Source organism: Agrobacterium larrymoorei (assembly GCF_013322225.1).
GTDB lineage: Bacteria > Pseudomonadota > Alphaproteobacteria > Rhizobiales > Rhizobiaceae > Agrobacterium > Agrobacterium larrymoorei_A.
Window position 1 is genome coordinate 1 of sequence record NZ_JAAMFB010000012.1, and the last position, 56,663, is coordinate 56,663.

Here is a 56,663-nt window from a genome sequence, read left to right on the forward strand (position 1 = left end):
CGGCACACGTGGACGCTTCTACAATGTCGTTGACCTGGTTAACCGGCTGGAAACAGAGACACGCAACGGCAAGCAAGGTCGGATGGCCGATTACCTTACGCGCCTCGACTTCATCATCCTCGATGAACTCGGCTATCTGCCGTTCGCGCAGGCCGGAGGTCAGCTCCTGTTCCACCTGATCAGCAGGCTCTACGAGCGTACCTCTATCATCGTCACGACAAACCTTGCTTTCGGTGAATGGCCGTCGGTGTTTGGCGATGCGAAGATGACAACCGCACTCCTCGACCGTCTCACCCATCACTGCGAAATCGTGGAAACCGGAAACGAATCTTGGCGCTTCAAAAACCGCTCTCAAAGCTAAAGCCGAAGATACCCATCACCCACACCTGGCCTACCCTCTGCAACCCCGGCCAGCGCCGGGCAGGCCAAGCGCTGATCGCATACAGGGGGTCAAAATTGGATAAGTAAAAGGGGTGAATGTTCGGTGCTGATTGACACTGAAGTATTGGAAGGTTGAGGAACACGAACCGGTTAACCCGCATCTGAGGGCTGAAATGTCGCCTTCGCCTACACGGCTTAACAGGCGGAATGCTGATGAAGCTGCCGGACACGTAAGTCGGCGGCATCCGAATACGGGCGTATATGTAGGTCGCCCGCATGGGGTCATGGGGAGAATGCAGCCAGACCATGGCATCGGCATCGACTTGCGGAACGCAAGGGAAAAGACTGCGACCGGCAACCTCACCAATACGCTGACGTCCAGCATATGAACGAGGGAAGGCATGATGGAATGATAACGAAGTCTTGCGTCGCAAGCGAGTTGACCCTGATGTCCATCATGTTGGCGGAGTTCCCGTAGTAGTTCGGGATGGGGAAAGCCCATCACATGGCGAAGGGGAACAGTTCAAACTGCTTGAAGTGCAAACTATCTGACCAAGCGAGGTGAAGACCTTTGATAATCAGTGAAATGCAGCACAAGCTCGCAACATGGGCCGAGAGCGATCCAAACCGACGGTTTGATCGGCTTCTTCGGCTGATTGCCAATAGGGAATGGCTTGCCGAGGCTGCTCGGATGGTTCTGGCGTCAAGCGGCGCACGAACGCCGGGCATCGACGGAATGGATAAGCAAAGGCTTCAGGTCAAACTGGATCAGCATCTGGACGACCTGCGGACAAGCCTGCTGGAGGAGACCTATCGCCCCCAGCCGGTCAAGCGCATCTATATCCCGAAATCAAACGGCAAGCTACGACCACTGGGTATTCCGACCCTGACGGATCGCATTGTCCAACGCGCCATGCTGATGGCCATGGAGCCAATCTGGGAGAGCGATTTCCATCGTTTATCCTATGGCTTCCGGCCGGAACGGAGCGTGCATCATGCCGTCCGCACCGTGAGGATACAGCTTCAGGATGGTGCCGACACGACGAGGGGCCGCTGGATCATCGAAGGTGATTTGGCCAGCTACTTCGACACGGTCCATCACCGGCTGCTTCTGAAATGCGTGCGGCGACGTGTGCAGGACGGACGGTTCGTCGATCTACTCTATCGGTTCTTGAAAGCAGGCCACATCGACTGTGGCCTGTTTACGGCCTCAAGCGAGGGTGTCCCGCAAGGTGGCGTTCTGTCACCGCTACTGTCCAACATCATGCTCCACGAGTTTGATATGTGGCTGGAGGCGAAATACCTGAACAAGAAGGCCCGCAAGGATCGCTGGGCATGGAACTTCGGCATCCAGCAGGGCCGCCCCATCACGGTTCGCGAGAACCGGCAATGGAAACCGGCTGTTGCCTATTGCCGATACGCTGACGACTTTGTCGTGATCGTAAAAGGAATCAGAGCTCAGGCAGAGGAAATCCGCGAAGAATGCCGGGCGTTTCTGGAAGGTGAGTTGAAGTTGACGCTGAACATGGAAAAGACCCATGTCACACACGTCAATGACGGCTTCGTCTTTCTGGGGCACCGGATCATCCGCAAGCGTGGGGCGCATGGACGGATGTCCATCGTCACGACGATACCCAAGGAAAAGGCCAAGGGGTTTGTCCGCAAGCTCACCGAAACCCTTTCCGGTAATCATAGTGTCAGCACGGTCGACATGATCGCCGACCTGAACCGCCAATTGGCGGGATGGGCGGCGTTCTACAAGTTCACCGACTTCACGGCGTACGTCTTCCGGCGCATCGACCATGTCGTGTTTTGGAAACTGGCGCATTGGCTGGGACACAAGTACCGATCTCGCATCAAACCCTTGATGCGGAAATGGTTCAGGGTCCCGGAACTGGGCAAGGCCAAAACCTGGCTCGTGTTTGGTCGCAATGAACGCGGCGACCCTGTCGGGAAAGCGCTGCAACGGCTTGTCTCAAGCCCCAAAGCGCAATTCCGGTGGCGCAATCCGGAGAGAAACCCATACATCTTCCGGCTTGAAGACCGCAGTACCGTTACGTCGCACTACCATGACGTTGCTATGGCCATGGGCCAAGCTTGAATAGAGAGCCGTATGCGCTGAAAGGTGCACGTACGGTTCGGGGAGGAGAAGCGCATCCGCGCTTCTTACTCCACTCGCGACCTGGCAAGGTTTCGTCTACGTGGCCTTTGTCATCGACGTTTTTGCCCGGCGCATCGTTGGCTGGCGGGCGAGCCGGACGGCACATGCGAGCTTCGTCCTCGATGCCCTTGAACAGGCACTTCATGATCGGCGTCCCGCTCATGGAGGTGGCCTCGTGCATCACTCGGATCGCGGCGTCCAATACGTGTCCATTCGGTACTCCGAGCGGTTGGCAGAAGCTGGCATTGAGCCTTCTGTCGGAAGTGTCGGCGACAGTTACGACAACGCCCTCGCCGAAACGATCAACGGTCTCTACAAGGCCGAGGTCATCCATCGGCGCGGGCCATGGAGGAACTTCGAAGCGGTCGAATTCGCCACTTTGGAATGGGTCGACTGGTTCAACCACCGGCGCCTCCTGGAACCCATCGGAAACATAACGCCAGCCGAAGCTGAAGAGCGGTATTACGCCATGCTGGACGAGGCAGCAATGGCCGCATAACTTATACGAAATGGCCTCCGGCAAACCCGGTGCGGTTCATAGCGCCTACAATGACCATTGCCAAAATACATGCGGCGTGTGTCGAGCGATTTGGCGATAAAGCGCCGTCCGCCTCATCCATTTTCCGATTTATCGACAAAATGCGCGGCGGAGCGAGACCATAAAGCGTTCACTGGACGTTGTTCGATCTTGCTGAAATGAACCGCATAATGATGAATGTTGTCGGAAATTGTCGGATAAATTCCGGCCTAAAGCCCTGTATTCCAGCTTATCTATAACAAGTACAGTCGTCGTATTTTTTGCCCCGATGCCTAAGTTATGCAGGCCGGTGACACCGGCACCCTTTGCTGCTAAGGCGTGAGCCAGTTTTTAGTGATACCAATACGCCGGTGTTATGCGGATCGGTTATTCTGGCATTTGAGGAAAATGAAATGGGTATGAAGAACAATCTGAAGGTCGTTGCGGGTGAGGGTGCTGGCGTTGTCTCCTTCTCCAATTCCGAGCGTTTTTCGCTGATTGCCGGTCCCTGCCAGATGGAGAGCCGCGATCATGCCTTCATGATCGCCGGGACGCTGAAAGAGCTTTGCGAGAAGCTTGGCGTCGGGCTGGTCTACAAGTCTTCTTTCGATAAGGCCAACCGCACGTCGCTTTCCGGCCAGCGCGGCATCGGGCTTGAGAAGGCCATGGAAATCTTTGCCGATCTCAAGAAAGAGTTCGGTTTTCCGGTTTTGACAGACATCCACACGGAAGAGCAGTGCGCAATCGTCGCCGAGACCGTCGATATTCTGCAAATTCCGGCCTTCCTCAGCCGCCAGACGGATCTTCTCGTTGCAGCGGCAAAGACCGGTCGCGTGATCAACGTCAAGAAGGGGCAATTCCTCGCCCCCTGGGACATGAAAAACGTGCTTGTGAAGCTTAATGAGAGCGGTAATCCCAACGTGCTTCTGTGCGAACGAGGCGCGTCCTTCGGTTACAACACGCTTGTTTCGGACATGCGTTCGCTGCCGATCATGGCTTCGCTCGGCGCACCGGTCGTTTTCGATGCCACGCATTCCGTCCAGCAGCCGGGCGGGCAGGGTGGTTCTTCGGGCGGCCAGCGCGAGTTCGTGGAGACGCTGGCTCGTGCCGCAGTGGCGGTTGGGGTGGGTGGCCTCTTTATCGAGACCCATGAAGATCCTGACAACGCGCCGTCTGACGGTCCAAACATGGTGCATTTGAAGGACATGCCAAGGCTTCTGGAAAAACTGCTGGCCTTCGATGCAATTACCAAAGCGGCCTGATTTGGTCCCAATCGATTTTTATGCTTCAGGCGACGCTTCGAACGGAGCGTCGTCATTGTAATTTCTTGCGCTTCGTCTACAGCGAAACGGCAAGTTCATCCGAGTCGTCTTTGTGTAATCGTTTTATGCCGCATAAGCCTTGAAAACCGGCTTCACAGTTTTCTTGATGCGCTCTAAGACAGGCGACTGAAAATACTGTTCCAGTCCCAAGGGAGAGACCATGACAGCCATTACCGACATCATCGCACGCGAAATCCTCGACAGCCGCGGCAACCCCACCGTTGAGGTCGATGTGTACCTCGAAGACGGTTCCTTCGGCCGTGCCGCCGTCCCATCGGGCGCTTCCACCGGTGCCCACGAGGCAGTCGAACTGCGCGATGGCGGCAAGCGTTACCTCGGTAAGGGCGTTGAAAAGGCCGTCGAAGCCGTGAACACGGAAATCTTCGACGAGCTGAACGGTTACGACGCTGAAAGCCAAATCCATATCGACCAGACGCTTCTTGCGCTGGATGGTACGCCGAACAAGTCGCGCCTCGGTGCAAACGCCATCCTCGGTGTTTCGCTTGCCGTTGCCAAGGCTGCCGCCGAAACCACTGGCCTGCCGCTCTACCGTTACGTTGGTGGCCCGAACGCCCATCTGCTGCCAGTGCCGATGATGAACATCATCAACGGCGGCGCACATGCCGACAATCCGATCGATTTCCAGGAATTCATGATCATGCCGGTCGGCGCGGAGAGCATCCGTGACGCGGTGCGTATCGGCGCGGAAATCTTCCATGTTCTGAAAAAGGAACTGGCAGCGCAGGGCCACAACACCAATGTCGGCGACGAAGGCGGTTTCGCACCGGGCCTGAAGAGCGCGCCGGACGCACTTGATTTCGTCATGAGGTCAATCGAAAAGGCTGGCTACAAGCCGGGCGACGACGTTGCGCTTGCTCTCGACTGCGCATCCACCGAGTTCTTCAAGAACGGCAAGTACGAGATGGAAGGCGAAGGCCGCACGCTGGAACCGGAAGCAATGGCCGACTATCTTGCTGAACTCGCGGGCAAGTATCCGATCATCTCCATCGAAGACGGTATGGCCGAGGACGATTGGGAAGGCTGGAAGTACCTGACCGACAAGATCGGTTCCAAGGTTCAGCTCGTCGGCGACGATCTTTTCGTGACCAACTCCGCGCGCCTGCGTGACGGCATCAAGATGGGCGTTGCAAACTCCATCCTCGTCAAGGTCAACCAGATCGGCACGCTGACTGAAACGCTTGACGCTGTCGAAACCGCTCACAAGGCACGTTACACGGCGGTCATGTCTCACCGTTCTGGTGAAACGGAAGACTCGACGATTGCGGATCTTGCGGTTGCCACGAACTGCGGACAGATCAAGACCGGTTCGCTTTCCCGTTCCGACCGTTTGGCCAAGTACAACCAGCTCATCCGTATCGAAGAAATGCTCGGCCCCCAGGCCGCTTACGCAGGTCGCTCGATCCTTCGCGGCTGATAAAGCTGGACGATTGATAAAAGTAAGGCCCGCTTTTGCGGGCCTTATGCATTTTGGAATAGAATTATACGCCGATGCGGACGGTATAGACCCGCTATTACGGAGTAGTCGGGGCCTGTGCCGGTGCGTTAGGTGCAGGCGTTGCCGGAGCCGGAGCTGGCGTTGACGGCGCAGGTGTCGCTGGCGCTGGTGTGGCGGGCTCGGTCGTCGTGGCAGGCGGCGTTGTCGACGTGCTCGTTGTTCTCGAGCCGGTCATAAAGTAGGCGATCGCCAGAATGACGACGATGGCTGCGATGACGATAGTCACGGTACGATTATTCATGAGTGCTTCCTCCCAAATCACCCCTTGCCGAAAACCGGCAAATGGGATGACCACATAAGAATGTGGTATCAGCGTGATTGGTTTCAACCGGGAAGATTATTAGCGCTTGGGAATACTGTTTTCGCTCAACTTCAGGCGGGAAAAATGGATGTGAAATGATCACGCAATGAGCGAATTGATAGCGTCTTTCTTTGCCAGAACGTCACGCGAATGTTCGGCGCGACAAGAAAACCAACACGACTGACATGCTGGTTTAGGAAAATCTTATAATCTATTGAAATCTTACCGATAAGTGGTGAGAGCGCAGGGATTCGAACCCTGGACCTACTGATTAAAAGTCAGTTGCTCTACCGGCTGAGCTACGCTCTCCCGTTCGTCGGGCGAAGCGCCCTGCGGAAGTGGGCGGAACATATTTAGAGGGGCGTCTGCGGTCAACCCATAAAAACAGGAATATTTCATCTTCCCGCGTTTTTTTGTCGCGACCGCAAAAAGGTGATTGGTCGTAAGGGGTTGGTGGCGGTACAAGGCGGCGTAAACCTTGCGGAGTGCCTCCTTGTCCATCGCAGATATCTCTCTTCTCACAGCGCTGTTTGCCGGAGCTCTCTCGTTCCTTTCGCCCTGCGTGCTGCCGCTGGTGCCGCCCTATCTCTGCTATATGGCAGGGATTTCGGTGGAGCAGTTCAAGGACGAGCGTTTCGAGGCGAAACCGCAGGTCCGCAAAGCCGTGATGCTTGCCGCACTGTTTTTCACGCTCGGTTTCGCAACGGTATTCGTGGCGCTGGGTGCTGGTGCTTCGACGATCGGCATGGTGCTTCGACAGAACCTCGATATTCTTGCGAAGATCGGCGGCCTGATCATCATCCTGATGGGGTTGAACTTCCTCGGCGTTTTTCGGGTGGGGCTGTTTTCGCGCGAGGCGCGGTTTCAGGGCGGTGGAAAGCCAGCGACGCTTTCCGGTGCCTATATCATGGGGTTGGCCTTTGCATTTGGCTGGACGCCTTGCATCGGGCCGGTGCTGGGGGCCATTCTCGGCGTTGCGGCTTCAAGAGAGACGGTTGGGGATGGTGCGATGCTGCTTGCGGTCTATTCCGCGGGACTTGCCATACCGTTCTGGATTGCTGCGGCGTTTTCCGGCAGCTTCATGCGCTTTCTTGCCCGCTTCCGCCGTCATCTCGGCGTTGTGGAAAAGGTAATGGGCGTTTTGCTGGTTCTGACCGGCATCGCCTTCATGACCGGCTTTATTACCAATGTCGCAATCTGGTTTCAGGAGAGCTTTCCAATCCTGATGCAAATCGGCTAAGCGGTTAAGCATCTGATCAGGGCGAGGGGAAGCCATGGCCGAAATCGCCGGATTGCTGTTTCCGTTTTTCGGGCTGATTTTCATCGGCTATCTGGCCGCGCGTATCACCAAACAACCCGCGGAGGCGCTGGGTTGGCTCAACACTTTCATCATCTATGCGGCGCTGCCCGCTCTGTTCTTCAAGCTGGTGGCAAAGACACCGGTCGATCAATTGGCGCGAATGGATTTCGTGGCCTTAAGCCTCGTCGCGACCTATACGATTTTTACGCTGCTGTTTCTCATCGGCTATTTCGTTCGCCGTAACAGTCTGGCTGATTCGACGATCCAGAGCTTCGCGGGAAGCTACGGCAACATCGGCTATATGGGGCCGGGGCTGGCGCTTTTGGCTTTTGGTGAAAAAGCTGCCGTTCCGGTGGCGCTGATCGTTTGTCTGGAAAACGCCACGCACTTCATCACCGCGCCAGCGCTCATGGCGATTGCTGGCGGCTACAAGCGGTCCCCCGTGAAGCTTGCGGGTGATGTTGCGCGAAAGGTTTTGACGCACCCGTTCATACTCTCTGTAATTATCGGGTTTATAGCGGCCGTCGTCAGCTGGCAGCCGCCGCAGCCTGTGCAGCAACTGGTGGATTATCTGGCGCAGTCTGCAGCGCCATGTGCCCTGTTTGCCATGGGCGTGACGCTGGCTTTAAGGCCGCTAAAGCGCGTGCCGGTAGAAATCAGCTATATCGTTCCGGCGAAGCTGATTTTGCATCCGCTTCTGGCCTATTTCATCTTGTCGTCATTCGGGTCGTTCGATCCCCTATGGGTATCGAGCGCCGTGCTTCTGGCTGCACTTCCAACAGCGACGAATGTTTTCGTGATAGGCCAGCAATATCAGGTCTGGCAGGAGAGGGCGTCGGCGACGATCCTCATCTGCACCGTGCTGTCCGTTTTTACCGTGTCCGTGGTGCTTTATTTCATTCGCGCAATGAGCGTCTGAGGCTACCGGCCAGAAGCGAGGGCAGGGCCTTGATGCCGCGACCGGGCTCGATGCCTTCACGCATGACGAGGCCGCGCAACGGACCGACGCCGCCCAGAACATGAAGGCCAGCGGCGCGCACCATCTGCATGGGCAGGAGGCTGGACAGCAGCGAACGGTTGAGAAGATCGACGCTGATTGAGCGGCTGACGACATCGGCGCGGCGGCGGCGGTCGAATTTAGAGCCTGCGTCTGAAGGTATCGCCCCGCCCGTCAGTGTTCCGAGAAGCTCTGTCAGCACGATGATATCGCGCAGACTAAGGTTCAACCCCTGTGCGCCGATAGGCGGAAAGCCGTGGCCTGCTTCGCCGACCAGCGCCACGCGGCCAGCGCCGAAACGGTGCGCCGTCATGCTCGAAAGCGGCCATGTCTGTACGTTTTCCTCCACCGTCACGGTGCCAAGCATTGATTGCATGCGGTCTTCTACGCGGCGGCTCAACTCTTCAAGCGGAAGAGTTGCAAGCTCTGCGGCCTGCTCGGGCTTCACTACCCAGACAAGGCTGGAGCGGTTGCCCGGAAGCGGAACCTGCGTAAACGGACCGGTCGGTGTGTGAAATTCGGTAGAGACATTGCCGTGAGGGCGCGTGTGGGTGAAGTTCAAAACCAGTGCGGTTTGCGGGTATGACCAGTTCTTTACGCCGATTGCTGCCGCCTCGCGCACCCTGGATCTTCTGCCATCGGCACCAATCAGGAAGCTCGCGGAAATATGCTCGCCATCCGCAAGTGTCAGCGACACGTCGTGCTTGCCGATCTCGATATTCTCGGCAACGCCATTGATTACCGTTATGTTGTTTTCGTGAGAAACGGCATCAGAAAGTGCGTTCAGCAATGCGGTGTTCGGCATGTTCCAGCCAAAGGCGTAAAGGCCGATTTCGGACGAACGAAAGGCAACGGTTGGCGCGCGTAGCAGCCGGTCGGTACCGTCGATGATCTGCATGGTAGAGAGGCGCGCGGCGGATGGTTCGATTTTGGACCAGAGTCCGAGCCGATCCATGAAGCGGATCGACTGGTCCATCAAAGCCGTGGTGCGATGGTCGACCTTATCCGCCTTCGGTGCGATGAGTGCAACATTGCGGCCGGAACGCGCCAAGGCGATGGCGGCGATTTGCCCCGCAAGGCCAGCGCCGACGATGGCGATCTCGAAGTTTCTCATCGTTCTGATCCATTCATGCTTTTCTTTCCCGAAAATATAAGGACTTTAGCCAGGGAAATCCAGCAGCCATCTGTGTCGCCAAGGCCATGATGTTGATGCAAAATCCTTATTGTCGCGGGATAAGCCGCTGGGCGCGGTTGCAAAGAGCGCTGAATGGCCGCATACCGGAAAGGACCGAACGGATGACAAACGGGGCGCGTGCGCTGATCATGAAGATATTCAATTACAAGCGCGTGCCCTATGCCGAAATCCGTGCATTCTCCGTACACATCCTGACGGCATCCGGCTCTTTTCTCGCATTTCTGGGGGTCGTTGCTGCTGCGGAACACCGCTTCGTTGACATGTTCTGGTGGCTGGGGCTCGCGCTTCTGGTGGATGGCATCGATGGGCCGATCGCCCGGAAGGTTCGCGTCAAGGAAGTATTGCCCAACTGGTCCGGTGATACGCTGGACAACATCATCGACTACGTAACCTATGTTCTGTTGCCCGCATTCGCGCTTTACCAGAGCGGCATGATCGGAGAGCCGTGGTCGTTCGTCGCCGCAGGAATGATCGTGGTGTCGAGCGCCATCTATTACGCAGACATGGGCATGAAAACGGACGAATATTTCTTCTCCGGCTTCCCCGTGGTGTGGAATATGGTGGTGTTCACCCTCTTCGTCATCGATGCGAGTGCGACCGCTGCGATGATCGTGGTGACGATTTCGGTCATTTTGACCTTCCTGCCGATAAACTTCCTGCACCCGGTGCGCGTGAAACGGCTGAGATGGCTGAACATGACCATCTTCCTCATCTGGTGCGCGCTGGGCGGCTATTCGCTGCTGCTGCACTTCGATTCGCCCGAGTGGGTGGTCGCTGGTGTCGTGATCACCGGCATCTATCTTTATTGCATCGGCGGGGTCATGCAGTTTCTCCCTGCTCTGGGTGGCAGAGCGCGGTAACTAAAAGTCGTTTAAAACCTCTGTTTCAAAGATGTTTTTCAGTTGTGCGCGGCGATAAAACCGGTATTTAGTATCGATAAAGGGCACTGCTCAAATTTAGTGCATAACTGTCGATCCGGCTGTTAACGCTTCGAAGAAAGCGCGGTGGCTGGTGAAAAGGGGAACAGGTGACGGGATCGGTGACGTCCGAGGCATTGCCTCTCTTGTCCGTTCGCCAGCTGACCAAGCTGTTTGGAACATTTGCAGCCTGCAACGCGATAGACCTGGATATCGCGCCGGGTGAAATTCACGCTCTCCTCGGTGAAAACGGCGCGGGAAAGTCCACGCTGGTCAAAATGCTGTTCGGCGTATTGGAGCCTTCCAGCGGTGATATCCTCTGGAATGGCAAGCCTCTGCGCATAACGTCCCCGGGCGAAGCGCGAAGGCTCGGCATCGGAATGGTGTTCCAGCATTTCTCGCTTTTCGAGGCGCTTACGGTCGCGGAAAACATTGCGCTCTCCCTCGATCCGAAAATTTCCCTGAAGGAAATCGCGCGCGAGGCGGAAGCACTTTCGAAAGCCTACGGATTGCCGCTCGATCCTTACGCCCATGTCGCCGACCTTTCGGTGGGCGAGCGTCAGCGCATCGAAATCGTGCGCGCTTTGCTGCAAAATCCGCAGCTCATCATTCTCGATGAGCCAACCTCGGTTTTGACCCCGCAGGAGGCTGATCGCCTGTTTGAGACGTTGGCGAAGCTGAAGGCGGAAGGTCGATCGGTGCTCTACATCAGCCACCGTCTTGAGGAGGTGCAGCGCATCTGCGACCGCGCAACAGTGTTGCGTCATGGCAAGGTAACGGGTGCCTGCGATCCACGCCAAGAGACGCCGGCATCTCTGGCGCGAATGATGGTGGGTTCGGATGTCGCCGGTATTCAGCGGGATGATGAGTGCACGATTGGCGATGTCAGCGTTGAGGTCATCGGGCTTTCCGTGCCTGCTCGCACGCCGTTTGCCGTTGCATTGAAGAATGTTTCGATGAAGGTGCGCGCAGGTGAAGTCCTGGCCATTGCCGGTGTCGCCGGAAACGGTCAGGGTGAATTGTTCGATGCGCTTTCGGGTGAATATCCGGTGGCGAAGGACGATGCGATTTTCCTGCGCGGCAAACCGGTCGGCACCCTGGGGATCAATGGCCGCCGCCTGCTGGGTGCCGGGTTTGTGCCGGAAGAGCGCCATGGCCATGCTGCCGTGACAAATATGAGCCTTTCGGACAATCTGCTGCTTGCACGCTATCGCTCTGACCGGAAAGCTTTTCTCGGAGGCGGGGCGCTGCGGGTCATCCGCAATTCGGTCATCAAGGCTGCAACGAAGCGTATTTCCGAAGCCATGGACGTGCGCAAAAGCGGAGACGATCCGTTGGCGGGTTCGCTGTCCGGCGGGAATCTGCAGAAATTCATCGTGGGGCGCGAGCTCGATCGTCAACCATCCGTGCTGGTCGTGAACCAACCCACGTGGGGCGTGGATGCCGGTGCGGCAAGTCGCATCCGTCAGGCCCTTGTGGATCTCGCCAAGGCCGGATCGGCGGTTATCGTCATCAGCCAGGATCTGGATGAGATTTTTGAGGTTGCCTCCAGCATTGCCGTGATTTCGGATGGACAATTGTCCGATGCGCATCCCGCCAGAGAGATGACGCGCGAGAAGATCGGTCTGCTGATGGGCGGCATTCACACTGGAAACACCGTAGGGAATACGGAGCAGGTCGCTCATGCGCATTGAACTTGAAAAACGCGCAGGCGTCTCGAAATTTTTTGCTGTTCTCTCGCCGCTACTGGCGCTGGCTCTGACCCTGATCGTCGGCGCCATCATGTTTGCGCTTTTGGGCAAGAATCCGGCCAGTGCGCTTTACAGCTTCTTCGTGGAGCCGCTGCTGGAAGTATGGTCGCTGCATGAACTGGTGATCAAGGCAGCGCCCTTGATCCTGATCGCGGTCGGTCTGGCGATCTGTTATCGCTCCAATAACTGGAATATCGGCGCGGAAGGGCAGTTTACCATCGGTGCGATCACCGGTTCCATTTTGCCGGTGCTGTATCCCGAATGGCATTCACCCATGATCCTGCCGCTGATGCTGGTGATGGGAGCGATTGGCGGGGCGCTTTACGCGGGCATTCCGGCCCTGTTGAAGACGCGCTTCAATACAAACGAAATCCTCACCAGCCTTATGCTGGTCTATGTGGCACAACTATTTCTCGACTGGCTTACCCGTGGCATCTGGCGTGATCCGCAGGGGTATAACTTCCCGCAGACCAGACCGTTCAATGAAAGCGCCGTATTGCCGGAAATACTGGAATCTGGTCGCGCCCATTGGGGCATCGTCTTTGCCATCGTCGCAGCCGTCGCGCTGTGGTTCATGATGCGCTACATGCTGAAAGGCTTTCAGGTTTCGGTTCTGGGTCAATCGCCACGCGCAGGACGCTTCGCAGGCTTTTCTTCCACGCGCATGGTCTGGTTCTCGTTGCTGTTGTCCGGCGCGCTGGCGGGGCTTGCGGGCATTTCGGAAGTCTCCGGCTCCATCGGCCATTTGCAGCCATCGATTTCGCCGGGATATGGTTTCACGGCCATCATCGTCGCATTTCTCGGACGCCTTAATCCGCTCGGCATCATCGCATCCGGTTTCGTTCTCGCATTGACCTATCTGGGCGGGGAGGCGGCGCAGCTTTCGATTGGCGTGTCCGATAAGGTGACCCGCGTGTTTCAGGGGCTGATGCTGTTCTTCGTGCTGTCTTGCGACACCCTCATTCTCTATCGCATTCGTATCCGCTTCGGACGCGGCCAAAGCAGCGAAGGAGCCGCTTGATGGATATGACACAAGCCATCCTTCTGACCGTCATCACCGCCGCCACGCCGCTGGTCATCGCCGCACTGGGCGAACTGGTGACGGAGCGGGCAGGGGTTTTGAACCTCGGCGTCGAGGGCATGATGATCATGGGCGCGGTTTGCGCCTTCGCAGCCGCGCATCTCAGCGGTTCGCCCTATCTCGGAATTGTCGCGGGTATTGCCTCGGGCGCGGTGTTCTCGCTTCTCTTCGGCTTCCTGACGCTGACGCTCGTGACCAACCAGGTGGCGACCGGCCTTGCGCTGACAATCCTCGGCCTCGGCGTGTCGGGAATGTTGGGTGAAAGTTTCGTCGGCCAACCCGGCGTAAAATTGCAGCCAATCGTTTTCCCGGTTCTGTCGGAAATCCCTTTCGTAGGACCGATTCTTTTCCGGCAGGATTTGATCTTCTACATGTCGATTGCGCTCGTTATCGGCATCAGCTGGTTCCTGTTCAAGAGCCGCACGGGCCTCAAAATCCGCGCCATTGGCGATAATCACGCTTCTGCCCATGCGCTCGGCATCAACGTCATCCGTGCGCGTTATCTTGCGGTGATGTTCGGCGGTGCCAGCGCTGGTCTTGCAGGTGCGCAGCTTTCGCTGGTTTACACCCCGCAATGGGTGGAAAACATGTCTGCCGGGCGTGGCTGGATCGCGCTTGCACTGGTGGTATTTGCCTCCTGGCGGCCATGGCGCGTGCTGGCGGGTGGTTATCTGTTCGGCGCAGTCTCCATCGGCCAGCTTCACGCGCAGGCTTTCGGCATAGGTGTGCCATCACAACTTCTTTCAGCGCTTCCTTATGTAGCGACTATTGTGGTCCTCATCATCATCTCCCATAATCGGCGCACGACGCTGATCAATACACCGGCATCGCTCGGCAAGCCGTTCGTGCCGGACCGTTAAGACGACCGCTCAAAAAACAAGATCATGCCTAACCAAGCAGGGGTAAAAATGAAAAAACTCATCATCGCACTGGCCGCTTCCGCCGCTGCAATCGTCAGTCTGGTTCCAGCCGCACAGGCTGCGGACGCAAAGAAGATTTGTTTCATCTATGTCGGTACCCGCACCGACGGCGGCTGGACGCAGGCCCACGATATCGGTCGTCAGGAATTGCAGAAGCATTTCGGCGACAAGATCGAGACGCCTTTCCTTGAAAGCGTTCCGGAAGGCCCGGATGCAGAGCGCGCCATCGAGCGTATGGCCCGCTCCGGCTGCGAACTGGTCTTCACCACCTCGTTCGGCTTCATGGACGCGACCGTGAAGGTTGCGCAGAAGTTCCCCAAGGTGAAGTTCGAGCACGCGACCGGCTTCAAGTCGGCCGACAACCTCGCGACCTACAACTCGCGTTTCTACGAAGGCCGTTACATTCAGGGTCAGATTGCTGCGAAGATGTCGCAGAAGGGTCTCGCAGGTTACATCGCTTCCTTCCCGATCCCGGAAGTGGTGATGGGGATCGACGCCTTCGTTCTGGGTGCACAGTCGGTCAATCCTGATTTCAAGGTCAAGGTCGTATGGGCCAACACCTGGTTCGACCCCGGCAAGGAAGCCGATGCGGCCAAGGCTCTGATCGACCAGGGCGTCGATATCCTGACGCAGCACACCGACACGACTGCTCCGATGCAGGTTGCTGCCGAGCGTGGCATCAAGGCATTCGGTCAGGCGTCCGACATGATCAAGGCCGGTCCTAACACGCAGATGACGGCTATCATCGACAGCTGGGCACCTTATTACATCAAGCGCACGCAGGCTCTCATGGATGGCACGTGGAAGTCCGAACAGGTTTGGGACGGTCTGAAAGACGGCATCCTGACCATGGCGCCCTACACCAACATGCCTGACGATGTGAAGAAGATGGCTGAGGAAACCGAAGCCAAGATCAAGTCCGGCGAACTTCATCCATTTACCGGCCCTGTGAAGAAGCAGGACGGCTCCGAATGGCTGAAGGCTGGTGAAAAGGCCGAGGACAAGGTTCTGCTCGGCCTGAACTTCTACGTTCAGGGTGTAGACGACAAGCTGCCGCAATAAGGGTCCTGTTACGCGCTTAAGTTTCGCTCGTTATGCTCGGGCTTGTCCCGAGCATCTGCTACGTTGAATTTTTGGATACGTGGTCAGATCCTCGGTACAAGTCCGAGGATGACGGAAACGGGTGCGGGACGCTTGACACAAAACAAAGCCGTGCATGGAAACATGTGCGGCTTTTCCATTCCCCGCTCACGGCACGTATCCGCCGTTCATGCAATTTCCATGGTTTCTTCATCCATGAGCGGCTATAGCGGGCAAAAAGTCTCACGCGAATCTGGAGATATTCATGGAACGCAGCTGCCTTGCCGTCATTCTCGCCGCTGGCGAAAGCACGCGGATGAAATCGTCCATGTCGAAGGTACTGCATCCCGTTGCCGGACGGTCGATGATTGCGCATGTGATGCAGGCGGTTGCCGGTGCAGGCGTCAGTGCTGCGGCGCTGGTCGTTGGGCGCGATGCTGACAAGGTTGCGGACGCCGCACGCGAGGTAGGCGTTTCGGTCGAGCCCTATCTACAGAAAGAGCGCCTTGGTACGGGCAATGCCGTTCTGGCTGCGCGTGACGCCATCGAAAAGGGCTTTGACGATATTCTGATTGCCTATGGCGACGTGCCACTTCTGACGGCGGAGACGTTGAACAAGGCACGGCAGGCGCTGACAGGCGATGCGGACGTTGTGGTGATCGGCTTCCACACGGATAAGCCCACCGGCTATGGCCGTCTTCTGGTCGAGAACGGCGAGCTCGTCGCCATCCGAGAAGAAAAGGATGCGACCGAGGAAGAGCGTAAGGTTGCATGGTGCAATAGCGGCCTGATGGCGATCAATGGCCGCCGCGCGCTCGATCTTCTCGACCGCATCGGTAACAATAACGCCAAGGGCGAATATTATCTGACGGACATCGTGGAAATTGCCCGCTCGCAAGGCGGCAAGGCCGTGGCGGTGGATGCTCCCGAGGCTGAAATGACGGGCTGCAACAACCGCGCCGAACTAGCCTTTATCGAGAAGCTGTGGCAGGAGCGGGCGCGTCACCAGTTCATGATCGATGGTGTTTCGATGGTTGCGCCGGAAACCGTGTTTTTGTCATGGGACACAAAAATCGGACAGGACGCGCTGATCGAGCCGAACGTCGTCATCGGTCCCGGTGTGACGATCGAATCGGGTGCCGTCATTCACGCCTTCTCGCATCTGGAGGGTGCTTATGTCAGCGCCGGTGCGGCGGTTGGGCCTTATGCGCGTCTGCGTCCGGGTGCCAATCTTGGAGCGAAGTCGAAGGTCGGCAATTTCTGCGAAGTGAAGAAGGCAGAGATCGGCGAGGGCGCCAAGGTCAATCACCTGACGTATATCGGTGATGCTTTCGTCGGCGCTGGAAGCAATATCGGGGCAGGAACGATCACCTGCAATTACGATGGCATCAACAAGCATGAGACCCGGATCGGTAAGAATGCCTTTATCGGCTCCAATTCCTCGCTCGTGGCACCCGTCAGCATCGGTGACGATGCGTATGTGGCTTCTGGCAGCGTTATAACGGCGGATGTCCCTGCCGATGCGCTTGCCTTCGGGCGCGCACGTCAGGAAGTGAAGGAAGGCCGCGCCAGCGTCCTTCGCGCGCGTGCCCAGGCCATTAAGGACGCCAAGAAGAAGTCCGGCTAAGGTCCTGACATTCGTAACGAATAGACATTGAAAGTGACCGCGGTTGCGATTGCGGTTTTGCCGGAAATCATTAGAGCGTTTCCTTGTTAAATGGAAACGTTCTGCCGGAGCAGATTTTCGACAGGGCGAAGGCGATTGGCGAAGGGCATACCCAAAGGTACGGTCGAGCCGATCGCCTTTGATCCTGGCGGAAAGATGCCCGGCCCTCCGGGTTGGTTGAAACGGGACCCTCCGATTGCTCGTACGGCTTGACCGTATGCTATTGCTACGACACGCGCCGTCCGAGCAACCAGATGATCCCGTTTGAACCAACAGAACTGTTTTCATTTAGCAAGGAAACGCTCTAAGACTTCGCTATCGTAAAACATTGGTCGGGCGAGCTTTTGCCAAGCCGGTGCTGATGAATATCTTTTGGAGAATTGTATGTGCGGCATAGTCGGAATTGTTGGAACGCAGCCGGTTGCGGAGCGCCTCGTGGATGCGCTGAAGCGTCTGGAATATCGCGGATATGATTCTGCAGGCGTTGCGACGATCCATAATGGCGAGATGGATCGCCGCCGCGCCGAGGGCAAGCTCTTCAATCTGGAAAAGAAGCTCTCTGAGGAGCCGCTTGCGGGCATCACCGGTATTGCGCACACACGCTGGGCGACGCATGGCGTTCCGAATGAAACCAATGCGCATCCGCATTTCGTGGATGGGGTGGCCGTTGTTCATAACGGAATCATCGAAAACTTCGCGGAATTGCGGGAAGAGTTGACGGCGGAAGGTGCCGTGTTCACTACACAGACCGATACGGAAGTGGTGGCGCAACTGCTCGCCAAGTTTACCCGCGAAGGGCTTTCGCACCGTGATGCGATGCTGAAGATGCTGAACCGCGTTACCGGAGCCTACGCGCTGGGTGTGATGTTCCTGGATGACCCCGATACGCTTTTGTCTGCCCGCTCCGGCCCGCCATTGGCAATCGGCTATGGTAAAGGCGAAATGTTCCTTGGCTCTGATGCCATCGCGCTTTCACCCTTCACCAACGAAATCACCTATCTCGTGGATGGCGATTGCGCGATCCTGACTGCCAAGGGTGCCGAGATCATCGATTTTTCCGGAAATCCGGTACAGCGCCAGCGGCAGATTTCGCAGGCGACAGCATATGTTGTCGATAAGGGCAATCACCGCCACTTCATGGAAAAGGAAATCTACGAGCAGCCGGAAGTCATTTCGCATGCGCTCAGCCACTATGTGGATTTCGCCGAAAAGCGCGTGAAGGATGCCGATGCGGCTATCGATTTTTCCAAACTGACCGGCCTTGCGATTTCGGCCTGCGGGACGGCCTATCTGTCCGGCCTCATCGGAAAATACTGGTTCGAGCGTTATGCTCGTCTGCCCGTGGAAATCGATGTGGCGTCGGAATTCCGTTATCGCGAAATGCCACTTTCTCCAACACAGGCGGCGCTGTTTATCTCTCAGTCGGGCGAGACCGCAGATACGCTGGCGTCGCTGCGTTATTGCAAGGAAAACGATCTCAAGATCGGCGCGGTCGTCAATGTGCGCGAGTCCACCATTGCACGCGAATCGGATGCCATTTTCCCAATTCTGGCCGGTCCGGAGATTGGCGTTGCGTCTACCAAGGCTTTCACCTGCCAGTTGGCGGTGCTTGCTTCGCTTGCCATCGCTGCCGGTAAGGCGCGTGGCACGCTGATGGCGGATCAGGAAAAAGAACTCGTCCGCCATCTGATCGAAATGCCGCGGGTGATGAGCGAAGTTCTGAACGCCATCCAGCCGCAGATCGAAACGCTATCGCGCGATCTGTCCCGCTTCAAAGACGTGCTTTATCTCGGTCGTGGTACGTCCTTCCCGCTGGCGCTGGAAGGCGCGCTGAAACTCAAGGAAATCTCGTATATTCACGCCGAAGGCTATGCTGCTGGTGAGTTGAAGCATGGACCGATTGCGCTGATCGACGAGAATATGCCGGTCATCGTCATTGCGCCACACGACCGTTTCTTCGAAAAAACCGTTTCGAACATGCAGGAAGTGGCTGCCCGCGGCGGCAAGATCATCTTCATCACGGATGCGAAGGGTGCCGCCGCATCCAAGCTGGACACCATGGCCACTATCGTCCTGCCGACCGTCGATGAGATCATCGCGCCGATGGTCTTCTCGCTGCCGATACAGCTGCTCGCCTATCACACCGCCGTCTTCATGGGAACGGATGTAGATCAGCCACGCAACCTCGCGAAGTCGGTAACGGTCGAGTAATTCGAGCGAGTTGGGACGTGCTGTCCGGCACTGTTTGTCCGACACGGTTTCTGATGACGAATATTTCATGATATCTCTCTTGCCGGTGGGAACAGCCTCCGGCATTGTCCGTTTTCGTCCTATCTAAAGCTTCCCAAACTTGCAGCGAGTTGATGACCGATCACCCACTCAAGGTTTCCTTTGCGACACGACTGCGCAACAATTTCCTGACCGGCATCCTCATTCTGGCACCGATCACGATTACGATGTGGCTGGTGTGGACATTTCTCCAGTGGGCCGACAGCTGGGTGAAGCCATATATTCCGGCGCGTTATGACCCTGAGCAGTATTTCGACGTAGCCATTCCCGGCTTTGGGTTGCTGATCGCGGTCATCGTCATCACGCTCATCGGCTTTCTAGGCAATAACCTGATCGGCAAGTGGATAGTCGGCTTCGGCGAATCCATTCTCAACCGCATGCCGCTGGTGCGCCCGATCTATAAAAGCATCAAGCAGCTTTTCGAATCCGTGTTGAAAGAACATTCCAACTCCTTCAAGCGCGTCGGCCTGATCGAGTTTCCCTCACCCGGCACATGGGCCATGGTCTTCGTGGCCTCCGATGCCAAGGGAGAGTTGGCGCATCGGTTTAACGAAATGGGCCAGCAAATGGTCGCGGTCTTTCTGCCGCCCACACCCGTCCCAACGGCTGGCTTCCTTCTCTTCGTGCCGAAAGACAAGATCGTCATGCTTGATATGACGCCTGAAGATGCCGCGAAGCTGTTGATCTCTGGCGGTCTGGTTGCGCCGGATTTCACGCCGCCGACGCAGATCGCTCCGTCATCGGTTTGATCGCCGAGGCGCGAGGATATGCCAAATGCCCATGGCCCTTTTCAGTCATCCTCATCCTCTTCGATTTCCACCGAAGACGATGATGCGGAATGAAACACGGGCACGAACAGACGCATATAGACGAGCTTGACGCTCCAGCCTTGCTCCACCGCTTCTGCCCAGGCTTTCTTGCGACCGGGTTTCTTGAAGCTCTTTGCTATCGCTTTCTTTTCGCTTTTTGCAAAGGTATCGGGTTGCAGGATATTCTCCGGCGAACACAATGCGTAGCCTTTTTGAAAGGCGGGGGGCGGGTTTGGTGCGGTTGTCATGACGTCAGCCTGCATGCAGGAAGCGGATCGCTTCGTCCCTGCGATGAAGATAGAGCAGGGTTCTTAGGTTCTTGCCACGCTCGCTTACCAGTTCAGCGTCGCGTTCGATGATATAGGCCGCATCCTTGCGGGCGATTTCGAGAAGGTCGGCGTGGGCCTCAAGGCTTGCGATGCGGAAACCCGGCGTACCGGACTGGCGCGTACCGAGAAGCTCTCCTTCACCGCGCAGCTTCAAATCCTCTTCGGCGATGAGGAAGCCGTCTTCGCTATCGCGCAGGATAGAAAGGCGGGCTTTGCCGTTTTCGCTGAGCGGGCCTTTGTAGAGCAGAATACAGGTGGATGCTTCGTCACCGCGCCCGACGCGACCGCGCAACTGGTGAAGCTGGGCGAGGCCGAAGCGCTCCGCATGCTCGATGACCATGATCGTCGCGTCCGGCACGTCGACACCCACTTCGACAACGGTTGTCGCGACCAGCAGCCGTGTTTCGCCACTCTTGAAGGCCAGCATGGCGGCATCTTTTTCCGGGCCGCTCATCCGGCCATGAATGAGGCCGATATTGGCGCGCAGCGATTGAGACAGCACCGCATGCCGTTCCTCGGCAGACATGAGGTCGGACTCTTCCGATTCCTCCACCAGCGGGCAGATCCAATAGGCTTTCTTGCCTTCCGCCAGCGCGCTGCGAAGGCGGTCTACAATGTCACCGATCCGCTCGTTCGGAATTGTCACGGTCTGGATCGGCTTTCGGCCTGCGGGCTTTTCTGTGAGCTTTGACACGTCCATATCGCCGAAGGCGGCCAGAACCAGCGTGCGCGGAATGGGCGTTGCCGTCATGACAAGCATATGTGGTGTGATGCCCTTGGCGGTAAGGCGCAGGCGTTGGTGCACGCCGAAGCGATGCTGCTCATCCACCACGGCCAGAACGAGGTTCCTGTAGGTGACGCTATCCTGAAACAGCGCATGGGTGCCGATAACGATCTGCGCCTCGCCGGATGCGATCCGCTCCTCGATCTCGCGGCGCTCCTTGCCCTTGGTTCTACCTGTCAGCACCTCGCAGGAAATGCCCGCCGCTGCTGCATATTTGGAGATCGTCACAAAATGCTGGCGGGCCAGAATTTCCGTTGGGGCCATCAACACGGCCTGTCCGCCTGCCTCGACGGCGGTTGCCATCGCCATCAGCGCAACGAGCGTCTTGCCCGCGCCGACATCGCCTTGCAGAAGCCGCAACATGCGGTCTTCGCCTGCCATATCGGTTAGGATATCTTTCACCGCCGCGCTTTGGCTTCCCGTTAAGGAGAACGGCAGGTTTGCCAAGATGCGCGCGGCAAAGTCTCCCTTGGCGCGGATCGGTTGGCCGGCTACCTTGCGCAGCCTTTGGCGCACCAGTGCCAGCGAAAGCTGACCTCCCAGAAACTCATCATAAGCCAGTCTGCGACGGGCAGGGGCTTGCGGATCGATATCGGCGGCATCGCGTGGATCGTGCAACTCGCGGAATGCCTCTGCCACATGCGGAAAGCTCTCGCGGCTGGCCAGCGCCTCGTCGATCCATTCGGGAAACATCGGCAGGCGCTGAAGCGCTGTATCGACTGCCCGCTTCAAGACCTTTGGCGACAGGCCCGCCGTCATGGGATAAACGGCTTCGACCAAAGGCAGGTTTTCCGCCTCGGACACCTTCACCATGAAATCCGGGTGGACCATGGAGGCGCGACCATTGAACCAGTCGACCTTGCCGCTGACCATCACCTCTTCATCGATTGGCAGCGCCTTGGAAAGCCAGTCGCCGCGCGCGCGGAAGAAGGTAAGTGCCAGTTCGCCCGTTTCATCGTGCAAAAATACGCGGTAAGGCGCGGAGCGATTGCCGGGCGGCGGTGGCTGATGCCGGTCCACACGTCCCTGAATGGTGACAATGGCACCTGGCTGCGCCAGCGCGATGCCGGGCCGGTTGCGCCGGTCGATGATGTTGGATGGAGCGTGAAAGAGGAGGTCGATGACGCGGGTGTCTTCCGAATTCTCCCGCCCCAACAGTTTCGCCAACAGATCGGCAAGCTTTGGCCCAACGCCGGTGAGCGTGGAGACGGTGGCAAAAAGCGGATCGAGAAGGGCGGGGCGCATGGGCAGCAAAATCGGGGAAGGTTCCGTGCAATGCAAGAGTGTTGCCTTCAGAAAGATCGTTTATCACCCGTAGTTTTTCCGTGCCTGGCGGAATATTTGCGTAAAAACCGGTTCCCAAGCGTTCATGTCCTGTTCTATAGGAGTGCAGCAATAACAGACAGGTGAATGCGATGACTGGACTGGTGCGCACGAGTGCCGACCTCGAACCGAGACGCAGGCGGATTCTGTATCGCTGCTGGCATCGCGGCATTCGTGAAATGGACCTCGTGCTTGGCCAGTTCGCGGAAGAAAATATCGCTGAGCTTTCGCAAGAGCAGCTGGACGAACTGGAAACCATCATGGCTGAGGAAGATCAGGATTTGATCCAGATGGTAACCGGTGCGGCGGCAATACCCGCAAAGTTCCAGACGCCGCTGTTTGAAAAAATCATCTCCTACCGCCCGGACTTCGATCTCGTCACGGTCCAGAACGGAAATCGTACAAAATGATTGCAGGTTTCGATGTGAAGCTGGTGGCATCGGCCGATACGCCGCTGACCATCGGAAAGGTGCCAGCAGGCATGGAAGCCTTGCTTCTGGCGGATATGGCACGTGCTGGAACGTCCGTTGCCTATGTCATGTCGGATGGGCAGCGCGTGTCCGATCTGGAGCAAATCCTGGGCTTCGTCGCACCCGAGATCCCGGTGCTGACATTGCCAGCATGGGACTGCCTTCCTTATGACCGCGTGTCACCGAGTGCCGACACCTCTGCGCGTAGGCTGGCGGCGCTCTCAGGTCTGATCCATCACCAGAAGAAGCCGCATCCGGCCATCGTTCTCGTTACCGTCAACGCCATGCTGCAAAAGATGGCGCCGCGCGATGTCATCGAGAGCCTCGCTTTCTCGGCAAAGCCCGGCAACCAGATCAAGATGGAAGAGATCGCGGCGCGGCTGGAGCGCAACGGCTTCGACCGTGTGGCGACTGTCCGCGAGGTGGGTGAATTCGCCGTGCGCGGCGGCATTCTGGATGTGTTCGTTCCCGGCACGGAAGAGCCGGTACGTCTGGATTTCTTCGGGGATACGCTGGAAAGCATCCGCACCTTCGATCCCGCCAGCCAGCGCACCATCGGGCAGGCCCGCTCGCTCGACCTCAACCCGATGAGCGAGGTGACGCTGACGCCCGATACGATCAGCAGATTCCGCAAGAATTACCTTTCGCTCTTCGGGGCTGCGATACGTGACGATGCACTGTATCAGGCCGTTTCCGAGGGCCGTCGCTACGCGGGCATGGAGCATTGGCTGCCGCTTTTTTACGAGCATCTCGAAACAGCCTTCGATTACCTCAAGGGCTTCCGCATCGTAACCGATCACACTGCGCGAGAAGCAGCCGTCGAGCGCTCGAAGCTGGTGCATGACTATTTCGAGGCGCGCCGGGCTTCGGGCCAGACCAAGGGTGCCACGCAGGGCGCGCCTTACAAGCCGGTGTCTCCCAGCCAGATTTATCTCGGCGGCAAAACTTTCGATGAGACGCTGAACGCCTTTAATGCCGTGCGCTTGACGCCATTCAATGAGCAGGACAGCAAGGAAAAGCCGGTCGCGACGCTGGACGCGCATGTCGGCCCACGCTGGGCGAAATCCCAGACGGAAAGCGAAAGCGAGGAGCGCGTCAACGTCTTCAGTCTTGCGGTGAAACATATCGCTGAGCGCCGCTCTAAAGGCTGGAAGGTGTTGATTACCGGTTGGTCCGAGGGCTCGCTGGACCGTTTGTTGCAGGTGCTGAACGAACATGGTCTGGAAAAGATCAAGCCGGTCGGCTCTCTGAAGGAAGTGGAGATGCTTGGCAAGGGTGAGGCTGCTGCTGCGGTCTTAAGCCTCGAAGCAGGTTTCGAGACGCCTTTCGACGGGGGCAATCTGGCCGTCATCGGCGAGCAGGATATCCTGGGCGACCGCATGGTGCGCCGCTCCAAGCGTCGCAAGCGCGGGGCCGATTTCATTTCCGAAGTTGCCGGGCTGGATGAAAACTCGCTCGTCGTTCACGCCGAACACGGCATCGGTCGCTTCGTCGGTCTTCGCACCATTGAGGCAGCGGGTAGCCCGCGTGACTGCCTCGAGCTGCATTATGCCGACGATGCCAAGCTGTTCCTGCCGGTCGAAAACATCGATCTTCTTTCGCGTTATGGCTCGGACGCTGCGGAAGCGCAGTTGGACAAGCTCGGTGGCGGCGCATGGCAGATGCGCAAGGCGAAACTCAAGAAGCGCCTGCTGGATATGGCGGGCGATCTCATTCGCATCGCCGCCGCGCGTCTCGTGCGCAAGGCACCCGTTCTGGCAGCACCCGATGGGCTTTATGATGAGTTCGCTGCCCGTTTCCCTTATGACGAAACGGAAGATCAGCTGAATGCCATCGCATCCATTCGTGAGGATCTGGGTGCAGGCCGCCCAATGGACCGCCTGATCTGCGGTGACGTCGGCTTCGGAAAGACAGAAGTGGCGCTGCGTGCCGCCTTCCTCGCGGCCATGAATGGTGTGCAGGTGGCGGTCGTCGTCCCGACGACGCTGCTCGCGCGCCAGCATTTCCGTACCTTCTCCGAACGCTTCCGTGGACTGCCGATCCGCGTGCAACAGGCATCGCGCCTTGTTGGCACCAAGGAACTGAACCTCGTCAAGAAAGAGGTCGCGGACGGCAAGACGGACATCGTCGTTGGCACCCATGCGCTCTTGGGGCAGGGCATCAGCTTCGCCAATCTCGGCCTTCTCATCATCGATGAAGAGCAGCATTTCGGCGTGAAGCATAAGGAGCGGCTGAAGGAGCTGAAGAGCGATATCCACGTTCTGACGCTGTCTGCAACGCCAATTCCGCGTACCCTCCAGCTTGCGATGACGGGTGTTCGCGAGTTGTCGCTGATCACCACGCCGCCGGTGGACCGCATGGCGGTGCGCACATTTATCTCGCCTTTCGATGCCTTGGTCATCCGCGAAACCTTGATGCGTGAGCATTATCGCGGCGGTCAGAGCTTCTATGTCTGCCCGCGTCTGGCAGATTTGGCGGATATCCACGCTTTCCTGCAGTCGGATGTACCGGAACTGAAGGTGGCGGTTGCCCACGGCCAGATGGCAGCGGGTGAACTGGAAGACATCATGAACGCCTTCTATGACGGCAAATACGATGTGCTTCTTTCCACTACTATTGTCGAATCCGGCCTCGACGTGCCGACGGCCAATACGCTGATTGTGCACCGCGCCGATATGTTCGGTCTTGCCCAGCTTTACCAGCTTCGTGGTCGGGTCGGTCGCTCGAAGGTGCGCGCCTTTGCGCTGTTCACATTGCCGGTCAACAAGGTGCTGACGACGATGGCGGAGCGTCGTCTGAAGGTACTGCAATCGCTGGATACGCTCGGCGCAGGCTTCCAGCTTGCCAGCCACGACCTCGATATTCGCGGTGCGGGCAATCTTCTGGGCGAAGAACAGTCCGGCCACATCAAGGAAGTCGGTTTCGAGCTTTACCAGCAGATGCTGGAGGAGGCCGTGGCCGAAGTGAAGGGTGAGGACGAGGTTATCGACACCGGCTGGTCGCCGCAGATTTCTGTCGGCACCTCCGTGATGATCCCGGAAAACTATGTCCCCGATCTGCATCTGCGCATGGGTCTTTACCGCCGTCTTGGCGAGCTGACCGATCTTGGCGAAATCGATGGCTTCGGCGCGGAGATGATCGACCGCTTCGGCCCGCTTCCGAAGGAAGTGCAGCATCTGCTGAAGATCGTCTACGTCAAGTCGCTCTGCCGCACTGCCAATGTCGAGAAGCTGGATGCTGGCCCGAAGGGCGTTGTCGTGACGTTCCGCAACAAGCAGTTCCCGAACCCGGCGGCGCTTGTTGGCTACATTGGCAAGCAGGGCTCGATGGCGAAGATCAGGCCGGACCACAGCGTGTTCCTGACCCGCGATCTGCCGACCCCTGAAAAGCGTTTGGCTGGTGCCGCGATGGTGATGACTCAGCTGGCGGAACTGGCGAAATCATAGGGGTTTCGCCAGGTCGACCATTACCGCGAATTAATGAAACGGACATGTATCGGTAGAGGTTGAAAGCATAGTCTTCATGTAGCGGATGGACATAGTCTTCCGCTGCTAAACCAAGGAGCAAGACTATGTTGACTACCAAGAACAGGTTTGTCGCCGCTGGTCTGGTTGCTTTGACAATTGCGGGCACCACAATTGCCACCACCAGCCAGGCAGAAGCACGCAACTATCATCATGGAGGCGGAATTGCCGCTGGTATTGCGGGCGGACTTCTTGGGGGCGCCTTGATTGCTGGCGCAGTGGGCGGTCCCGTCTACGGCGCACCGGCATACGGTCCGCCTGTCTATTACGGACCTCCGCAAGCTTATTACGAACCCGTCTATCACCGCTGCCACTTTGAATGGCGCCATAATGGCTGGGGAGAAAGATATCAGGTACAGGTTTGCTACAGGTAATGAGGGCTGATTGATTGGCCTATAGCGTTCCCACACGCATGTGGGAGCGCTTTCTTATTGGTCGTCCGGCGTCATTGCGACCGCAACGTTCTGGTCAGCGGCAACTGATGTCGGCAATGGGACTTTGCGCTGCTTTTCGCGGATCAGCGTCAACAGGCCGGAGCCGATGATGAGAGCGATGCCGACGAGCATCCAACCGTCCACACCGTCTCCAAAGATGAGATATCCAAACAGAATAGCCCACAGCATCTGGCTATATTGCGTCGGCCCGATGACCGCTGCTGGAGCATATTGCGCGGCATACATAATAAGAATATTGGCGAATGCGCCAAGCAGGCCGTAGCCCGCAAGCATTAACCACTGCTCGCCATTGGGTGGTACGAACGAGGGTATCATCAAGACGCCACATATTACGAGGCACCCGAGCACTCCAGCCCCATATAGCGAGATGTTCTTTTCTTTCGGTCCCATCGCCCGGAAGATAACGATAGACAGCGCGCCGCCGAGGCCACCGATGATCGCACCGAGATGACCAATCGAAAGTTCGCGGAAGCCGGGGCGGAGAATGACCAGCACTCCGGCAAAGCCGATGATGACTGCCGACCAGCGCTTGATACCTACCTGTTCTTTCAGAAACAGAACGGACATGATGGTAACGAATGCTGGCAGAAGGAAGATCAGCGCGAAGGCTTCTGCCATTGAAAGATGGGTGAAAGCCGTAACGCTGCCAATTGCACCCGCACCCGATGCGAAGAACCGCAGAATCCAGAGCGGACGGTTCGTGGTGCGTACGATATCGGCAAGGCTATCATTCTTCTTGCGAATGAAGGGTAGGGCGAGAAGGCCAAAAGCCGCGCCGAAAAACGCCGACTGGATCGGCGAAAGTTGACCTTCGATGAGTTTGACGCTGGCATCGCTGAAGGCATAAGCCGCAAATGCGGCGAAGGCCAGCAGAATGCCCTTCAATGTGCTGTCGGACACGGTAACACCGATTAAGAAAACAGGCAGGAACCGACAGCACGCTCGCTGAAGGTCAGTTCATTGCCCTATGCTCTTCCGCTTTCATTTTGGCAATATCCCGCAGTGCATTAATTAGCACTTCCTGAGACTGTGCACCGCTGACTGCGTATTTCTGGTCCAGAATGAAGAACGGCACGCCGGAAACACCCATCTGCTGCCCGGCATCGATTTCAGCTTTTATGGTATCCTTATCCGCATCCGAGGACAGCAATCGCCGCACCAGTTCACGGTCCATTCCGGCCGCTTCGGCTACGTCCATGAGAACGGCGTGGTCACCGATATTGCGACCCTGCTCGAAATTTGCCTTGAATAGCGCGCTGACCACCTTGTCCTGAAGTTCGCGGCTTTCCGAGTGCGCCCAGAGAGACAGCCGATGAGCATCCAGCGTGTTCGGACCAATTTTGACGGCGGCGAAATCATAATGGATGCCGACTTCCTTGCCGAGTTCGGTCAGCATGGCATGCGCCTGATCTACGCGTTCCTGACCCCCAAGCTTTTCTGCCAGCGCTTTGTGATGATCCACACCTTCAGGCGGATAATCCGGGTTTAGCTGGTAAGGGCGCCAGTTTACATCCACGCTGATCTCGTCCTGCACTTCTGCAATTGCCAGATCGAGACGGGCCTTGCCGAGATAGCACCAGGGGCAGACCATGTCCGAGACGACATCGATGACAATACGTTGCATGGCGCTATTCCTTGTGAATTGCTGAAAGTTCACCCCATCTAAGGCGCAGGCATCTGTCGCACAAGGCGTTACCGAAAGGGAACCACCGCAATATCACTGCGCCCGCTCGTCCCACCAGGTCTGTTTCTGGTTGCCGGAAAGCGGTATGGCTTCGGGTCTGCCGATATATTTCCAGCGGGCTACCCACTGCGCGCCGATGTAGTATAGCGGGATGACGTAGTGGCCAGCCGTGAGCAGGCGGTCGTAGGCGCGCACGGCGACTTCGAAATCCTCCGTTTCACGTGCCTGTAAGAGCGCCTCGATCATGCGGTCGATATCCGGGTCGGCAACGCCTGCATAGTTGAAGCTGCCATTGGCGTCCTTCGAGACGGAGCCCCAACGATTGATCTGTTCCATACCGGGGGACAGCGAGGAAGGGTAGGAACGAATGATCATGTCATAATCGAAACCGTTTGAGCGCGATTGATATTGCCCGTCATCGACTGAACGGATTGCCATATCGACGCCGATCAGCCGCAACGAACGCTGGTAGGCGAGGGCGATGCGTTCCTGCGCCGGGTTCTGCGTCATGATTTCGAATGATAACGGGCGACCGTTTGCGTCGGACATCTTACCGTTCGTGATCGTGTAACCCGCTTCCTTCAATGTATCGACGGCGAGCTTCAGAATCTTGCGGTCTGCGCCAGAGCTGTCGGATTTCGGCATTTCATAGGTGCCGGCCAGTATAGCTGGCGGAATTCTTTTGGCGGCATCGCCGAGCAGCGCCAGTTCGTGCTCATTGGCCGGATTGCCGAAAGCGCCAAGCCTGGAGTTCTGCCAGAAGCTCTGGCTTCTCTTGAAAGCTCCACCGAGAATATTGCGATTCATCCAATCGAAGTCCATCGCGTAGGAAAGACCTTCGCGAACCTTCTCATCAGCAAAAAACGGACGGCGGGAGTTGAAGACGAGACCGAACATGCCTGTCGGTTGTCTCGATTCGAAAATGTCGCGGGCGATATCGCCTCTATGGACGGCGGGGAAATCGTAGGCTGAACCCCAATGCGAGGTATCGGAGGTGCCGTTGATGGCGTCACCCTCCGGGTAAATGTCGATATCGCCTTTCTTGAAGGCTTCGAACATGGTTGTGACCTGAAGGAAATAGGTGACGCTGATTTCGTCGTAATTGTCGAAGCCGACTTTTGCCGGAACATTCTTGCCCCAATAATTCGGGTCCCGTTGCCAGACGATCTGCTCGCCCGGCCTCAAGGTCTTGATTCGGTATGGACCGGAGCCGACGACTGGCCCGAGGCCGCCCTGATCGAAGGTTTTCGGATCCATGGCATGAGCGGGCAGGATCGGCGTAGAGGAGGCAAGGATCAGCGGCGTCTCGCGATTCGCCTTTTCGTTAAAAGTGAAACGTACGCTGCGTTCTCCCACCTTCTCCATTTTCGCCACGCCATTCAGGCGGCTGTCGAACGGAGGGCGGCCCTTCTCCTTCAAAAGATTGAAGGTGAAGATCACATCTTCCGGCGTGACCGGCTTGCCGTCCTGCCAATGCGCGTCCGGGTTAAGGTTGAACTGGATGTAGGTGCGATCCTCATCCCACTCGGCCGTTTGCGCCAGAAGGCCATAGAGTGTGAAGGGTTCGTCATGGGAGCGCTGCATGAGAGGCTCGTAGAGAAGATTACCGAATTCCGGGTCCCATACGCCGCGAGCCGTGGTGCGCATTCCCTTGAGAATGAACGGGTTAAGGCTATCGAAGGTGCCAACGACACCATAGGAAACGCGTCCGCCCTTTTTCACCTGCGGGTTCACATAGGGGAGATTTTTAAAGTCTGCGGGCAGTGCGGGATCGCCGTGCATCGAGATTCCATGAAGCGGTTCCGCCAACGCCATGCTTGAGATGAAGAGGGCTGGAATGAGCGCCAAAAGGCTTCGCATGTCACTATCCTGTCGCATTCAGGCTGTTGAGTTGCGGGCCTTGCACCCGGCGCTCGAAACTGGCCTTCTTGTTTTGATTCCCGCAGGAATGTATCACACAGCACTATGTCAGGCATCGGACGAAGGAAAACTTGTCGGCTGCAAGGAAAAAGTTAAAGAAGTGCTGGATATCGCGTCGAACGGGATGTAACAGGGGTGCCGAAACATTCGGGTCACGCATTTGCCTCAATTAAACGACAGTTGACGGGCAGAAGAATACCGGCAGTGTTGAGCAGTTCGCGCCGTACTGCTTCGCATAATAAATTCAGGAGACGGAACTCTTATGATGCAAAAGGCAAACACAATCACCCGGGCAGCTTTGTCTGCTCTCGTTCTTTCCTTGGGTGCCGTGTCCGCCCCCGCAGTATCGCAGGCTCAGCAGGCTGCCGCTCCGGCAGGCTCCCCGCCGCTCGGCTGGTTCAAGACCTGCAGCAAGCAGGAAGACAACGATGTTTGCGTCGTGCAGAACGTCGTGCTTGCCCAGAATGGCCAGATGATCACGGCCGTTGGCCTCATCAGCGTCGAAGGCAAGGTCAACCGTAAGCTGCTTCAGGTTTCCGTCCCGACTGCACGTCTTCTCCCTCCTGGCGTCGTCATGCAGATCGACGGCGGCAAGGGTCAGAAGCTTGATTACGCAGTCTGCCTTCCAGACAAGTGCACAGCCGAAGTTCCCCTGACGGACGCCATGATTGCTTCCCTGAAGAAGGGCGGAGAGGTCGTGTTCACGTCCATCAATTTCCGCCGTGCGCCAAACCCGATCAAGATCGCTTTGAGCGGCTTCACGGGTGCTTACGATGGCGCAGCGATCAGCCAGTCGCAGCTTGCTGAAAGCCAGCGTTCGCTTCAGGAAGGCATGCAGAAGAAGGCTGAGGAAGCTCGCAAGAAGCTCGAAGCCGCACAGGAAGCTGCCAAGGCAAAGCCTGCAAACTAAGCCTGGCTCCATCGAATACAAAAAAACCGGCCTGCGTTTCAGGCCGATTTTTTGTTGTCTGAAATTGCGAATTTCAGTGTGTCATCGCTGATTTCGGACGGAATTCGCCGCTTGGGGTCGTATCGAATATCCGTGTGATATTGGGGTTGCGGAGCGGTTGGTCGCTCTCGTCGTGTATCAGGTTCTGTTCCGACACATAGGCGACGTACTCGGTCTCTTCGTTCTCAGCGAGGAGATGGTAAAACGGCTGATCCCGTTCTGGGCGAATCTCGGCTGGAATCGCATTCCACCATTCTTCGGTATTCGCGTACTCGGGATCTACGTCGAATATTACGCCGCGGAACGGAAACATCTTGTGTCGAACGACTTCGCCTATCGTAAATTTTGCGTCTCTTTGTTTCATGGCATGTCATCCTTTCCCAATACAATTTGGGGCATAGCGGGAAAATATCAAGATGCTCCGCTCAAGTGTCGACGCATCACCGTATTTTGCCCAATGGAGCGGTTGCCAGCACAACGCCGCCCGTCACAAGTATAATGCCTGCCGCGTGATAATGTTCGAAGCTTTCACCAAGAAATGATACGGCCATGATGATCGAAACTGGCGGCGTCATGTAAAGCGTAATGCCAGCCGTTGCCGGCCCGAAGGTGCGAACCGTGTGCGTGAAGCAGTAGAAGGCTGCGATCGAAGCGAAGACGACGATCCCGACGATCTTTGCCCATGATGCGAGAGAGGCGGGTAGCAATCCGCCATTGGCAAGCTCGATTGTCGCAAGCGGCAGAAGCACCAGCGCACCGGAAAGTGCGATGACTGCGAACAGGCTGAGCGATGCCATTGTCTGTGCCGCCGGATCGCGCAAAAGCAGCGAATAGATCGCAAAGGAGATCGATGCCACGAGAATGGCAAAATCGCCCATGTTGAAATTCAACTGCCAAAGCTGCTGCATGTCGCCCTTCAGTACGATAACGGCAACGCCAAGGAAGGCGATGGTCATTCCCACAACTTCCAGCCTGCGAATGGCACGGCCCTGAAATATCCGCTGGAAGAGAATGATGAAGAGCGACGATGTCGTATAGATCAGCGTGCCGTTGGCCGCCGAGGTCATCGTCAGGCCCCAATAAACGACGCCTCCGCAAATTCCCATGCCAAGAATGCCAAGGATGAGCCAGAGTGCCGTCTTCTTTTGGATGAAAGACCAGCAAGCGCGCCAGTTACCGATGATAAAGGGGAGGACCAGCAGCGTCGAAATAGTCCAACGCAGGAATGCTGTCGTAAAAGGCGAAACCTCGCCGATAATCCCGCGTCCGAATATCACGTTACTGGAAAAGAAGAATGGGACAGCGAGGAAGATCAGCCAGTCACGCAGGCGAGGGGATGGGGTGGTGGCGGAGTTCATCGGGCATTCCAGTATGTCTGCTTTTTCAGCTGCTGTGTGACACGCCGGAACCGATTGCAAGCCTTACAAATAGAAAAGGCGCCCCGAAGAGCGCCTTTTCGTAAACATCAGGCCGAATAGTACATGTCGAATTCGACCGGGTGAGGGGTCATTTCGAAGCGCATGACCTCCTGCATCTTCAACTCGATGAAGGCATCGATCTGGTCGTCATCAAAGACGCCGCCAGCTGTCAGGAACTTGCGATCCTTGTCGAGGCTTTCGAGCGCTTCACGAAGCGAGCCGCAGACCGTTGGGATCTTCTTCAGTTCCTTGGCGGGCAGGTCGTAGAGATCCTTGTCCATCGGCTTGCCGGGGTGGATCTTGTTCTTGATGCCATCCAGACCAGCCATCAGCATCGCGGCGAAGCCGAGATATGGGTTCTGGGTCGGATCAGGGAAGCGAACTTCGACGCGCTTTGCCTTCGGGTTGGAGCCGAAAGGAATGCGGCAGGAAGCCGAACGGTTACGGGCGGAATAGGCCAGCAGAACCGGTGCTTCGTAGCCTGGAACCAGACGCTTGTAGGAGTTGGTGGTCGGGTTGGTGAATGCGTTGATGGCCTTGGCGTGCTTGATGATGCCGCCGATGTAGTAGAGGCAGGTTTCTGATAGACCCGCATACTCGTCGCCAGCGAAGGTTGGCTTGCCGCCCTTCCAGATGGACTGGTGAACGTGCATGCCGGAGCCGTTGTCGCCAAAGATCGGCTTTGGCATGAAGGTTGCCGTCTTGCCGTAGGCATTGGCGACCTGATGCACGACGTACTTGTAGATCTGCATCTTGTCGGCGCTGGAAACCATCGTGTCGAACTTCACGCCCAACTCGTGCTGTGCGGAGGCAACTTCGTGGTGGTGCTTTTCAACGACCACGCCCATTTCACCGAGAACAGTCAGCATTTCGGAGCGCATGTCCTGAAGGCTGTCGACTGGCGGAACCGGGAAGTAGCCACCCTTAACACGCGGACGGTGACCGAGGTTGCCGGTCTCGTAATCGGTGTCGTCGTTGGATGGCAGTTCGGAGGAGTCCAGCTTGAAGCCGGTGTTGTATGGGTCGGCCTTGTACTTCACGTCATCGAAGACGAAGAATTCCGGCTCTGGGCCAACGAAGATGGTGTCGCCGATACCGGAAGCCTTGAGGTAGGCTTCCGCCTTCTTGGCCGTGCCGCGTGGGTCGCGGTTATAGGCTTCGCCGGAAACCGGATCGAGAATATCGCAGAAGATGACCATGGTGGACTGCGCGAAGAACGGGTCCATGTGAACGGTCGACGGATCAGGCATCAACACCATGTCGGACTCGTTGATGGCCTTCCAGCCGCCAATGGAGGAGCCGTCGAACATGACGCCATCTGCGAACATGTCTTCGTCAACGCAAACCACGTCCATGGTTACGTGCTGCAGCTTGCCCTTCGGGTCGGTAAAGCGCAGGTCGACGAACTTTACATCGTTGTCCTTGATCTGCTTCAAAATATCGTTTGCGGTCGTCATATGAAGTTTTCCTTGAGTGTGGTGATCAACGAGGTGAAGCCTGAGCCTGGAAATTGGCTCAGGTCATTTTATATGGCGTCTACGCCTGTTTCACCCGTACGAATACGAATAACCTCTTCCACGTTGGAGACGAAAATCTTTCCGTCACCGATGCGGCCGGTCTGGGCTGCATTGCGAATTGCCTCGATCACGGCATCCGCGTTTTCATCTGCAAGAACCACCTCGACTTTTACCTTCGGCAAAAAGTCGACGACATATTCTGCCCCGCGATAGAGCTCCGTGTGGCCCTTTTGACGACCAAAGCCCTTCGCTTCCGTAACCGTTATTCCCTGAAGTCCGACTTCCTGAAGGGCTTCCTTCACTTCGTCGAGCTTGAAAGGCTTAATGATCGCTTCGATCTTTTTCATGAGAAAATATCTCTCCGCTTCTCCCGTTAAAGCGGTAAGTCCGCTCTCCCACAAGAATGCATGTATCGTGCCAGATCGGAAGCCTGTTTGAATAAAAAAACGAGAGAAAGTGATTGGTCATGGGAGGATTTGGTCAAAAACCAGCGTTTTCATAGGTGAAAATGGCAGGGTTGAACGCAAATATGACAGATTGTGCCAATTTTTTTTAGAGAAACCAATGAATTGCGAAAACGTAAACGGCGGAACTTTACTGGCGTAAAAATAGACATTTGATGAAAATTTATGCTGACGAATTTGCCTAAATTTGCGCCGATTGCATTTCTTTGTGTTTTAAGGTGAAGTCCTCATATGACATCCTTGGTATACCACGCTCTTTTCGATCCATCCACCATGGCCGTTATCGACGCGGCCGCTGAGGCTGGCGGGCTACCTGTACTCCCGCTTATGGAGCGGGCCGGGCAGGCGGTTGCAGCCGTCGCGTTGAAATATTATCCGCAGGCCATTCGGTATGTTGTTCTCTGCGGGACCGGCAACAATGGCGGGGATGGCTTCGTTGCGGCTCGTGCATTGCGGCAAAGCGGTGCTAAGGTCGATGTCTATGTTTTCGGAGACCCTGAAAAGACCCGGGGTGCGGCAAGATCGGCCTTTGAGATGTGCGGTGTTCACATCGAGAGGCTGAACCGATTCACGCCGCAAGCCGGTGATGTTGTTATCGACGCAATCTTCGGTGCAGGTTTATCGCGTGATGTCCCGGTCGAGGTTGCTGCTGTGATCCGCAGCGTGGGCGAGGCGGGTTTGCCCGTGATTGCAGTCGATCTGCCATCGGGTTTATGCGGCAGACGCGGTGTGCCGCTGGGCTCAGCTTTCAAGGCTGAGCGAACCGTGACGTTCATGGCGAAGAAACCTGGCCATGTGTTGATGCCGGGTCGCACACTGTGCGGTGAGCTAGAGGTTTTCGATATCGGCATTCCCCACCGCATCATGAAGGGAAATGCAGGGCAGGTGTGGGAGAACCATCCTGCGCTCTGGTCGAGCTTCTTCGCCACTCGTGATCAGGATACCCACAAGTTCAAGCGGGGACACCTGACGGTGTTTTCCGGCCCTTCCCACGCAACTGGCGCAGCCCGGATGACCGCGACGGCAGGGTTGCGAGCGGGGGCAGGTATCGTAACCGTTGCGGCACCTGCGGAGGCCGTTACTTTGCTATCCGCTAACCTGACGGCAATCATGGTGTCGGAGGTCGAAACGGTTGATCAGCTTCGGGAGTGGGGCGAAGATAAACGCCACGGTACCTATGTTCTGGGACCGGGTTTCGGTGATTTCGACAAGGCGCGGCACTTCGTGTCACTGCTGGGTGATAAAGCGCTTGTTCTGGACGCGGATGGCATCACGGCTTTTAAGGACGCCCCGAAAAAACTCTTCGACATTTTCAGAAAAGATGCGCCACGCATTTTGACACCGCATGAGGGTGAGTTCGCACGTGTTTTCCCGCAGATCCATGCCGATAAGCAACTGAGCAAGATCGAGAAAGCGCAGGCTGCTTCTTTGCTGAGTAACGCGGTTATCGTCTACAAAGGCGCTGATACAGTCGTTGCGGCACCGGATGGCAGGGCTGTTGTGAACACCAACGCGCCCTCCTATCTGGCAACCGCTGGATCTGGCGATGTTCTGGCTGGCATAGCGGGAGGGTTTCTGGCGCAACAGATCCCGGCCTTCGAGGCTGCTGCGGCAGTGGTCTGGCTGCATGGTGAGACAGCCAATCATATCGGTCCCGGTTTGACTGCCGAGGATCTGGCCTCCGCAGTCCGTCCCTTTTCTTTTGCGTGATCAAGCGGCTCAGTGATGAGCTGCTTTGCCCTGACTGCTTGCGGTGGCCATCCGCGATGCGCTCATCAGAAGCTTGCGCTCGGCGCGCTCCTGCTGAGGAGTGCGATTGTAGATTTCACGATAACACTTCGAGAAATGCGAAGCGGAAACAAATCCACAAGCGACAGCCACTTCCACCACAGGCATGGCGGACTGCACGAGAAGATGACGTGCGCGGTCAAGGCGGATTTCCAGATAATAGCGGGCAGGGGACCGACCCATTTCCTGCCTGAACAGCCGTTCTACCTGACGGCGTGAGAGGTCCGCATCTTCGGCAATGTCCAGAAGCGATAACGGCTCGGAAAGATTGCTTTCCATGAGCTCGATGATCGAAAGAACCTTGTCGTTCTGCACGCCGAGACGCGCACGAAGCGGCAGGCGCTGCCTGTCATGCGGGTTTCTGACGCGGTCGGTCAGCTGTTGCTCGCAAACGCGGTTGACGAGATTATCACCGAAATCCTGACCGATGAGGTTCAGCATCATATCCAGCGATGCCGTGCCGCCGGCGCACGTATAGATATTGCTGTCGACCTCGTAGAGATCGGCATAGACTTCCACCTGCGGGAATGCCTCGGAAAAGCCGGGAAGGTTTTCCCAATGGATCGCACAGCGCTTGCCGTTCAGAAGACCCGCCTGAGCAAGGACATGTGCGCCCGTACAGAGGCTGCCGATGGCTATCCCGCGATTGTTGGCTTCACGCAGCCAGGCATACACGGATTTGTTGTGATATTGCTCTATGTCGATGCCGGAACAGATGAGGACCATGCTTGGTCGATTCTCTCCGTTTACGCTTTTGCGTTCGTCTGCCAGGTTGGTGTTTGCCTCAAGACAGATGCCGCTGGACGAGACGACCTTTTGGCCATCCAGTGAGGCCAGCCGCCATTCATAGGCGTCGTAACCGAGCATGCGATTTGCTATGCGAAGTGTTTCCACCGCAGCCGTAAACGGCAGCATGGTGAATTGTGGAACCATATAAAAAACTATTATGCGCTTTTTCGAAGGAGGCTTGCTCATAGTGTGATGCTCCATTTGCAATAACGCAATTTTTTGCTTGGAAAGAGTGTCCTGGATATCGCTTTTGCGACCTCATAGTCGCAAATTGCGACACTCCTGTCACGCGCGAAAAAAAGATAGCTGCTGCGGTGGCTTGACGTAAATCAACAAATGAGCATCTCCGCGACATCGCATTATTTTGCATTTTATTAATATTGTTTTCAATTTTTCGGCGCAGCCTGTCAGCAATGTCGCCGAATTGCGCGTTCTGTCATTGCGATGGAACGGCGGTAAATCGAGAGAGCCGCCGCTCTATCAAGTGTTTCAGTACCGGGTATCGAATTGCCGAATGGCTTTCGCCCGGCGGCTATTGAGCGGAGTATTGCGTATGCATGAAGCTGGCATCACTGTTCTAGTGGTCGAGGACGAGCCCATCATCAGGCTGACCTTGGTCGATGCGCTCGAAGAAGAGGGCTACAGAGTTCTCGAAGCGTCCAATGTGCTCGAAGCCGTGGGATTGCTCGGAAAGAACGAGGCAATTTCCGCCGTCGTGACGGATATAGACATGCCAGGCGGCCTGTCGGGGCTCGATCTCGTCGACTTGCTGGATAGAACACAACACCATATCGCCGTGGTGGTTACGTCCGGTGGACATGCTGCGGATACACTACAGCTGCCTTCCGACGCTCGCTTCTTCAGTAAGCCCTATCATTTCGACGACATATTCTTTGCCCTGCGAGCGGGCCTTTCCGCAAAGGCAAAATCCGTGAAAAAGCGCCGCGGATATTCGATCCGTGGCGTGACTACGGCCTGATAGCCTGCAACTGGTTCGCCTATGGTCGGCTGCAACTGCGACTTCTGCGTTTCAGTTGCTCATATACCTTTCACTTTCCGCGTGTTCTGAAGACAAAAAAAGAGCCGAAGGGATACTCCGGCTCTTTTTACAAAGTAGAATTTGGAACGTCAGGCTGCCTGCAACAGGATGAGGCTACGGCCTTCCAACGTGTAGTTCTGGGAGTTGGCGATGTGATTGCCGCTCACGCTTGGATCGGCAGTCGTCAGCTCCGTCGTCCAGCCATGTTCCACCTCGGGAAGCTTGAACTCGACATCACCGTCATGGGGATTGAACAGGATGAGAACATCTCTCCATTCATCGCCATTCGCATCGGCGTCGCGCGTGAGGCGCAAACCGAGGGTGGTGCTACCAGCATCCTCCCAATGTTCCTGGGTCTGCTCGCCACCGCCGGGGTTCAGCCAGCTGACATGCGTACCGTCGTGCCAGCTATCTCTGCGAAGGATCGAATGCTTCTGGCGGAGTTCTATCAGTCTCTGCGTGAAGTTGCGCAGAACCTCCGCACTCTCCGGCAGACCTTCCCAGTGAACCCAGCTGAGATCGCTATCCTGACAATAGCCGTTATTGTTGCCCATCTGGCTTCGGCCGAACTCGTCACCCGCCAGGATCATCGGCGTACCATGCGACAGGAGAAGCGTTGCGAGGAAATTGCGTTTCTGGCGATCTCGGACATTGTTGATGCCTTCGTCGTCCGTCGGCCCTTCGACGCCGTAATTGTAGCTGCGATTATGGCTGTGACCATCCTTGTTGTCTTCGCCGTTCGCTTCATTGTGCTTTTCGTTGTAGGACACCAAGTCGTTGAGGGTGAAGCCGTCATGCGCGGTAATGAAGTTGACGCTTGCCCATGACTTGCGCCCACGCAAATCATAAACATCACCGGAACCGAGAACACGTGCGGCGAAATCTCCAGCGGTGCCATCGTCACCCTTCCAGTATTCACGCACCGTATCGCGATACTTGTCGTTCCATTCTGCCCAACCGGGCGGGAAGCCGCCAACCTGGTATCCGCCGGGGCCAATGTCCCAAGGCTCACCGACCAGCTTCAGTCTGGAAAGAACCGGATCTTGCCCCACCGCATCGAAGAAGCCGCTGCGCTGATCGAAACCTTCCGGTTCACGGCCGAGAATTGTGCCAAGATCGAAGCGGAAGCCATCGATGTGCATTTCTTCTGCCCAATAGCGCAGGGAATCCGTCACCAGTTGGAGAACACGCGGATGAGAGGTGTTTACGGTGTTACCGGTGCCAGTATCGTTGATGTAGTAACGCGGCTCGCCGGGCATGGTGCGGTAATAGGAGAAATTGTCGATACCCTTGAAAGATAGGGTCGGTCCAAGCTCGTTTCCTTCCGCCGTATGATTATAGACCACGTCCAGAATGACCTCGATACCAGCGTCGTGGAAGGACCGCACCATGTCGCGGAAACCCGCCATTTTGCGTGGGCCGTAATAGCGGGAAGCAGGCGCAAAGAAAGCAAGGGAGTTGTAGCCCCAGAAATTTTTCAGGCCCTTGTCCAGCAGATGGGAATCATCGGGGAAGTAATGGATGGGCAAAAGCTCGATTGACGTTATGCCGAGGCTTTTGACGTAAGATACGACATCCTTGTTGCCGAGACCCTCATATGTCCCCCTCAGTTCATCTGGCAAAGCGGGGTGAAGCTTGGTGAAGCCTTTGACATGGGTTTCATAGAAAATGGTTTTCGACCATGGAACACTGGGGCGCGTGTCGTTGACCCAGTCATAATCCTTGGGATCGATGACGCGGCACTTCGGCATTTTCGCCGCACTGTCAGCATCGTTGAAGGAAAGATCTTTTTCCTCACTGTCCAGAACATAACCGAACTGCTCGGAGCCCCATTCGATATCGCCGACGATCTCTCTTGCATAAGGATCGATTAGCAGTTTGTTGGGATTGAAACGATGGCCATTCTCCGGGTCGTAGGGCCCGTGGACACGATATCCGTACAGCGCGCCGGGCTTGAGACCGGGAATATAGCCGTGCCAGATTTCATTGGTAAACTCAGGAAGCGTGATGCGTTCGACTTCGGTTTTGCCGTCCTCGTCGAAAAGGCAAAGCTCGACCCTTTCCGCGCAGGCGCTGAAGAGCGCGAAATTTACGCCGTCGCCATCGTAATTGGCGCCGAGGCGCGTGAAATCGCCGGGTTGAATGCTGGAACCAAACTTTGCCATGGGTTTCCTCTTGCTGAAGTGACCCCCTGAAACTGGCTTATCATCCCGTTTGTTCCGCAGCGCAAAAAAATGGCCCGCCGAGCTGTGCAGCGAGCCATTATCGATGTGTTTTCAGCGTGATTACTTGCGGACAATCCGCATGCGCTTGTTGTCTGTGGTCGGCCATCCAATATCCTTCAATGTGTCAGCAGGCAAAGCTTCGAGCGCCCGCATTGTTTGCCTACGCTTCCAGGAACTATGGATGCTCTGCGCAAGACCCATAACGGGTGCTAACAGGTTCAGAACTAGGGGTTGGCCTTGAGAATTTCTTCTGCCTGAATTTCGGGTGATGGTGGTCATTTCACACTCCTTGGTGCTTCATGTCCATTTGCGGACGGTAATAATGTGCGTCCTTACATTTCATCAATCAATCGAATGAGAATTATATCACTCATGATTTATGGTGATGTATTTCCTCTTCGATTACATCTGAATGTAAGGCGTTTCCCTTTCACGCTTATGACAGTGAACCTGTGTTGACTTTCAATCAAATGAAATGATATCGATGTATCGTTCAAAAAAATTGAAGGCGTCTCGTCATGACAATTTCATTCCGGCAGCCATTGCCACTTCTCGACAATGATATCTTGAGGACATTCGTCGCCATTGCCGAAACCGGCAATTTCTCCACGGCTGCGGAGGTTGTCTTCCGAACGCCCTCTGCGGTTTCAATGCAGATTAAGAAGCTCGAAGAGCAGCTTAAGACGACCTTGTTTCTCCGTGATGCTCGTTCCGTTACGCTCACCGCTCACGGTGAAATTTTGCTGACCTATGCCCGACGAATGATCGCGCTTTCGAACGAGGCGGTGTCGCGCTTCGTCATGCCGGAGCTTTCCGGCGTCGTGCGGCTTGGTGCGCCAGAGGATATCGGCGAGCGCGGACTGCTGCCGGGTATTCTCAAGCGCTTTGCCGAAGCTTTTCCGGCAATCATGGTGGATGTCACTATCGATTCAAGCAGCAATCTCTACCGTCGCATGGACGAGCAGCGGCTCGACCTTGCATTGGTGAACTGTGCTGCCCATCCTTTGCGGGATACTGGCGAGGTGTTGATGCGCGAGCGTCTTGTCTGGGCGGGTGCCAAATGCGGGACGGCGCATTTGCGCGATCCGTTACCGATCTCGATCTGGGAAGACGGGTGCATCTGGCGCTCTGAGGCGATCAATTCGCTGGAGCAGCGTAGCCGTCGCTACCGCGTCGCCTATCTTAGCGGGCATACGATGGCGCAACGTGCGGCAATCGAAGCCGACTTGGCTATTGCACCACTGCCGAGGTCTTACGTGCAGAACGACATGGTCATATTGGGTGAGAAGGAAGGGCTGCCGGAGCTTGGCTGCTTCGATATTCGCCTCATCACCGGCGAAAAATCTTCCCGGCCTGTGGAGGCTGTTGCGGATAGTATCCGGAACGCTTTTCGCGATATCGCCCAGCCGGTTGCGGCATGATCACAGTTTTTTGAAACTGGCTGGAACCGGACGCGTATTTCTGCGTTCCTGAAGTGCATTTTTGGATCGTGTCTGCTTCGGCAGACTTTCGGGGAGTATAAGCATGACCACACGCGCATTCGCAACCACCGCCGCAATTCTGATGACCGTCGCTGCCCTCAGCTCCTGCGGCAACACCATCCGCGGCATGGGCCGTGACACTGCAAACGCAGTGGACGCAACACAGGATGCTGGCCGCAACGTGGACCGCGCTGCGCGTCGCTAATCCCATCTTTCACGACTTGAAAATGCCAGCGACTGTCGCTGGCATTTTTGCTTTTTAGATGCTTGATTTTGTGCCTTTGACCGCATTCGGTCATATTCTCGTCCGCCTCGAAAGCCTATCGCTCTTGTCCGTTACGCAAGATGATTCTCAGGTGGGATGAGGGATGATGAAACGGTTCTTAGGATATTTTCTGTCGCTTCTCTGTTCCACGACTGCGGTCAGCGCAGAACTTCCGTCCTATTGCCGTGAGATCGATCATTCTGGTGGCAAATATACGGTCTGCAGCTTCGATCCCCGCAAAAACAAAATCAGGCTTTACCATCACGACTACATAACCGGTGTGCCCTACGGGTCATTCGCTGCGCTCTCAACTGCTCTCTGGCGGCAGCACAGTTTCATCGTCTTTGCCATGAATGGCGGTATGTATCACCGTGACCTGTCGCCGGTCGGTCTTTATATCGACCACGCAACAGAGAAGACGCAGATCAGCACCGGCGGCGGGTGGGGCAATTTCCATATGCAGCCAAATGGGGTTTTCTTTCTGGATGGCGAGGCCGCCGGAGTGCTGGAAACCAGCGCTTATCTCAACGCAAATCTGAAGCCGGACTTCGCTACGCAATCAGGTCCGATGCTGGTTATCGACGGCAAGCTGCATCCGCGTTTTCTCGAAGACAGTGACAGTTTCAAAAGGCGTAACGGCGTCGGCGTTTCGAGCGACGGCATGGTTCACTTCGCGATTTCGGAAAACCCTGTGCGTTTCTATGATTTTGCCACGCTTTTCCGCGACGAACTCCATGCACCCAACGCTCTTTATCTCGATGGTACGATTTCCAGCGTCGATATCCCTGCCATCAACAGACGCGACGACCTGTTCCCCATGGGACCGATCATCGCAGTTGTGGATAGCGTGCCAGATTGAGCGCGCTATCTACAGCGGAGATTTTGGGTAGGCTTTTTCCAGGCCGCCAGATTTTGTAACGCCCGCCTTGAAGGCGGCGAAAGCTGGATGCTGGCTGCTCCTGGTCGCCTCATGGAGACGGATCTGAATCCGGGCAGGGGCGTTGTCGCCGAACCACTGGCCGCATTTCTCGAGCTTCAACGTGTTGAGAAAGCGCGATTGCGTTTGCTGATCCAGAAACAGATGCAAGCCTTCCAGCAGGTTCTCGTCTTGGAGCGCGTTTTCCATCAGCAATTTAAGCCATGCCTGGTCGTCCTCGCCGAAAGCGCCGATCTTGGAAGCGACCGTGTTCCGGTCTGGAAAAGAGGATGAATTCGCCTGCATGATTCCTCACCGCAAATGTTTGTTTCGGCCCGGATAATCCAGACTTCAACCGGTTTCAAGTGATGGGTGCTGACCTCGGTAAGAGGTTCAAAATCGACCTCTTTACACTTTAGTCGAAATTAAGACGGTCTCGTGTGGAGGGTTGTTTCAAAATGGGTCGATAACCTATTGTTTTTTCGAGTACCTATGCAATGCGCGTATGGCAGATGATAGAATTCGCCTTGCTTTAGCCGCTTTTTGCAATTGCGTTCGTCACGCATTTTTAATAAATACTCCCGCCAACGGAGCGAGCGATAAGAGCCGCCCGGAGAGTGAACACGCTGGAGTAATCATGGAAGAAACTGCACAGAAATCCTGCTGGGGCGTAACGTTACGTGCACTTGCAGGCTTTGCCGCTTTTCTCGCATTGACCTATATTTTTGGCACGCCGTAAGCATCTCTCTTACAGAAGTTTCAGGCAAGACAGCACGGTCTCTCCCAAGAGCCGTGCTGCTTTCGTTTTACCGATGCGAAACGCCATGTCGCAGCCGGGGAAGTTTCTGCCCCTTTTTGATATGGCTGGCTTTGCGCGGTTCGGATAGACTGACTCGATAAGTCTATACATAGGGCAGGCCACACATGTTTCTTTCGGTTTTCGATGTTTTCAAGATCGGTATCGGTCCATCCAGTTCGCATACGATGGGGCCGATGTCGGCGGCGAACCGTTTTCTGGAAACGATCCTTTCCGATGACTGGCCACGACCTACCGGCGCAACCGTCTCGACGATCAAGGTCAGCCTGCATGGCTCGCTTGCGTTCACCGGCATTGGCCATGGTTCAGGTCGTGCGGTGGTGCTCGGCTTGACGGGTGAACGACCAGACTGCGTCGATCCCGACGCGATGGATGGTATCATTGCTGAAGTGGAGGCCAAGGGGCTCGTTACGCCGCCGGGGCATTCGTCTTACGTGTTTCGCCCGGCGGAAGACCTCGTGTTCGACAAGAAGAACCCGTTGCCCGGTCACGCCAACGGCATGACATTCTCGGCCTATGATAATCAGGGCCGCATGCTGCTGAAGCGTATCTACTATTCCGTCGGCGGCGGTTTTGTCGTTACCGATACGGAACTGGATTCCATGCGTCAGCGCGGCAAGACCGTCGATAATGGGCCGAAGGTACCCTATCCCTTCGCATCGGCCAAGGAGATGCTGGATATGGCCGAACGTTCCGGCCGCACCATTGCGCAGATGAAACGTGCCAACGAAGAAACCGTAATCAGTCGCGATGAACTGAACAACCGCCTCGACCAGATCTGGGAGGCCATGAACGGCTGTATCGAACGCGGCCTCAAGGGTGAGGGCATCATGCCCGGCGGTCTCAAGGTCCGCCGTCGTGCGCGTTCAATTCATGAAAAGCTGAATGCGGAATGGCGCAGCAATCGCCTCAATCCGGTTCTCGCCAACGACTGGCTAAGCGTTTACGCCATGGCTGTGAACGAGGAGAACGCAGCTGGTGGCCGGGTTGTGACGGCGCCGACCAATGGCGCGGCGGGGGTCGTCCCCGCTACAGTCCGTTATTTCCGCCACTTCCATGAAGATGCATCTGTCGATGACATCCGCGATTTCCTTCTGACGGCAGCTGCCATTGGCGGCATCATCAAGCACAATGCGTCGATTTCCGGCGCAGAAGTCGGCTGTCAGGGCGAGGTTGGGTCCGCAGCGGCAATGGCCGCAGCAGGTCTCGCAGCCGTGATGGGCGGTTCTCCGGCCCAGATCGAGAACGCAGCGGAAATTGCGCTGGAACATCATCTGGGCATGACGTGCGATCCTGTCGCCGGTCTCGTTCAGGTGCCTTGCATCGAGCGTAACGCACTCGGTGCTGTGAAAGCCGTGACCGCAGCCTCGCTGGCGTTGAAGGGCGATGGTGAGCATTTCGTGCCGCTGGACGCCTGTATCGAAACCATGCGTCAGACCGGTAACGACATGAGCGAGAAATACAAGGAAACCTCCACCGGCGGCCTTGCAGTCAATGTCGTGGAATGTTGATGTCTCGGTCAGCTAGCCAAGATGAAGTTCTTGACGTGTTGTCCAAAACGGCATTGATAGCGCCATGGCATTACATCTGATCAAGCTTTGCGTTGGCGCAGACTGCATCGAGGATTTGCGCGACTGGGTTTCCCAGCGGTCTCTGTCTGCGATTGCGGCGGGGCTGGAGCCGCACAGCGTTCACACCACGCGCATGTTACCGAAACGAGGAGACGAGCTGCTCGATGGCGGCTCGCTCTACTGGGTTATCAAAGGCCAGGTGCAGGCGCGGCAGAAACTGCTCGACATTCGCTCTTTTACTGGTGGTGACGGAATAACCCGTTGCGATCTGGTGTTGGGGCCTGAGGTCATTGAGACCTCTCCGGCACCGAAACGGCCGTTTCAGGGATGGCGCTATCTGAAAGACGATGAGGCTCCCCGTGATCTCGACGGGTTTGATCTTTCCGATGATATGCCGTCAGACCTTCGCCGGGAGCTGGCCGAACTCGGTCTGCTTTGACGTTTCTCGCAAAGCCTCGATAACACATGAAAAAGCCGGTTCCGGGGGCAACGGAACCGGCACTCGGCACGGTCTTAAACGGGGTGTAGACCGGCCTTGAGTTTGGCTTGGCTGTTCACATGTCGCTACGCAGAAACAGTGCGTGTTTTGCGCGGCAGCATGGCTTAATTGATACCGGCAACTGCGTTGACGTTACGGCCATCCTGAATTTTCACCCAGCGTCCGGGATTGTTGGAGTCCTGGCGCTTGAGGTAAGTGTATTCGGTCTCGGCCCAATCCATCACCTTGTTGCGAAGATTATCCAGAATGAAGTCGCCGCGATCGGTCCGCACCGTCAGCACGGCATGGCCGGAGCCATTCGGCTGAAGAACGACGGTGATCAGAAGGTTGGATGCGGAGAAGCCCTGGCTCATCAGCATCTTGCGCTTCAACAGCACGAAGTCTTCACAGTCGCCGACTGTCGTTGGGTAAGCCCAACGTTCTTCAACACCGTAGATTTCCATGTCGGTCATCGGCGTAATCGTCGTGTTGACGGTGTAATTCACATCAAGAATCGCCTGCCACTTTTCCTGCGTCAACTTGATCGGACCCATGTCCACTGACGTTGGCTGGCACTCGCTCTGATAGGTCTGGCAGAATTCATAGTGACCAATCGGCGGATTTGCCTTGCCCATGATGCGCATTGCTGCGGCTGGAGATGCTTCTGCCTGTGTCGCAAATGCCCCTGCGACCAAAGCTGCAATCATAAGTCCGAAACGGCTGTACTTTTTCATTTGTTGTCTCCCCGTCGTTGGAAAGACAATGCCAGCTAGTTTTTGATCGCCCGCAAATAACGGTGGTCAAATTCGAGCTTAAATTTAGAAAAAACAACGGTTTATTTGAACTGTATTTGAGAGGAATTTGATTCAAATTTGATCGAATTCATTATGCTCACCCTGTGGGATTTTGCGCTATATGATTGATTTTATAGGGTTATCATATGCTGTTGGTAAACGGCTTCAGTGTTTTTCTTATCGAGGTCCGCATTTAAACTATTCTTTGACTATACTTTTAACACTCAAAACGGCTTGAAATGAGCTGAAATAAGCCAAAATCACCTCATGATTGTGCGAGAAAATTCGATTTCAACCGGTTTTCAGCCATTTTTTTCTGAAATTTTTTCGTTTTCCCACAATGAAACAGGTAAAAAAGGTCTGCTCAGGAGTTCGATTGGCCAATTCGGATGTAAGCAAGCGCTCTTAAAAAGGGAAGGCAGCATGAAAAAACCGGCTAACGCGAGGCGTTGCCGGTTTAAAGGTGGAGGTTATTTTTCAATCAGAGAAATTCGATCAGCGCGTCGCGTGATTGTACCGTGTCGAATTCAATGGCAACGCCCTCCATGAAGTGGCGGACGATGCGACCTGCCATGTTGCCCAGGCGAACATTCGTACCGAGGGCAGGGCGGATTTCTATTTCGATAGCTGCGCCTGAAAGTGAAAGGTCGATGATACGGCAATGAGCGATATTGCCATCATTCAGCATCAGTTCTGCTTTCGGGTTGCGTGGAGTAAGGCGGTCGTGGCGGCGATCTTCAGGAAGGCCGAGTTCCTGACGCTTGGCAATCCAGGCCAACTGCGCTGCCAGCTTCTCCCGCTTTCTTTCCGTCGCGGAAATCGAAATCGTAAATCCATCGGGCGTCAGCGTCGTGACCATACCTTCGATACGGCCAATGTGCTGAAGATAAGCGATGATTCGTTCGCCGCGCAGCGGACGCGCAAAGCAGGTGAACCGCGCCGTTTCGGCCGTCATTTCATTCGCAGTGCAATCGAACTCATCCTGGCTGGGCAGCATGAGGCGCCCCGAAAGGCCAACGGAAACGCTTTCCACGGCACTGGCGGTTTCGGCAGTTTTAGTAGCGTAGGCGGTGTTTGCTGAGCGCGATGCGAACATGGACTTACTATGTGAAGAAAAGATAATCTTCTCTCTACAATGCGCGAGTTAACAGACGGTATTGTCGTAAACCGTAATCATTCACAAAGTTTCCCATTTTGACATTGTTTGCGCCCCGGCCTGCGGTACATAGCTCTTACTGCGCCTTTTCGGCGGTTCAAGCAGTCCGCTTCGGGTTATCGTAAGCGCGGCAAGTGGCTGTGCGAAATCATTGCGCGCTGGCTCGCAACTGATGCAGCCGAGAAGACTGCCTTGACCGCTCTGTTCTGCGGCAAGCGGTAACAACACCATTTCAAGCGCCACCAACTCCAACCCATCGGCGGTCTCGCCCTCAATCTCGAAAATAACGGGCAATTGGTGGGTCATTACGCCTTTGGCGATGTCGTTTGCGTAGCCTCCCACGCGATCATTCCAGATGTCCTCAAATTGGGAGCCGCGCAACTCTGCACGAAAAAGATTATAAAGCCGCGTGCCCGTCAAACCGAAGGCGATGCCCGCATCGTTCGCTTTCAGTATGAAGAGATCAGGCAGGATGCTCCTTATCTTTCCAGGATCGATTTCTGCGCGAGAAGGTGCGCTGCGGTTGTGGCGCAGCCTGTTCCAATAAGCATAGATTTCAAAACTGGCGGCGTTCTTCATGATGCTCTTTCCGCCGTGCCAAACCGTATCGATTTGAGACAGCTCTGCAGTTCATTTGCAGGATAAGGAGAGTAGATGCGAAATTCGTGCCACCGCCTTCGCTTTAACTTAAGAAGCCGTTCCTATATTGCTCTGAAGGAACTCTGTTGGTGGAAGCAAATATATGACGCATAACGACGGTGACCTGCCTGAGACGGACGAGCAGCAGGTTGAACAGAGAAGAGAAAGAACGCCGGTCTTCAATCTGCCCTCGGCACTTGTGGCGATACTGGCGTTCCTAATCCTCGTGCATGCGGTCTCCGCCTACGCGCTTTCCGACGATGCCTATGGCTGGTTTCTCTTCACATTCGGTTTCATCCCTGCGCGCTATGCCTATCCGCTTGCTGAACAGGGGCTCGAGTGGCTTTGGACACCCATCACATATTCTTTTCTCCACGGTGGCCTGGAGCATATTATCTTCAACGGATTATGGTTGATGGCCTTCGGCGCGCCGGTGCTGCGTCGTATCGGAACGGTGCGTTTTGCGCTGTTCTGGGGCATTTCGGCAGCTGTGTCCGCCTTCGGTCACACGGCGCTCAACTGGGCAAGCGTCACGGTGCTGATCGGCGCTTCGGGCGTCGTGTCCGCCCTGATGGGAGCCGCCTGCCGGTTTGCATTTCCTCAGCGTGGCCTTCGTTATGATCCTGCATACGGACACATGCTGCCTCGGCAGGGAATTTTAGAGGCCCTGACGAACCGCACAGTTCTCTTCTTCACGCTTATGTGGATGGTCGGAAATCTTCTGATCGCATTCGGCGTGCCGCTGGTCGGTGACATGGCGGGCGAGATTGCCTGGGACGCTCATGTGTTCGGATTCCTGTTTGGATTTCTGCTGTTCGGCCTGTTCGATCGCAAGATGGCTCGATAGGCGGAACTGCCTCAATCGATTGAAGTTTTATCTCCATCGAAATGATGTTGCTTTCCGTTTTTGGCAAGCGCACCATAACGACCATTGATTTGCTGGCGTTGCGGAGGAGCGCGATTCTGGCAATCCTGCGGTGATGGAATTGGAGGTACACATGCCGATATTTGTGAAAGAGATTCTCGATCTTAAGGGCCGTGAGGTTGTTACCGTGGCCCCTGACATGACGCTCTCCGATGCCGCCGTGACGCTCTATGAACACCGCATCGGTGCTGTCGTGGTGACTGAACCTACCGGCAAAATCCTGGGCATCTTTACCGAACGCGATCTCGTGCGAGCCGTGGCGGCCAAGGGTGCTGCGGCCTTGCAGACTGCGGTTTCGGACGTGATGACCAAGAACGTGACCCGATGCAACGAAGAATCGACCACGGATAATCTCATGGAAATCATGACCGGCGGCAGATTTCGTCACCTTCCCGTCGAGGCGAACGGGAGGCTTTCAGGGATCATCTCCATCGGTGACGTGGTAAAAGCGCGCATCGGCGAAATCGAAGCGGAAGCAGAGCACATCAAGGCTTATATTGCTGGCTGACATAGAAAGAGGGACGGCGGCATTTTGGACCGTCCCATTATGGCTTGTTTCTTTTCCATAAGAGAATGCACCAGCGCCTTAAGTCTGGAAGGCCTGCTGCATTCTTTGCAGTTCAGGAATTCGAGCTCTCGTTTCCTCGTAGCCTCGTTCGATGGCTTCGGCGGCTCTGTGAAACTCTGAAAGTCCGATCTGACTGATGCGCGGATGAAGCGTTAAATCCGGTGGATCTCCTGCAAGTCTGGAGCGGGAAATCCTATCCTGAATGATGTTGAAGGCCTGTACCATGACGCCTGGCAAGCCCATTTTGGACTGCATGTCCGTCTGTGTCTTTGCCGCGGCTTGATTGCTGGCGGCACCGGCAACGTGTTTCACGACGGCGGAACGTCCGAAGATATCGTAGTTGAGGTTCACCGCCACCACCAATGCCTGTTCGTATGCCCTGCATACGGAGACAGGTACGGGGTTGACGAGTGCGCCGTCGATCAACGTTCTGCCGTTGCAGCGAACCGGTTCGAAAATGCCCGGTAACGCGTAGGAGGAACGCAGAGCCGTGATGAGATCGCCCTGATGCACCCAGACTTCATGGCCGGTTTTCAGTTCCGTTGCCACTGCAATAAAGGGGTGGTCGAGATCCTCGATATTCAGGCCTTCCAGATGCTCCTGCATCCGCTTTGTCAGGCGCATGCCGCCGAACAAGCCGCCGCCGCCAATGGTAAGGTCCAGGAGACCTGCAATGCGGCGCATTGTCAGCGAGCGGGCGAAATCCTCCAGTTCATCCAGCTTGCCTGCCAGGTAACATCCGCCGACCAACGCACCGATGGACGTGCCTGCAATCATGCCGATCTTTACACCCGCCTCATCCAGCGCACGCAAAACGCCGATATGCGCCCAACCACGTGCGGCACCGCCGCCGAGCGCAAGCGCAATGCGGTTTGGTGGGAGGATGGGTTTTGGACCCAGCGGATTTGGCTCGATGTTTTCCAGCGTTGTTACTGCAGCCGGATTGTCGCGATTTATTCCCCACCCTAGCATTCAAGCACTCCTGGTATGAACTGCGAAGAGCCGTAAAATCCTCCGGGCTCTGTCACATATTCGTAGCAAAAGGCAAAGAAAGGGGAAAGATCGTCTTATTCGGAAGAGGATATTGAACCGTAGGTGGTGGCAGGATCGAAATGGCGCACATCATCGGTGATGGTCGTCAATGCTGCGCCGTTGTCTATGCTGACCGTGCGGTAGAAGCAGGAGCGGCGGCCCGTGTGGCAGGTCGCGTCGTGACCGGCAACGGAAACCTTGAGCCATACGGCGTCCTGATCGCAGTCGGTGCGAAATTCGACAACGGTTTGCAAATTGCCGGAGGTTTCGCCCTTCTTCCAGATTTTGTTGCGGGAGCGGCTGTAATAATGCGCAATGCCGGTTTCAAGCGTCAGTGCCAACGCCTCGGCGTTCATGTGCGCGACCATCAGCAGTTCGCCGTCCTTCGCATCCGTCGCGACAGCCGTCACCAGACCATGCGCATCGAATTTCGGTGAAAACAAACCAGCGTCTTCAAGCGCCTGCTTGTCGGCAGGCGCGGGCGGGAAGGTCGAGGACATGGAAACCTCTGGTGAAAAAGATACGGGACTGCCTTAGAAGCGATTGCGTACCATGGACATGAATCGTGCCTGTTCGGCGGGATCGGATTTGAACACGCCGGTGAAGGTGGTCGTCAGCGTGGTCGAGCCCTGCTTTTGAACGCCGCGCATGGACATGCACATATGCTCAGCGTCGATCATGACAGCCACGCCGCGCGGGCTCAGCTTGTCGTTGATGGCGTTGGCGATCTGTGCGGTCATGGTTTCCTGCGTTTGCAGGCGGCGACCGAAAATCTCGACGACGCGAGCAATCTTGGAAAGACCGAGGACGCGACCGTTCGGCAAATAGGCGACATGCGCCTTGCCGGAAATCGGCACCATGTGGTGTTCGCAATGGGAGTAGAAGGGAATATCGCGCACCAGAATAATGTCGTCGTAGCCGCCGACTTCTTCAAAGGTGGTTCCCAGCACATCGTTTGCATCCAGGCCGTAACCGGAAAACAGTTCGCGATAGGACTTTGCAACGCGCTTGGGCGTGTCGAGCAAGCCCTCGCGATTTGGGTTATCGCCTGCCCAACGGAGCAGAACGCGTACCGCATCTTCAGCTTCGGCTTGTGTCGGGCGAACGACGGCTGCGTCGTCCTGTGAGCCAGCGCCGGGGAAATTTTTCACGATTGCATCCATATCTTGCTCTCCCGGTGTGGTTAAAGGCCACACCTGAACTCGGGTTACAGCATCACGATTCAACGTGCTGTGCGTGCTATCTGGTCGCTTTCCGCTAGTTTGGCAAGTGTCACCCTAATTTTTCAGTGTCTAAGCGATTAAAATCGCACCACTTGATGACGATTGTGTTTCATAACATATAATAGTGACACTTCGCAGAAAAGTGTTGGCCAAAATGGCGCAGCCTTTGAAAAATCGATCCTGCGAAAATGGACGATCTTGATGGATGATATCTACAATAACCGTATCCTCGAATTTGCAGGCAACATCCCTTTGACGGGAGCGATGCCGGACGCGGATGCGAGCGCGCAAAAGCACTCGAAGCTCTGCGGCTCCAAGGTAAAGGTTTACATCAAGCTGCGTGATGGCGTGGTGACGGATTTTTCGCACGAGGTACGCGCCTGCGCCCTTGGGCAGGCCTCGTCCTCCATTATGGCGCATCATGTGACGGGCGCCAGCGTCGAAGAGGTTCGCAAGGCTCGTCAGGACATGCTGAATATGTTGACGTCGGGCGGCGAGGGCCCGGTCGGCAGATTTGAGGACATGCGGGTGCTGAAACCCGTGAAGGATTATAAGGCACGCCACGCCTCCACAATGCTGACATTCGAAGCCATCTGCGACTGTCTCGATCAGGTCGAGGCGAAGCAGCCAATCTCGGCCTGAGCCATGTGCGGAAAGCCTGACTGCAAGCAAGAGGGTCCTGCGGAGGCGATTACGCGTCGCTCCAGAAACTGGGCAGGGCCTTTTGCGAAAACGCCGGGGCGTTTGTTCGGCATGGGTTTCATCAGGCTTTACCAGTTGACGCTATCGGGCTTCATCGGAAATTCCTGCCGCCATATCCCAACCTGTTCGGAATACGGCTACGAGGCAATCGCCCGCCATGGGCTGTGGGCTGGCGGGTGGATGACGTTGTTTCGCGTCGCACGCTGCGGACCGGGAGGCACCAGCGGCCTTGATCCCGTGGTGGATGCACTACCTTCGCGGCAGAAATGGTATCTGCCATGGCGATACTTCCGCGCCTCATCTTCGCATTAAGCAAGAGCCTTTACGGTTTGGGTGAACGCGGTTAAAACGCCGCTCCAGTAAGTAATCACATACTTGCCTTTACATATGAAAACCACCCGCATTGGTTGGCGGGACTGGACAGGAGAATCACAGTGTCAGAAGTTTCCATTACATTCCCAGATGGCTCCGTTCGTCAGTATCCTGCGGGTACGACCGGGCGTGACGTCGCCGAATCCATTTCCAAGTCGCTTGCAAAGAAAGCCGTCGCGATTGCGCTGGATGGCGATTTGCGCGACCTTTCCGACACCATCACCGATGGCAAAATCGAGATAGTCACCCGCGATGACAGAAGAGCGCTGGAACTGATCCGCCACGACGCTGCTCACGTCATGGCCGAGGCCGTGCAGGAATTGTGGCCCGGCACGCAGGTGACGATCGGTCCTGTCATCGAAAACGGGTTCTACTACGACTTCGCCAAGAACGAGCCTTTCACGCCCGAAGATCTGCCAAAGATCGAGAAGAAGATGAAGGAGATCATCGGTCGCGCAAAGCCGTTCACTCGCGAGATCTGGTCTCGTGAGAAGGCGAAGGAAGTGTTCGCTGCCAAGGGTGAGCAATACAAGGTAGAACTCGTGGATGCGATCCCCGAGGGGCAGGACCTCAAGATTTATTATCAGGGCGACTGGTTCGACCTTTGCCGCGGCCCGCATATGGCCAACACTGGACAGATCGGCACGGCTTTCAAGCTCATGAAGGTGGCCGGTGCCTATTGGCGTGGCGATAGCAACAACCCGATGCTGACCCGCATCTACGGCACGGCATGGGCCACGCAGGAAGAGCTGGATCAGTATCTCCATATTCTGGCCGAAGCCGAAAAGCGCGATCACCGCAAGCTGGGCCGTGAGATGGACCTGTTCCATTTTCAGGAAGAAGGTCCGGGCGTGGTGTTCTGGCACGGCAAGGGCTGGCGCATGTTCCAGACTTTGACCGCCTATATGCGCCGCAATCTCGAAGGCACCTATCAGGAAGTCAACGCGCCGCAGGTGCTGGATGCTTCGCTGTGGGAAACTTCCGGTCACTGGGGCTGGTATCAGGAAAACATGTTTGCCGTGAAATCGGCTTACGCCTTCACACACCCGAAGGATGAAGAAGCGGACAACCGAGTCTTCGCGCTGAAGCCGATGAACTGCCCCGGTCACGTTCAAATCTTCAAGCATGGGTTGAAGTCTTATCGGGAATTACCTGTTCGCCTTGCGGAATTCGGCAACGTCCACCGCTACGAAGCGTCTGGCGCCTTGCATGGCCTGATGCGCGTACGCGGCTTTACGCAGGATGACGCGCATGTGTTCTGCACGGAAGATCAGATGGCGGCGGAGTGCCTGCGGATCAACGACCTGATCCTGTCGGTCTACAAGGACTTCGGCTTCGAAGAAATCGTCGTAAAGCTCTCCACACGCCCTGAAAAGCGTGTTGGCTCGGATGAAGTTTGGGATCGCGCCGAAAGCGTTATGACCGACGTGCTGAAATCCATTGAGGCGCAGTCCGAGGGTCGTATCAAGACCGACATTCTGCCGGGCGAGGGTGCATTCTACGGCCCTAAGTTCGAATACACGCTGAAGGATGCCATTGGCCGTGAATGGCAATGTGGCACGACGCAGGTGGACTTCAACCTGCCGGAACGCTTCGGTGCTTTCTACATCGATCAGGCGTCCGAAAAGCGCCAGCCGGTGATGATCCACCGCGCCATCTGCGGCTCGATGGAGCGCTTCCTTGGCATTCTGATCGAAAACTTCGCCGGTCACATGCCGCTGTGGTTTGCGCCTCAGCAGGTTGTCGTTGCGACGATCACCTCGGATGCCGACGATTACGGTCGTGAAGTTGCCGAGGCTCTGCGCGATGCCGGTCTTTCCGTGGAAACCGATTTCCGCAACGAGAAGATCAACTACAAGATCCGTGAGCATTCGGTCACGAAGGTCCCGGTGATCATCGTTTGCGGTAAGAAGGAAGCGGAAGAGCGCACCGTCAACATTCGCCGCCTCGGCTCGCAGGCGCAGACGCCCTACGCGCTTGATGAGGCAATCGCCAATCTGGTGGACGAAGCAACGCCGCCGGATGTGAAGCGCAAGCGTGCTGCAAAAGCAGCCAAAGCGGCCTGATCAAATGACAACGGCGCCCTCGGGCGCCGTTTCTTTTTGTGAGTTGTCGCGGCTTTGTCGTTTATGAAGAAACAGCTTCACGTACCGCGATTTCCGCCATGGCAAGTGCTGCCTCGCGGGTCTTTGCAGCGGCGATGAAGCGTCCGTTGTGGCAGAAAGTTGCGCCCTCAACGCCGCTTGCTTTCTCCAGATCGCCATTCGTCAGTCCGGCCCATGCCGCGGGCAGGTCGGCGCGAAGTTCAAAGCCCTCGTCTGCGCAGCGGATGCCGGTGACACACCAGTCCTTGTCGCGTGGATGAACCACGAAAAGCAGGTGATCCGCACCGGCCTTGATGATGGCAGGGCGGAACGGCATGCCGAGGGAAAGCTCAAGCACGCGGCTTTCTCCAGCCTGTTCTATCGCTTTCATCACAAGGCCTTCAGCACGCAGCTTTGCAGCTTTCTTTTCGATGGATGCCTCAACGAAGGCCCGCGCAATGGCAAGCGCTCCGTCGAAAGCCTTGTCGTCTGCTCCCGGCTCACGATTGTCGAAGGTGGGCTTAAGTGTCTCGAGAAGCGAGGGCAGGGTGAGGCCAGCAAGCTGGCCGGCTGTTGCCGGGCTTAGTGCGCCGTTGTCGACAAGGTCGATTGGCAGCACGAAACTATTGTCGAAAGAGGAATGAACGTCTTCGACGTGATGAGCGGGAATGCCGTAAGCCAGCAGATATTCCCGACCGAAATGCTTCCAGACGAGGCCGAAGGAGCTGAAAGGCTGGCCATTCTCACGCAGGGGCGCGC

At 56.2% G+C, this 56,663-nt stretch carries 53 protein-coding genes, 1 tRNA gene and 1 pseudogene (1 of these 55 running past the window's edge); 32 read left to right on the forward strand and 23 right to left on the reverse strand.

Annotated features, from left to right (window positions below; translation table 11 throughout):
* From G6L28_RS07150 to eno, 5 genes and pseudogenes are all read left to right on the forward strand, one after another.
* A partial coding sequence (locus G6L28_RS07150; protein ID WP_174063102.1) for an ATP-binding protein occupies positions 1-361 on the forward strand: 361 nt, incomplete at its 5' end.
* Between the two features lie 591 nt (positions 362-952).
* The gene (gene ltrA, locus G6L28_RS07155) at positions 953-2,482 is read left to right on the forward strand and encodes a group II intron reverse transcriptase/maturase (RefSeq protein WP_174063103.1); all 1,530 of its coding nucleotides are present in this window, start codon (positions 953-955) and stop codon (positions 2,480-2,482) included.
* A gap of 67 nt (positions 2,483-2,549) precedes the next feature.
* Positions 2,550-3,041, forward strand: a pseudogene (locus G6L28_RS07160) (IS3 family transposase); the annotation flags it as partial.
* Between the two features lie 431 nt (positions 3,042-3,472).
* Positions 3,473-4,321 carry a 3-deoxy-8-phosphooctulonate synthase gene (kdsA, locus tag G6L28_RS07165; RefSeq protein WP_174063104.1) on the forward strand — a complete coding sequence of 283 codons (849 nt, stop codon included), beginning with the start codon at positions 3,473-3,475 and terminating at the stop codon, positions 4,319-4,321.
* Positions 4,322-4,541: 220 nt separating this feature from the next.
* Positions 4,542-5,816 carry a phosphopyruvate hydratase gene (gene eno, locus G6L28_RS07170; protein WP_174063105.1) on the forward strand — a complete coding sequence of 425 codons (1,275 nt, stop codon included), beginning with the start codon at positions 4,542-4,544 and terminating at the stop codon, positions 5,814-5,816.
* Between the two features lie 97 nt (positions 5,817-5,913).
* On the opposite strand, the gene G6L28_RS07175 is transcribed toward eno, so the two are convergent.
* Positions 5,914-6,138, reverse strand: a complete 225-nt coding sequence (locus G6L28_RS07175; protein ID WP_174063106.1) for a hypothetical protein — start codon at positions 6,136-6,138, stop codon at positions 5,914-5,916.
* A 293-nt stretch (positions 6,139-6,431) separates the two neighbouring features.
* Positions 6,432-6,507: transfer RNA gene (locus G6L28_RS07180), tRNA-Lys, on the reverse strand.
* A 184-nt stretch (positions 6,508-6,691) separates the two neighbouring features.
* On the opposite strand from G6L28_RS07180, the gene G6L28_RS07185 reads away from it, so the two are divergent.
* Both G6L28_RS07185 and G6L28_RS07190 read left to right on the forward strand, forming a co-directional pair.
* Positions 6,692-7,438 (forward strand): cytochrome c biogenesis CcdA family protein, encoded by a 747-nt coding sequence (locus tag G6L28_RS07185; RefSeq protein WP_174063107.1) that lies wholly within the window; start codon positions 6,692-6,694, stop codon positions 7,436-7,438.
* Between the two features lie 34 nt (positions 7,439-7,472).
* Entirely contained in the window at positions 7,473-8,417 is a 945-nt protein-coding gene (locus tag G6L28_RS07190; RefSeq protein WP_174063108.1) for an AEC family transporter, read from the forward strand.
* Here the strand turns inward: G6L28_RS07190 and G6L28_RS07195 are convergent.
* Positions 8,395-9,609, reverse strand: a complete 1,215-nt coding sequence (locus G6L28_RS07195) for a UbiH/UbiF family hydroxylase (protein WP_174063109.1) — start codon at positions 9,607-9,609, stop codon at positions 8,395-8,397. The two genes, G6L28_RS07190 and G6L28_RS07195, sit on opposite strands and share 23 nt — an antisense overlap.
* Positions 9,610-9,818: 209 nt before the next feature.
* On the opposite strand from G6L28_RS07195, the gene pcsA reads away from it, so the two are divergent.
* The 8 genes from pcsA to G6L28_RS07235 all read left to right on the forward strand — a co-directional run bounded on the left by pcsA (position 9,819) and on the right by G6L28_RS07235 (position 20,143).
* Complete coding sequence (gene pcsA, locus G6L28_RS07200) at positions 9,819-10,550, forward strand: phosphatidylcholine synthase (RefSeq protein WP_174063229.1); 732 nt, start codon at positions 9,819-9,821, stop codon at positions 10,548-10,550.
* Between the two features lie 179 nt (positions 10,551-10,729).
* The gene (locus G6L28_RS07205; RefSeq protein WP_174063230.1) at positions 10,730-12,301 is read left to right on the forward strand and encodes an ATP-binding cassette domain-containing protein; all 1,572 of its coding nucleotides are present in this window, start codon (positions 10,730-10,732) and stop codon (positions 12,299-12,301) included.
* The gene (locus tag G6L28_RS07210) at positions 12,291-13,379 is read left to right on the forward strand and encodes an ABC transporter permease (RefSeq protein WP_174063110.1); all 1,089 of its coding nucleotides are present in this window, start codon (positions 12,291-12,293) and stop codon (positions 13,377-13,379) included. The genes G6L28_RS07205 and G6L28_RS07210 overlap by 11 nt, the downstream gene beginning before the upstream one ends.
* Positions 13,379-14,299: an ABC transporter permease gene (locus G6L28_RS07215; protein WP_174063111.1), complete on the forward strand. Its 921-nt coding sequence runs from the start codon at positions 13,379-13,381 to the stop codon at positions 14,297-14,299. Before G6L28_RS07210 ends, G6L28_RS07215 begins: the two co-directional genes overlap by 1 nt.
* A 48-nt stretch (positions 14,300-14,347) precedes the next feature.
* Positions 14,348-15,421, forward strand: coding sequence for a BMP family ABC transporter substrate-binding protein (locus G6L28_RS07220; protein ID WP_174063112.1), 1,074 nt, complete (start codon positions 14,348-14,350; stop codon positions 15,419-15,421).
* A 283-nt stretch (positions 15,422-15,704) separates the two neighbouring features.
* Positions 15,705-17,066, forward strand: a complete 1,362-nt coding sequence (glmU, locus tag G6L28_RS07225; RefSeq protein WP_174063113.1) for a bifunctional UDP-N-acetylglucosamine diphosphorylase/glucosamine-1-phosphate N-acetyltransferase GlmU — start codon at positions 15,705-15,707, stop codon at positions 17,064-17,066.
* Between the two features lie 423 nt (positions 17,067-17,489).
* Positions 17,490-19,316 (forward strand): glutamine--fructose-6-phosphate transaminase (isomerizing), encoded by a 1,827-nt coding sequence (glmS, locus tag G6L28_RS07230; RefSeq protein ID WP_174063114.1) that lies wholly within the window; start codon positions 17,490-17,492, stop codon positions 19,314-19,316.
* 152 nt (positions 19,317-19,468) lie between these two features.
* Positions 19,469-20,143: a DUF502 domain-containing protein gene (locus G6L28_RS07235; protein ID WP_174063115.1), complete on the forward strand. Its 675-nt coding sequence runs from the start codon at positions 19,469-19,471 to the stop codon at positions 20,141-20,143.
* A gap of 41 nt (positions 20,144-20,184) precedes the next feature.
* Here the strand turns inward: G6L28_RS07235 and G6L28_RS07240 are convergent, their stop codons facing one another.
* Both G6L28_RS07240 and recG read right to left on the reverse strand, forming a co-directional pair.
* Entirely contained in the window at positions 20,185-20,451 is a 267-nt protein-coding gene (locus tag G6L28_RS07240; RefSeq protein WP_174063116.1) for a hypothetical protein, read from the reverse strand.
* A gap of 4 nt (positions 20,452-20,455) precedes the next feature.
* Positions 20,456-22,561 carry an ATP-dependent DNA helicase RecG gene (gene recG / locus G6L28_RS07245; protein ID WP_174063117.1) on the reverse strand — a complete coding sequence of 702 codons (2,106 nt, stop codon included), beginning with the start codon at positions 22,559-22,561 and terminating at the stop codon, positions 20,456-20,458.
* 170 nt (positions 22,562-22,731) lie between these two features.
* Here recG and G6L28_RS07250 point away from each other — a divergent pair, with 170 nt between their 5' ends.
* From G6L28_RS07250 to G6L28_RS07260, 3 genes are all read left to right on the forward strand, one after another.
* Positions 22,732-23,049: a succinate dehydrogenase assembly factor 2 gene (locus G6L28_RS07250; protein ID WP_174063118.1), complete on the forward strand. Its 318-nt coding sequence runs from the start codon at positions 22,732-22,734 to the stop codon at positions 23,047-23,049.
* The gene (gene mfd, locus G6L28_RS07255; RefSeq protein WP_174063119.1) at positions 23,046-26,555 is read left to right on the forward strand and encodes a transcription-repair coupling factor; all 3,510 of its coding nucleotides are present in this window, start codon (positions 23,046-23,048) and stop codon (positions 26,553-26,555) included. The genes G6L28_RS07250 and mfd overlap by 4 nt, the downstream gene beginning before the upstream one ends.
* A 125-nt stretch (positions 26,556-26,680) precedes the next feature.
* The gene (locus tag G6L28_RS07260; protein ID WP_174063120.1) at positions 26,681-27,007 is read left to right on the forward strand and encodes a hypothetical protein; all 327 of its coding nucleotides are present in this window, start codon (positions 26,681-26,683) and stop codon (positions 27,005-27,007) included.
* 54 nt (positions 27,008-27,061) lie between these two features.
* Here the strand turns inward: G6L28_RS07260 and G6L28_RS07265 are convergent, their stop codons facing one another.
* The 3 genes from G6L28_RS07265 to G6L28_RS07275 form a co-directional block, all read right to left on the reverse strand.
* A complete protein-coding gene (locus G6L28_RS07265) occupies positions 27,062-27,988 on the reverse strand; it encodes an EamA family transporter (RefSeq protein ID WP_174063121.1) in 927 nt (308 codons plus the stop codon).
* A gap of 52 nt (positions 27,989-28,040) precedes the next feature.
* Positions 28,041-28,712, reverse strand: a complete 672-nt coding sequence (locus G6L28_RS07270) for a DsbA family oxidoreductase (RefSeq protein WP_174063122.1) — start codon at positions 28,710-28,712, stop codon at positions 28,041-28,043.
* A 93-nt stretch (positions 28,713-28,805) separates the two neighbouring features.
* Positions 28,806-30,632, reverse strand: a complete 1,827-nt coding sequence (locus G6L28_RS07275) for an extracellular solute-binding protein (protein WP_174063123.1) — start codon at positions 30,630-30,632, stop codon at positions 28,806-28,808.
* Here G6L28_RS07275 and G6L28_RS07280 point away from each other — a divergent pair.
* The gene (locus G6L28_RS07280) at positions 30,610-30,822 is read left to right on the forward strand and encodes a hypothetical protein (protein ID WP_174063124.1); all 213 of its coding nucleotides are present in this window, start codon (positions 30,610-30,612) and stop codon (positions 30,820-30,822) included. The two genes, G6L28_RS07275 and G6L28_RS07280, sit on opposite strands and share 23 nt — an antisense overlap.
* 132 nt (positions 30,823-30,954) lie before the next feature.
* Positions 30,955-31,602: an invasion associated locus B family protein gene (locus G6L28_RS07285; RefSeq protein WP_174063125.1), complete on the forward strand. Its 648-nt coding sequence runs from the start codon at positions 30,955-30,957 to the stop codon at positions 31,600-31,602.
* Positions 31,603-31,675: 73 nt separating this feature from the next.
* Here the strand turns inward: G6L28_RS07285 and hspQ are convergent, their stop codons facing one another.
* From hspQ to G6L28_RS07305, 4 genes are all read right to left on the reverse strand, one after another.
* Positions 31,676-32,005: a heat shock protein HspQ gene (gene hspQ, locus G6L28_RS07290; protein WP_174063126.1), complete on the reverse strand. Its 330-nt coding sequence runs from the start codon at positions 32,003-32,005 to the stop codon at positions 31,676-31,678.
* Between the two features lie 76 nt (positions 32,006-32,081).
* Positions 32,082-32,999: a DMT family transporter gene (locus G6L28_RS07295; RefSeq protein WP_174063127.1), complete on the reverse strand. Its 918-nt coding sequence runs from the start codon at positions 32,997-32,999 to the stop codon at positions 32,082-32,084.
* Between the two features lie 107 nt (positions 33,000-33,106).
* Positions 33,107-34,516 carry a type I glutamate--ammonia ligase gene (gene glnA, locus G6L28_RS07300; RefSeq protein WP_174063128.1) on the reverse strand — a complete coding sequence of 470 codons (1,410 nt, stop codon included), beginning with the start codon at positions 34,514-34,516 and terminating at the stop codon, positions 33,107-33,109.
* 68 nt (positions 34,517-34,584) lie between these two features.
* Complete coding sequence (locus G6L28_RS07305; protein WP_007753933.1) at positions 34,585-34,923, reverse strand: P-II family nitrogen regulator; 339 nt, start codon at positions 34,921-34,923, stop codon at positions 34,585-34,587.
* 348 nt (positions 34,924-35,271) lie between these two features.
* Here G6L28_RS07305 and G6L28_RS07310 point away from each other — a divergent pair, with 348 nt between their 5' ends.
* Complete coding sequence (locus tag G6L28_RS07310; RefSeq protein ID WP_174063129.1) at positions 35,272-36,750, forward strand: NAD(P)H-hydrate dehydratase; 1,479 nt, start codon at positions 35,272-35,274, stop codon at positions 36,748-36,750.
* A 9-nt stretch (positions 36,751-36,759) separates the two neighbouring features.
* On the opposite strand, the gene G6L28_RS07315 is transcribed toward G6L28_RS07310, so the two are convergent.
* Positions 36,760-37,803, reverse strand: coding sequence for a GlxA family transcriptional regulator (locus tag G6L28_RS07315; protein ID WP_174063130.1), 1,044 nt, complete (start codon positions 37,801-37,803; stop codon positions 36,760-36,762).
* A 367-nt stretch (positions 37,804-38,170) separates the two neighbouring features.
* Between G6L28_RS07315 and G6L28_RS07320 the strand changes: the two genes are divergently transcribed.
* A complete protein-coding gene (locus tag G6L28_RS07320; RefSeq protein ID WP_174063131.1) occupies positions 38,171-38,596 on the forward strand; it encodes a response regulator in 426 nt (141 codons plus the stop codon).
* Positions 38,597-38,745: 149 nt separating this feature from the next.
* Here the strand turns inward: G6L28_RS07320 and glgX are convergent, their stop codons facing one another.
* Positions 38,746-40,821, reverse strand: a complete 2,076-nt coding sequence (gene glgX, locus G6L28_RS07325; protein ID WP_174063132.1) for a glycogen debranching protein GlgX — start codon at positions 40,819-40,821, stop codon at positions 38,746-38,748.
* 120 nt (positions 40,822-40,941) lie between these two features.
* Complete coding sequence (locus G6L28_RS07330) at positions 40,942-41,160, reverse strand: DUF1127 domain-containing protein (protein WP_174063133.1); 219 nt, start codon at positions 41,158-41,160, stop codon at positions 40,942-40,944.
* Between the two features lie 239 nt (positions 41,161-41,399).
* Between G6L28_RS07330 and G6L28_RS07335 the strand changes: the two genes are divergently transcribed.
* The 3 genes from G6L28_RS07335 (at position 41,400) to G6L28_RS07345 (ending at position 43,486) form a co-directional block, all read left to right on the forward strand.
* A complete protein-coding gene (locus G6L28_RS07335) occupies positions 41,400-42,302 on the forward strand; it encodes a LysR family transcriptional regulator (RefSeq protein WP_174063134.1) in 903 nt (300 codons plus the stop codon).
* Between the two features lie 103 nt (positions 42,303-42,405).
* A complete protein-coding gene (locus G6L28_RS07340; RefSeq protein ID WP_174063135.1) occupies positions 42,406-42,567 on the forward strand; it encodes an entericidin in 162 nt (53 codons plus the stop codon).
* A 166-nt stretch (positions 42,568-42,733) separates the two neighbouring features.
* Entirely contained in the window at positions 42,734-43,486 is a 753-nt protein-coding gene (locus G6L28_RS07345) for a phosphodiester glycosidase family protein (RefSeq protein WP_174063231.1), read from the forward strand.
* A 9-nt stretch (positions 43,487-43,495) separates the two neighbouring features.
* Here the strand turns inward: G6L28_RS07345 and G6L28_RS07350 are convergent, their stop codons facing one another.
* On the reverse strand, positions 43,496-43,849 hold the full coding sequence (locus G6L28_RS07350; RefSeq protein WP_174063136.1) for a hypothetical protein: 354 nt from the start codon (positions 43,847-43,849) through the stop codon (positions 43,496-43,498).
* Between the two features lie 618 nt (positions 43,850-44,467).
* Between G6L28_RS07350 and G6L28_RS07355 the strand changes: the two genes are divergently transcribed.
* Complete coding sequence (locus G6L28_RS07355; protein WP_174063137.1) at positions 44,468-45,871, forward strand: L-serine ammonia-lyase; 1,404 nt, start codon at positions 44,468-44,470, stop codon at positions 45,869-45,871.
* A 64-nt stretch (positions 45,872-45,935) separates the two neighbouring features.
* Positions 45,936-46,370, forward strand: coding sequence for a DUF1489 family protein (locus G6L28_RS07360; RefSeq protein WP_174063138.1), 435 nt, complete (start codon positions 45,936-45,938; stop codon positions 46,368-46,370).
* A 164-nt stretch (positions 46,371-46,534) separates the two neighbouring features.
* On the opposite strand, the gene G6L28_RS07365 is transcribed toward G6L28_RS07360, so the two are convergent.
* The 3 genes from G6L28_RS07365 to G6L28_RS07375 form a co-directional block, all read right to left on the reverse strand.
* Positions 46,535-47,143 (reverse strand): transglutaminase-like cysteine peptidase, encoded by a 609-nt coding sequence (locus tag G6L28_RS07365; protein ID WP_174063139.1) that lies wholly within the window; start codon positions 47,141-47,143, stop codon positions 46,535-46,537.
* 541 nt (positions 47,144-47,684) lie between these two features.
* On the reverse strand, positions 47,685-48,299 hold the full coding sequence (locus G6L28_RS07370; protein ID WP_174063140.1) for a PilZ domain-containing protein: 615 nt from the start codon (positions 48,297-48,299) through the stop codon (positions 47,685-47,687).
* An 81-nt stretch (positions 48,300-48,380) separates the two neighbouring features.
* Positions 48,381-48,938, reverse strand: a complete 558-nt coding sequence (locus G6L28_RS07375; RefSeq protein WP_174063141.1) for a PAS domain-containing protein — start codon at positions 48,936-48,938, stop codon at positions 48,381-48,383.
* Positions 48,939-49,101: 163 nt separating this feature from the next.
* Here G6L28_RS07375 and G6L28_RS07380 point away from each other — a divergent pair, with 163 nt between their 5' ends.
* Positions 49,102-49,845, forward strand: coding sequence for a rhomboid family intramembrane serine protease (locus G6L28_RS07380; RefSeq protein ID WP_174063142.1), 744 nt, complete (start codon positions 49,102-49,104; stop codon positions 49,843-49,845).
* Between the two features lie 151 nt (positions 49,846-49,996).
* A complete protein-coding gene (locus G6L28_RS07385) occupies positions 49,997-50,431 on the forward strand; it encodes a CBS domain-containing protein (protein WP_174063143.1) in 435 nt (144 codons plus the stop codon).
* Positions 50,432-50,509: 78 nt separating this feature from the next.
* On the opposite strand, the gene G6L28_RS07390 is transcribed toward G6L28_RS07385, so the two are convergent.
* From G6L28_RS07390 to folE, 3 genes are all read right to left on the reverse strand, one after another.
* Positions 50,510-51,463, reverse strand: a complete 954-nt coding sequence (locus G6L28_RS07390; RefSeq protein WP_174063144.1) for a patatin-like phospholipase family protein — start codon at positions 51,461-51,463, stop codon at positions 50,510-50,512.
* A 95-nt stretch (positions 51,464-51,558) separates the two neighbouring features.
* A complete protein-coding gene (gene hisI, locus G6L28_RS07395; protein WP_174063145.1) occupies positions 51,559-52,023 on the reverse strand; it encodes a phosphoribosyl-AMP cyclohydrolase in 465 nt (154 codons plus the stop codon).
* Positions 52,024-52,056: 33 nt separating this feature from the next.
* Entirely contained in the window at positions 52,057-52,686 is a 630-nt protein-coding gene (folE, locus tag G6L28_RS07400) for a GTP cyclohydrolase I FolE (RefSeq protein ID WP_174063146.1), read from the reverse strand.
* A gap of 261 nt (positions 52,687-52,947) precedes the next feature.
* Here folE and G6L28_RS07405 point away from each other — a divergent pair, with 261 nt between their 5' ends.
* The 3 genes from G6L28_RS07405 to thrS all read left to right on the forward strand — a co-directional run bounded on the left by G6L28_RS07405 (position 52,948) and on the right by thrS (position 55,886).
* A complete protein-coding gene (locus G6L28_RS07405; protein WP_174063147.1) occupies positions 52,948-53,388 on the forward strand; it encodes an iron-sulfur cluster assembly scaffold protein in 441 nt (146 codons plus the stop codon).
* A 3-nt stretch (positions 53,389-53,391) separates the two neighbouring features.
* Positions 53,392-53,760 carry a membrane protein insertion efficiency factor YidD gene (yidD, locus tag G6L28_RS07410; RefSeq protein ID WP_174063148.1) on the forward strand — a complete coding sequence of 123 codons (369 nt, stop codon included), beginning with the start codon at positions 53,392-53,394 and terminating at the stop codon, positions 53,758-53,760.
* Positions 53,761-53,882: 122 nt separating this feature from the next.
* Positions 53,883-55,886, forward strand: a complete 2,004-nt coding sequence (gene thrS, locus G6L28_RS07415; RefSeq protein ID WP_174063149.1) for a threonine--tRNA ligase — start codon at positions 53,883-53,885, stop codon at positions 55,884-55,886.
* A gap of 61 nt (positions 55,887-55,947) precedes the next feature.
* On the opposite strand, the gene G6L28_RS07420 is transcribed toward thrS, so the two are convergent.
* Positions 55,948-56,663, reverse strand: partial view of an MYG1 family protein gene (locus tag G6L28_RS07420; RefSeq protein ID WP_174063150.1) — the 3' portion only. The gene runs 208 nt beyond the window's last position; only the last 716 of its 924 coding nucleotides appear in the window; its start codon lies off the right edge, out of view; its stop codon occupies positions 55,948-55,950.

What these genes read in the sequence shown, in the direction of transcription:
- kdsA (WP_174063104.1), top strand. Translation starts at nt 3,473, where the DNA reads ATGGGTATGAAGAACAATCTGAAGGTCGTTGCGGGTGAGGGTGCTGGC.
- eno (WP_174063105.1), top strand. Translation starts at nt 4,542, where the DNA reads ATGACAGCCATTACCGACATCATCGCACGCGAAATCCTCGACAGCCGC.
- G6L28_RS07175 (WP_174063106.1), bottom strand. Translation starts at nt 6,138, where the DNA reads ATGAATAATCGTACCGTGACTATCGTCATCGCAGCCATCGTCGTCATT.
- G6L28_RS07190 (WP_174063108.1), top strand. Translation starts at nt 7,473, where the DNA reads ATGGCCGAAATCGCCGGATTGCTGTTTCCGTTTTTCGGGCTGATTTTC.
- G6L28_RS07195 (WP_174063109.1), bottom strand. Translation starts at nt 9,609, where the DNA reads ATGAGAAACTTCGAGATCGCCATCGTCGGCGCTGGCCTTGCGGGGCAA.
- pcsA (WP_174063229.1), top strand. Translation starts at nt 9,819, where the DNA reads ATGAAGATATTCAATTACAAGCGCGTGCCCTATGCCGAAATCCGTGCA.
- G6L28_RS07210 (WP_174063110.1), top strand. Translation starts at nt 12,291, where the DNA reads ATGCGCATTGAACTTGAAAAACGCGCAGGCGTCTCGAAATTTTTTGCT.
- G6L28_RS07215 (WP_174063111.1), top strand. Translation starts at nt 13,379, where the DNA reads ATGGATATGACACAAGCCATCCTTCTGACCGTCATCACCGCCGCCACG.
- G6L28_RS07220 (WP_174063112.1), top strand. Translation starts at nt 14,348, where the DNA reads ATGAAAAAACTCATCATCGCACTGGCCGCTTCCGCCGCTGCAATCGTC.
- glmU (WP_174063113.1), top strand. Translation starts at nt 15,705, where the DNA reads ATGGAACGCAGCTGCCTTGCCGTCATTCTCGCCGCTGGCGAAAGCACG.
- glmS (WP_174063114.1), top strand. Translation starts at nt 17,490, where the DNA reads ATGTGCGGCATAGTCGGAATTGTTGGAACGCAGCCGGTTGCGGAGCGC.
- G6L28_RS07235 (WP_174063115.1), top strand. Translation starts at nt 19,469, where the DNA reads ATGACCGATCACCCACTCAAGGTTTCCTTTGCGACACGACTGCGCAAC.
- G6L28_RS07240 (WP_174063116.1), bottom strand. Translation starts at nt 20,451, where the DNA reads ATGACAACCGCACCAAACCCGCCCCCCGCCTTTCAAAAAGGCTACGCA.
- recG (WP_174063117.1), bottom strand. Translation starts at nt 22,561, where the DNA reads ATGCGCCCCGCCCTTCTCGATCCGCTTTTTGCCACCGTCTCCACGCTC.
- G6L28_RS07250 (WP_174063118.1), top strand. Translation starts at nt 22,732, where the DNA reads ATGACTGGACTGGTGCGCACGAGTGCCGACCTCGAACCGAGACGCAGG.
- mfd (WP_174063119.1), top strand. Translation starts at nt 23,046, where the DNA reads ATGATTGCAGGTTTCGATGTGAAGCTGGTGGCATCGGCCGATACGCCG.
- G6L28_RS07260 (WP_174063120.1), top strand. Translation starts at nt 26,681, where the DNA reads ATGTTGACTACCAAGAACAGGTTTGTCGCCGCTGGTCTGGTTGCTTTG.
- G6L28_RS07270 (WP_174063122.1), bottom strand. Translation starts at nt 28,712, where the DNA reads ATGCAACGTATTGTCATCGATGTCGTCTCGGACATGGTCTGCCCCTGG.
- G6L28_RS07280 (WP_174063124.1), top strand. Translation starts at nt 30,610, where the DNA reads ATGAGCGCCAAAAGGCTTCGCATGTCACTATCCTGTCGCATTCAGGCT.
- G6L28_RS07275 (WP_174063123.1), bottom strand. Translation starts at nt 30,632, where the DNA reads ATGCGAAGCCTTTTGGCGCTCATTCCAGCCCTCTTCATCTCAAGCATG.
- G6L28_RS07285 (WP_174063125.1), top strand. Translation starts at nt 30,955, where the DNA reads ATGATGCAAAAGGCAAACACAATCACCCGGGCAGCTTTGTCTGCTCTC.
- hspQ (WP_174063126.1), bottom strand. Translation starts at nt 32,005, where the DNA reads ATGAAACAAAGAGACGCAAAATTTACGATAGGCGAAGTCGTTCGACAC.
- G6L28_RS07295 (WP_174063127.1), bottom strand. Translation starts at nt 32,999, where the DNA reads ATGAACTCCGCCACCACCCCATCCCCTCGCCTGCGTGACTGGCTGATC.
- glnA (WP_174063128.1), bottom strand. Translation starts at nt 34,516, where the DNA reads ATGACGACCGCAAACGATATTTTGAAGCAGATCAAGGACAACGATGTA.
- G6L28_RS07305 (WP_007753933.1), bottom strand. Translation starts at nt 34,923, where the DNA reads ATGAAAAAGATCGAAGCGATCATTAAGCCTTTCAAGCTCGACGAAGTG.
- G6L28_RS07310 (WP_174063129.1), top strand. Translation starts at nt 35,272, where the DNA reads ATGACATCCTTGGTATACCACGCTCTTTTCGATCCATCCACCATGGCC.
- G6L28_RS07315 (WP_174063130.1), bottom strand. Translation starts at nt 37,803, where the DNA reads ATGAGCAAGCCTCCTTCGAAAAAGCGCATAATAGTTTTTTATATGGTT.
- G6L28_RS07320 (WP_174063131.1), top strand. Translation starts at nt 38,171, where the DNA reads ATGCATGAAGCTGGCATCACTGTTCTAGTGGTCGAGGACGAGCCCATC.
- glgX (WP_174063132.1), bottom strand. Translation starts at nt 40,821, where the DNA reads ATGGCAAAGTTTGGTTCCAGCATTCAACCCGGCGATTTCACGCGCCTC.
- G6L28_RS07330 (WP_174063133.1), bottom strand. Translation starts at nt 41,160, where the DNA reads ATGACCACCATCACCCGAAATTCAGGCAGAAGAAATTCTCAAGGCCAA.
- G6L28_RS07335 (WP_174063134.1), top strand. Translation starts at nt 41,400, where the DNA reads ATGACAATTTCATTCCGGCAGCCATTGCCACTTCTCGACAATGATATC.
- G6L28_RS07340 (WP_174063135.1), top strand. Translation starts at nt 42,406, where the DNA reads ATGACCACACGCGCATTCGCAACCACCGCCGCAATTCTGATGACCGTC.
- G6L28_RS07345 (WP_174063231.1), top strand. Translation starts at nt 42,734, where the DNA reads ATGAAACGGTTCTTAGGATATTTTCTGTCGCTTCTCTGTTCCACGACT.
- G6L28_RS07350 (WP_174063136.1), bottom strand. Translation starts at nt 43,849, where the DNA reads ATGCAGGCGAATTCATCCTCTTTTCCAGACCGGAACACGGTCGCTTCC.
- G6L28_RS07355 (WP_174063137.1), top strand. Translation starts at nt 44,468, where the DNA reads ATGTTTCTTTCGGTTTTCGATGTTTTCAAGATCGGTATCGGTCCATCC.
- G6L28_RS07360 (WP_174063138.1), top strand. Translation starts at nt 45,936, where the DNA reads ATGGCATTACATCTGATCAAGCTTTGCGTTGGCGCAGACTGCATCGAG.
- G6L28_RS07365 (WP_174063139.1), bottom strand. Translation starts at nt 47,143, where the DNA reads ATGAAAAAGTACAGCCGTTTCGGACTTATGATTGCAGCTTTGGTCGCA.
- G6L28_RS07370 (WP_174063140.1), bottom strand. Translation starts at nt 48,299, where the DNA reads ATGTTCGCATCGCGCTCAGCAAACACCGCCTACGCTACTAAAACTGCC.
- G6L28_RS07375 (WP_174063141.1), bottom strand. Translation starts at nt 48,938, where the DNA reads ATGAAGAACGCCGCCAGTTTTGAAATCTATGCTTATTGGAACAGGCTG.
- G6L28_RS07380 (WP_174063142.1), top strand. Translation starts at nt 49,102, where the DNA reads ATGACGCATAACGACGGTGACCTGCCTGAGACGGACGAGCAGCAGGTT.
- G6L28_RS07385 (WP_174063143.1), top strand. Translation starts at nt 49,997, where the DNA reads ATGCCGATATTTGTGAAAGAGATTCTCGATCTTAAGGGCCGTGAGGTT.
- G6L28_RS07390 (WP_174063144.1), bottom strand. Translation starts at nt 51,463, where the DNA reads ATGCTAGGGTGGGGAATAAATCGCGACAATCCGGCTGCAGTAACAACG.
- hisI (WP_174063145.1), bottom strand. Translation starts at nt 52,023, where the DNA reads ATGTCCTCGACCTTCCCGCCCGCGCCTGCCGACAAGCAGGCGCTTGAA.
- folE (WP_174063146.1), bottom strand. Translation starts at nt 52,686, where the DNA reads ATGGATGCAATCGTGAAAAATTTCCCCGGCGCTGGCTCACAGGACGAC.
- G6L28_RS07405 (WP_174063147.1), top strand. Translation starts at nt 52,948, where the DNA reads ATGGATGATATCTACAATAACCGTATCCTCGAATTTGCAGGCAACATC.
- yidD (WP_174063148.1), top strand. Translation starts at nt 53,392, where the DNA reads ATGTGCGGAAAGCCTGACTGCAAGCAAGAGGGTCCTGCGGAGGCGATT.